Source organism: Streptomyces sp. B3I8, assembly GCF_030816915.1.
Classification (GTDB): domain Bacteria; phylum Actinomycetota; class Actinomycetes; order Streptomycetales; family Streptomycetaceae; genus Streptomyces.
Genome location: NZ_JAUSYN010000002.1, coordinates 2006852 through 2063895, shown reverse-complemented (window position 1 = coordinate 2063895; position 57044 = coordinate 2006852). Strand labels below are relative to the sequence as shown.

At 73.7% G+C, this 57044-nt stretch carries 50 protein-coding genes, 1 tRNA gene and 1 pseudogene (1 of these 52 cut by a window edge); 21 read left to right on the top strand and 31 right to left on the bottom strand.

Features of this window, described 5'->3' with window-relative positions:
* Positions 1 to 2032: the 3' portion of a phosphoribosyltransferase gene (locus QFZ64_RS11270; protein WP_307064749.1), read on the top strand. It extends 509 nt beyond the left edge of the window; the window shows 2032 of its 2541 coding nt (coding positions 510–2541); its start codon lies off the left edge, out of view; its stop codon occupies positions 2030 to 2032.
* A 17-nt stretch (positions 2033 to 2049) separates the two neighbouring features.
* Positions 2050 to 2859 (top strand): HAD family hydrolase, encoded by an 810-nt coding sequence (locus tag QFZ64_RS11265; protein ID WP_373430733.1) that lies wholly within the window; start codon positions 2050 to 2052, stop codon positions 2857 to 2859.
* Between the two features lie 290 nt (positions 2860 to 3149).
* Here the strand turns inward: QFZ64_RS11265 and QFZ64_RS11260 are convergent, their stop codons facing one another.
* On the bottom strand, positions 3150 to 3806 hold the full coding sequence (locus QFZ64_RS11260) for a hypothetical protein (RefSeq protein ID WP_307064747.1): 657 nt from the start codon (positions 3804 to 3806) through the stop codon (positions 3150 to 3152).
* Positions 3807 to 3842: 36 nt separating this feature from the next.
* Here QFZ64_RS11260 and QFZ64_RS11255 point away from each other — a divergent pair, with 36 nt between their 5' ends.
* From QFZ64_RS11255 to QFZ64_RS11245, 3 genes are all read left to right on the top strand, one after another.
* On the top strand, positions 3843 to 6116 hold the full coding sequence (locus QFZ64_RS11255) for a transglycosylase domain-containing protein (RefSeq protein WP_373430586.1): 2274 nt from the start codon (positions 3843 to 3845) through the stop codon (positions 6114 to 6116).
* 45 nt (positions 6117 to 6161) lie between these two features.
* Positions 6162 to 7439, top strand: a complete 1278-nt coding sequence (locus QFZ64_RS11250) for a hypothetical protein (RefSeq protein WP_307064746.1) — start codon at positions 6162 to 6164, stop codon at positions 7437 to 7439.
* A 219-nt stretch (positions 7440 to 7658) separates the two neighbouring features.
* A complete protein-coding gene (locus tag QFZ64_RS11245; protein ID WP_307064745.1) occupies positions 7659 to 8840 on the top strand; it encodes an amidase domain-containing protein in 1182 nt (393 codons plus the stop codon).
* Between the two features lie 183 nt (positions 8841 to 9023).
* Here the strand turns inward: QFZ64_RS11245 and QFZ64_RS11240 are convergent, their stop codons facing one another.
* Positions 9024 to 10424 carry a hypothetical protein gene (locus tag QFZ64_RS11240; RefSeq protein ID WP_307064744.1) on the bottom strand — a complete coding sequence of 467 codons (1401 nt, stop codon included), beginning with the start codon at positions 10422 to 10424 and terminating at the stop codon, positions 9024 to 9026.
* A 209-nt stretch (positions 10425 to 10633) separates the two neighbouring features.
* Complete coding sequence (locus QFZ64_RS11235; protein ID WP_307064743.1) at positions 10634 to 11401, bottom strand: DUF4097 family beta strand repeat-containing protein; 768 nt, start codon at positions 11399 to 11401, stop codon at positions 10634 to 10636.
* A gap of 181 nt (positions 11402 to 11582) precedes the next feature.
* Here QFZ64_RS11235 and QFZ64_RS11230 point away from each other — a divergent pair.
* A tRNA-Val gene (locus QFZ64_RS11230) sits at positions 11583 to 11654 on the top strand.
* Between the two features lie 80 nt (positions 11655 to 11734).
* Here QFZ64_RS11230 and QFZ64_RS11225 read toward each other — a convergent pair.
* Complete coding sequence (locus tag QFZ64_RS11225; protein WP_307064742.1) at positions 11735 to 12052, bottom strand: putative quinol monooxygenase; 318 nt, start codon at positions 12050 to 12052, stop codon at positions 11735 to 11737.
* A 117-nt stretch (positions 12053 to 12169) separates the two neighbouring features.
* Between QFZ64_RS11225 and QFZ64_RS11220 the strand changes: the two genes are divergently transcribed.
* Both QFZ64_RS11220 and QFZ64_RS11215 read left to right on the top strand, forming a co-directional pair.
* The gene (locus QFZ64_RS11220) at positions 12170 to 13165 is read left to right on the top strand and encodes a GlxA family transcriptional regulator (RefSeq protein WP_307064741.1); all 996 of its coding nucleotides are present in this window, start codon (positions 12170 to 12172) and stop codon (positions 13163 to 13165) included.
* A gap of 246 nt (positions 13166 to 13411) precedes the next feature.
* Positions 13412 to 14059, top strand: a complete 648-nt coding sequence (locus tag QFZ64_RS11215) for a DedA family protein (RefSeq protein WP_307064740.1) — start codon at positions 13412 to 13414, stop codon at positions 14057 to 14059.
* A 65-nt stretch (positions 14060 to 14124) separates the two neighbouring features.
* Here the strand turns inward: QFZ64_RS11215 and QFZ64_RS11210 are convergent, their stop codons facing one another.
* The 4 genes from QFZ64_RS11210 to QFZ64_RS11195 form a co-directional block, all read right to left on the bottom strand.
* Positions 14125 to 14364, bottom strand: a complete 240-nt coding sequence (locus QFZ64_RS11210) for a DUF2277 domain-containing protein (RefSeq protein WP_307064739.1) — start codon at positions 14362 to 14364, stop codon at positions 14125 to 14127.
* Positions 14365 to 14460: 96 nt separating this feature from the next.
* Positions 14461 to 15045: a hydrolase gene (locus tag QFZ64_RS11205; RefSeq protein ID WP_307064738.1), complete on the bottom strand. Its 585-nt coding sequence runs from the start codon at positions 15043 to 15045 to the stop codon at positions 14461 to 14463.
* A gap of 143 nt (positions 15046 to 15188) precedes the next feature.
* Positions 15189 to 16646: an MFS transporter gene (locus QFZ64_RS11200; RefSeq protein WP_307064737.1), complete on the bottom strand. Its 1458-nt coding sequence runs from the start codon at positions 16644 to 16646 to the stop codon at positions 15189 to 15191.
* Positions 16643 to 17092 (bottom strand): MarR family winged helix-turn-helix transcriptional regulator, encoded by a 450-nt coding sequence (locus QFZ64_RS11195; protein ID WP_307064736.1) that lies wholly within the window; start codon positions 17090 to 17092, stop codon positions 16643 to 16645. Before QFZ64_RS11195 ends, QFZ64_RS11200 begins: the two co-directional genes overlap by 4 nt.
* A 141-nt stretch (positions 17093 to 17233) precedes the next feature.
* On the opposite strand from QFZ64_RS11195, the gene QFZ64_RS11190 reads away from it, so the two are divergent.
* A complete protein-coding gene (locus QFZ64_RS11190; protein ID WP_307064735.1) occupies positions 17234 to 17596 on the top strand; it encodes a hypothetical protein in 363 nt (120 codons plus the stop codon).
* Positions 17597 to 17794: 198 nt separating this feature from the next.
* Here QFZ64_RS11190 and QFZ64_RS11185 read toward each other — a convergent pair whose 3' ends face one another.
* The 3 genes from QFZ64_RS11185 to QFZ64_RS11175 all read right to left on the bottom strand — a co-directional run bounded on the left by QFZ64_RS11185 (position 17795) and on the right by QFZ64_RS11175 (position 20809).
* The gene (locus QFZ64_RS11185; RefSeq protein ID WP_307064734.1) at positions 17795 to 18265 is read right to left on the bottom strand and encodes a DoxX family protein; all 471 of its coding nucleotides are present in this window, start codon (positions 18263 to 18265) and stop codon (positions 17795 to 17797) included.
* Positions 18266 to 18399: 134 nt separating this feature from the next.
* Positions 18400 to 20190, bottom strand: coding sequence for an alkaline phosphatase D family protein (locus tag QFZ64_RS11180; RefSeq protein ID WP_307064733.1), 1791 nt, complete (start codon positions 20188 to 20190; stop codon positions 18400 to 18402).
* Positions 20191 to 20281: 91 nt separating this feature from the next.
* Positions 20282 to 20809 carry a DUF4232 domain-containing protein gene (locus QFZ64_RS11175; protein WP_307064732.1) on the bottom strand — a complete coding sequence of 176 codons (528 nt, stop codon included), beginning with the start codon at positions 20807 to 20809 and terminating at the stop codon, positions 20282 to 20284.
* A gap of 573 nt (positions 20810 to 21382) precedes the next feature.
* On the opposite strand from QFZ64_RS11175, the gene QFZ64_RS11170 reads away from it, so the two are divergent.
* The gene (locus QFZ64_RS11170) at positions 21383 to 21964 is read left to right on the top strand and encodes a TMEM165/GDT1 family protein (RefSeq protein WP_307064731.1); all 582 of its coding nucleotides are present in this window, start codon (positions 21383 to 21385) and stop codon (positions 21962 to 21964) included.
* Positions 21965 to 22286: 322 nt separating this feature from the next.
* Positions 22287 to 22952: an HAD-IA family hydrolase gene (locus QFZ64_RS11165; RefSeq protein WP_307064730.1), complete on the top strand. Its 666-nt coding sequence runs from the start codon at positions 22287 to 22289 to the stop codon at positions 22950 to 22952.
* Positions 22953 to 23010: 58 nt separating this feature from the next.
* On the opposite strand, the gene QFZ64_RS11160 is transcribed toward QFZ64_RS11165, so the two are convergent.
* Entirely contained in the window at positions 23011 to 24045 is a 1035-nt protein-coding gene (locus QFZ64_RS11160) for a peptidoglycan-binding protein (protein ID WP_307064729.1), read from the bottom strand.
* 179 nt (positions 24046 to 24224) lie between these two features.
* Here QFZ64_RS11160 and QFZ64_RS11155 point away from each other — a divergent pair, with 179 nt between their 5' ends.
* The 3 genes from QFZ64_RS11155 (at position 24225) to QFZ64_RS11145 (ending at position 28039) form a co-directional block, all read left to right on the top strand.
* A complete protein-coding gene (locus QFZ64_RS11155; RefSeq protein WP_307064728.1) occupies positions 24225 to 26504 on the top strand; it encodes an MDR family MFS transporter in 2280 nt (759 codons plus the stop codon).
* 191 nt (positions 26505 to 26695) lie between these two features.
* A complete protein-coding gene (locus QFZ64_RS11150; protein WP_307064727.1) occupies positions 26696 to 27358 on the top strand; it encodes a hypothetical protein in 663 nt (220 codons plus the stop codon).
* 6 nt (positions 27359 to 27364) lie between these two features.
* Entirely contained in the window at positions 27365 to 28039 is a 675-nt protein-coding gene (locus QFZ64_RS11145) for a hypothetical protein (RefSeq protein WP_307064726.1), read from the top strand.
* 172 nt (positions 28040 to 28211) lie between these two features.
* Here QFZ64_RS11145 and QFZ64_RS11140 read toward each other — a convergent pair whose 3' ends face one another.
* Positions 28212 to 28616, bottom strand: coding sequence for a DUF1992 domain-containing protein (locus QFZ64_RS11140; RefSeq protein ID WP_307064725.1), 405 nt, complete (start codon positions 28614 to 28616; stop codon positions 28212 to 28214).
* Between the two features lie 135 nt (positions 28617 to 28751).
* Here QFZ64_RS11140 and QFZ64_RS11135 point away from each other — a divergent pair, with 135 nt between their 5' ends.
* Entirely contained in the window at positions 28752 to 29147 is a 396-nt protein-coding gene (locus tag QFZ64_RS11135) for a hypothetical protein (RefSeq protein WP_307064724.1), read from the top strand.
* Between the two features lie 104 nt (positions 29148 to 29251).
* Here QFZ64_RS11135 and proP read toward each other — a convergent pair whose 3' ends face one another.
* Positions 29252 to 30661 (bottom strand): glycine betaine/L-proline transporter ProP, encoded by a 1410-nt coding sequence (gene proP / locus QFZ64_RS11130; RefSeq protein WP_307064723.1) that lies wholly within the window; start codon positions 30659 to 30661, stop codon positions 29252 to 29254.
* Between the two features lie 292 nt (positions 30662 to 30953).
* On the opposite strand from proP, the gene QFZ64_RS11125 reads away from it, so the two are divergent.
* Complete coding sequence (locus QFZ64_RS11125; protein ID WP_307064722.1) at positions 30954 to 33062, top strand: bifunctional glycosyltransferase 87/phosphatase PAP2 family protein; 2109 nt, start codon at positions 30954 to 30956, stop codon at positions 33060 to 33062.
* Positions 33063 to 33216: 154 nt separating this feature from the next.
* Here QFZ64_RS11125 and QFZ64_RS11120 read toward each other — a convergent pair whose 3' ends face one another.
* The 6 genes from QFZ64_RS11120 to QFZ64_RS11095 form a co-directional block, all read right to left on the bottom strand.
* Positions 33217 to 33624, bottom strand: a complete 408-nt coding sequence (locus QFZ64_RS11120) for a transglycosylase SLT domain-containing protein (protein ID WP_307064721.1) — start codon at positions 33622 to 33624, stop codon at positions 33217 to 33219.
* 308 nt (positions 33625 to 33932) lie between these two features.
* The gene (locus QFZ64_RS11115) at positions 33933 to 34940 is read right to left on the bottom strand and encodes an ECF transporter S component (RefSeq protein ID WP_307064720.1); all 1008 of its coding nucleotides are present in this window, start codon (positions 34938 to 34940) and stop codon (positions 33933 to 33935) included.
* Entirely contained in the window at positions 34937 to 36640 is a 1704-nt protein-coding gene (locus tag QFZ64_RS11110) for an ABC transporter ATP-binding protein (RefSeq protein WP_307064719.1), read from the bottom strand. Before QFZ64_RS11110 ends, QFZ64_RS11115 begins: the two co-directional genes overlap by 4 nt.
* A complete protein-coding gene (locus QFZ64_RS11105) occupies positions 36637 to 37815 on the bottom strand; it encodes an energy-coupling factor transporter transmembrane component T (RefSeq protein ID WP_307064718.1) in 1179 nt (392 codons plus the stop codon). Before QFZ64_RS11105 ends, QFZ64_RS11110 begins: the two co-directional genes overlap by 4 nt.
* Entirely contained in the window at positions 37805 to 38470 is a 666-nt protein-coding gene (locus tag QFZ64_RS11100) for an SCO2322 family protein (protein WP_307064717.1), read from the bottom strand. The genes QFZ64_RS11105 and QFZ64_RS11100 overlap by 11 nt, the downstream gene beginning before the upstream one ends.
* A complete protein-coding gene (locus QFZ64_RS11095) occupies positions 38467 to 39675 on the bottom strand; it encodes a prenyltransferase/squalene oxidase repeat-containing protein (protein WP_307064716.1) in 1209 nt (402 codons plus the stop codon). The genes QFZ64_RS11100 and QFZ64_RS11095 overlap by 4 nt, the downstream gene beginning before the upstream one ends.
* 502 nt (positions 39676 to 40177) lie before the next feature.
* Here QFZ64_RS11095 and QFZ64_RS11090 point away from each other — a divergent pair.
* From QFZ64_RS11090 to QFZ64_RS11080, 3 genes are read left to right on the top strand one after another with little or no spacing between them, the layout of a single operon-like run.
* The gene (locus tag QFZ64_RS11090; RefSeq protein WP_307064715.1) at positions 40178 to 41701 is read left to right on the top strand and encodes a glycosyltransferase family 4 protein; all 1524 of its coding nucleotides are present in this window, start codon (positions 40178 to 40180) and stop codon (positions 41699 to 41701) included.
* Complete coding sequence (locus tag QFZ64_RS11085) at positions 41695 to 42489, top strand: class I SAM-dependent methyltransferase (RefSeq protein ID WP_307064714.1); 795 nt, start codon at positions 41695 to 41697, stop codon at positions 42487 to 42489. Before QFZ64_RS11090 ends, QFZ64_RS11085 begins: the two co-directional genes overlap by 7 nt.
* On the top strand, positions 42486 to 43559 hold the full coding sequence (locus QFZ64_RS11080) for a prenyltransferase/squalene oxidase repeat-containing protein (RefSeq protein ID WP_307064713.1): 1074 nt from the start codon (positions 42486 to 42488) through the stop codon (positions 43557 to 43559). Before QFZ64_RS11085 ends, QFZ64_RS11080 begins: the two co-directional genes overlap by 4 nt.
* 36 nt (positions 43560 to 43595) lie before the next feature.
* Here the strand turns inward: QFZ64_RS11080 and QFZ64_RS11075 are convergent, their stop codons facing one another.
* From QFZ64_RS11075 to QFZ64_RS11055, 5 genes and pseudogenes are all read right to left on the bottom strand, one after another.
* Complete coding sequence (locus QFZ64_RS11075) at positions 43596 to 43889, bottom strand: hypothetical protein (protein WP_307064712.1); 294 nt, start codon at positions 43887 to 43889, stop codon at positions 43596 to 43598.
* Between the two features lie 141 nt (positions 43890 to 44030).
* On the bottom strand, positions 44031 to 44864 hold the full coding sequence (locus QFZ64_RS11070) for a hypothetical protein (protein WP_307064711.1): 834 nt from the start codon (positions 44862 to 44864) through the stop codon (positions 44031 to 44033).
* A 171-nt stretch (positions 44865 to 45035) separates the two neighbouring features.
* On the bottom strand, positions 45036 to 45998 hold the full coding sequence (locus QFZ64_RS11065; protein ID WP_307064710.1) for an N-acetylmuramoyl-L-alanine amidase: 963 nt from the start codon (positions 45996 to 45998) through the stop codon (positions 45036 to 45038).
* Positions 45999 to 46128: 130 nt separating this feature from the next.
* Positions 46129 to 46764, bottom strand: a pseudogene (locus QFZ64_RS11060) (class I SAM-dependent methyltransferase); the annotation flags it as partial.
* A gap of 103 nt (positions 46765 to 46867) precedes the next feature.
* Positions 46868 to 48640 carry an MFS transporter gene (locus tag QFZ64_RS11055; protein WP_307064708.1) on the bottom strand — a complete coding sequence of 591 codons (1773 nt, stop codon included), beginning with the start codon at positions 48638 to 48640 and terminating at the stop codon, positions 46868 to 46870.
* 335 nt (positions 48641 to 48975) lie between these two features.
* On the opposite strand from QFZ64_RS11055, the gene QFZ64_RS11050 reads away from it, so the two are divergent.
* Positions 48976 to 50403 carry an MFS transporter gene (locus QFZ64_RS11050; protein WP_307064707.1) on the top strand — a complete coding sequence of 476 codons (1428 nt, stop codon included), beginning with the start codon at positions 48976 to 48978 and terminating at the stop codon, positions 50401 to 50403.
* Between the two features lie 36 nt (positions 50404 to 50439).
* Here the strand turns inward: QFZ64_RS11050 and QFZ64_RS11045 are convergent, their stop codons facing one another.
* Genes QFZ64_RS11045 through QFZ64_RS11030 form a run of 4 tightly spaced genes read right to left on the bottom strand, consistent with a single transcriptional unit; the run spans position 50440 to position 54246 of the window.
* Positions 50440 to 51081, bottom strand: coding sequence for a response regulator transcription factor (locus tag QFZ64_RS11045; protein WP_307064706.1), 642 nt, complete (start codon positions 51079 to 51081; stop codon positions 50440 to 50442).
* Complete coding sequence (locus QFZ64_RS11040; protein ID WP_307064705.1) at positions 51078 to 52469, bottom strand: sensor histidine kinase; 1392 nt, start codon at positions 52467 to 52469, stop codon at positions 51078 to 51080. The genes QFZ64_RS11045 and QFZ64_RS11040 overlap by 4 nt, the downstream gene beginning before the upstream one ends.
* Before the next feature lie 17 nt (positions 52470 to 52486).
* On the bottom strand, positions 52487 to 53206 hold the full coding sequence (locus QFZ64_RS11035) for an ABC transporter permease (protein ID WP_307064704.1): 720 nt from the start codon (positions 53204 to 53206) through the stop codon (positions 52487 to 52489).
* The gene (locus tag QFZ64_RS11030; RefSeq protein ID WP_307064703.1) at positions 53206 to 54246 is read right to left on the bottom strand and encodes an ABC transporter ATP-binding protein; all 1041 of its coding nucleotides are present in this window, start codon (positions 54244 to 54246) and stop codon (positions 53206 to 53208) included. Before QFZ64_RS11030 ends, QFZ64_RS11035 begins: the two co-directional genes overlap by 1 nt.
* 170 nt (positions 54247 to 54416) lie before the next feature.
* On the opposite strand from QFZ64_RS11030, the gene QFZ64_RS11025 reads away from it, so the two are divergent.
* Positions 54417 to 55274, top strand: a complete 858-nt coding sequence (locus QFZ64_RS11025) for a MaoC family dehydratase (RefSeq protein WP_307064702.1) — start codon at positions 54417 to 54419, stop codon at positions 55272 to 55274.
* Positions 55275 to 55411: 137 nt separating this feature from the next.
* Here the strand turns inward: QFZ64_RS11025 and QFZ64_RS11020 are convergent, their stop codons facing one another.
* Both QFZ64_RS11020 and QFZ64_RS11015 read right to left on the bottom strand, forming a co-directional pair.
* Entirely contained in the window at positions 55412 to 55576 is a 165-nt protein-coding gene (locus tag QFZ64_RS11020; protein ID WP_307064701.1) for a hypothetical protein, read from the bottom strand.
* Positions 55577 to 55623: 47 nt separating this feature from the next.
* Positions 55624 to 57042, bottom strand: coding sequence for a hypothetical protein (locus QFZ64_RS11015; RefSeq protein ID WP_307064700.1), 1419 nt, complete (start codon positions 57040 to 57042; stop codon positions 55624 to 55626).
* Positions 57043 to 57044: the final 2 nt, after the last annotated feature.

Below are 57044 nucleotides of genomic sequence, written 5' to 3'. Positions count from 1 at the left end.
CACGGTGCTGAACACCGTGCGGGCACTGCACGGGCGGTTCCCGCGGGAGCGGTACGTGGTCGTGGCGCTGGTGGACATGCGGTCCGAGGAGGACGCGGGACGGCTGGCGGAGTTCGCCGGGGAGATCGGGGCGCGGGTCGACCTCGTCGCGGGGGCGTCGGGAAGGGTGCTGCTGCCGGACGGGGTGCTGGAGAAGGGCCGGGCGCTGGTGGAGCGCTACGAGAAGCCTTGTGAGGAGGCCTCCGCGGAGCCTCACGTGAAGGCCTCCGGGGCGCCTCCCGTGGAAGCCCCCGAGAAGTCCTCCGAAGGGGGCGAGGCGGTGGTGCGGGTGGAGCTCGGATGGCCCGCGGGGGTGCCCGACGGCGGGCGGCACGGGTTCACCGCCGCGCACCGGGAGCGGCTCGACGCCGCGCTGCCCGGGATGGTCGCGCGGATCGGCGGGGCCCTGCCCGCCGCCGCCCGGCGCGTGCTCGTCCTCGGCAACGAGGAGCTGATGTACGCGCCGCTGCGGCTCGCGCTCGGGCTGGAGGAGCGGCTCGGCGACGCGTACGACGTGCGGTACTCCACCACCACCCGGTCGCCCGTGCTCGCCGTGGACGACCCCGGATACGCGATACGCACCCGCCTCGTCTTCCCCGCCCACGACGACCCCGCCGACGGTCCCGGCGAGCGGTACGCCTACAACGTCGCCGGCGCCGGGTTCGACGCCGTCGTCGCCGTCGTCGACTCGGCCGGTGACACCCCCGCGCTGCACGCGCCCGACGGCCTGGCCGCCCGGCTCGCCGCGCACATCCCGCACGTCCTGCTGGCGGTCGTCCCCTCGTACGCACCCTCGCCCGCGGCCCCGCCCGCACCCCCCGTCGAAAGGCTCTCCATGCCGCCCGAGCCGCTGCGCGGCCCCGCGTTCTCCTCGTACGCGCCCGACGAGGTCGGCTGGCTGCTGCAGGACCTCTCCGACGTGACGCTGGAGGCGCCCACCGAGGAGCGCGAGGAGGCCATCCAGAGCGGCGGCGCCCACTACGCCGAGTCGCTGCCCGTCGAGTACCAGCCGAGCGAGGAGTACCAGGCGCTCTTCCACGCCGCGCTCAAGACCTCGGCCGCGCGGATCGCCCGCGCCGTCGGCGTCGTCACCGAGACGGTGCTCGCGGAGCGGTCCCCGCGCCCCGTGCTCGTCTCGCTCGCCCGCGCCGGGACGCCCGTCGGCATCCTGATGCGCCGCTGGGGCCGGTTCCGGCACGGCCTCGACCTGCCGCACTACGCCGTCTCCATCGTCCGCGGACGCGGCATCGACGCGGGCGCGCTGCGCTGGCTGGCCGCCCACCACGACCCCGCCGACGTCGTCTTCGTCGACGGCTGGACCGGCAAGGGCGCCATCACCCGCGAACTGGCCGCCGCCGTGCGCGAGTTCGAGGACGCGGGCGGTGCCACCGGCTTCGACCCGGAGATCGCCGTGCTGGCCGACCCCGGCTCGTGCGTGCGGACGTACGGCACCCGGGACGACTTCCTCATCCCCTCCGCCTGCCTCAACTCCACCGTCTCCGGGCTCATCTCCCGCACCGTGCTGCGCGCCGACCTCGTCGGGCCGGACGATTTCCACGGCGCGAAGTTCTACCGCGAGCTGGCCGGCGCCGACCTCTCCGCCGCCTTCCTCGACGCCGTCTCCGCCCGGTTCGCCGAGGTGGCCGACGAGGCCGACGCCCGCGCCAAGGACCTCCTCGCCGCCGACCGCACGCCCACCTGGGAGGGCTGGGCGGCCGTGGAGCGCATCAGCGAGGAGTACGGCATCCACGACGTCAACCTCGTCAAGCCCGGCGTCGGCGAGACCACCCGGGTCCTGCTGCGCCGGGTGCCGTGGAAGATCCTCGCGCGGGCCGGCGCCGGCGCCGACCTGGACCACGTACGACTGCTGGCCGCGCAGCGCGGGGTGCCGGTGGAGGAGGTCGGCGAACTGCCGTACTCGTGCGTGGGGCTGATCCACCCCCGCTACACCCGGGGCGCGACCGGCGCCGACGGCCGGGCGGTGGCGCGGTGACCGACCCCGCCCCCGTCGTGGTCGCCAGTGACCTCGACCGCACCCTCATCTACTCGGCCGCAGCCCTCGGGCTCACGATGCCCGACGCCGGGGCGCCCCGGCTGCTGTGCGTGGAGATCTACCAGGGCCGCCCGCTTTCGTACGTCACGGAGACGGCGGCCGGGCTGCTCGGCGAACTGGGCGACGCGGCGGTGTTCGTCCCGACCACGACGCGCACCCGGGAGCAGTACCTGCGGGTCCACCTGCCGGGGCCGGCGCCCCGGTACGCCGTCTGCGCCAACGGGGGGCACCTGCTGGTGGACGGCGTGCCGGACCCGGAGTGGCACGCGGCCGTGCGGGCCCGGCTGGACGAGGAGTGCGCGGGGCTGGCCGAGGTGCAGGCGCACCTGGCCGCCGCGGCGGACCCGGCGTGGCTGCGCACGCACCGGACCGCGGACGATCTGTTCGCCTACCTCGTCGTCGAACGCGAACTCCTGCCCGTGGACTGGGTGAAGGAGCTCGCGGTGTGGGCGGAGCACCGGGGCTGGACGGTGTCGTTGCAGGGCCGCAAGGTCTACGCGGTGCCGAAGCCGCTGACCAAGAGCGCGGCGGTACGGGAGGTCGTACGGCGCACGGGGGCGGGGCTGACGCTCGCGGCGGGCGACTCGCTGCTCGACGCGGACCTGCTCCTCGCGGCGGACCGCGCGTGGCGCCCGGGCCACGGCGAACTCGCCGAGGCGGGCTGGACGGCGCGGGGGGTCACCGCGCTGCCGGAGCGCGGCGTACTCGCGGGGGAGCGGATCCTGGAGGAGTTCTCGCGCCTGGTGCGGGGTGGCTCCGCCGGTTGAGCGGTGGCTCGCGGCACGGCACCGTCGCGGCAGAGCCCCGGGGAGACGGGTTCACCGGCGAGTGCGGGCGGGGTGTGGTTGCCCGCGCGGTTCCCCACCGGTCTGTGGCGAACAACGCACCTGCGGGGTCCGGGGGCGGAGCCCCCGGGTTCGGGAAGGGAAGGGGCGGCGGGGGCGGAAAAAATCCCAGGTCACACCTGTCGCACAGACCCCCCCTCGCCACATACTCTCCGTACACTGCCTGTTCTTGACCATTTCTCATTTGCCGCTGACCGAAGTGCGCGCAGTGGTCACTGATAATTTATGCGTGCCGCGATGAGCCGCATGTCGTGGGAGGGGGGCTCGCAGCCGCAGAATGCGGCAGCTGCATCTACCCGCGCGCGCAACACCGAGTGCGGAGGGAGACGCAGTCGTGACCCATGCCCGACATCGAACAGATGTCCCGCAGCCCCTGGGCCGTCCCCGTTCCGGAGCCGATCATGGATGAAGGGGAGGGCGACGAGCGCCCTGGCCGCCGCCGTGCGACCCCGCCGAAACGATTCGGGCACGGCCCGGCCGACGACCCGGCCTCCGGCATACCCGAGTGGCCACACCATCCCGAACGGTCGGAACGTACCGAGCAGTTGGAAAACACGGACGACGCGGAACAATCCGAGGATCACGGGCATCCTGAACGACCGGAGCGCCCCGAGCACTTGGAGCGCCCGAAACTTCCCGAGCGCCTCGAACTTCCTCGGCGCCCGGAGCGTCCGATGCGTCCCGAGCGACCGGAACCCGCCACGCCGCGCGAAGATGCCCGGAACACCCGGGAAGATGACCGGAACGGCCGGAATGCCCGGGAGGACGACCCGAACGCCCGGGAGGGCGGCCGGGACGACGACGACCGTGACCTGACCGGGGCCGACCAGGCGGACGGCCCCGGCCCCGATGCCGATGCCGACGATCACGAAGACGCCGTCGACACCCGGCGTCCGGACGAGACCATGGCCCTGCGGGTCCCTCCGCCGCCGGAGGAGACGATGGCCCTGCGCCGTCCTCCCCCGCCGGAGGAGACCATGGCGCTGCGCGTCCCCCCGCCACCCGACGAGACGATGGCGCTGCGGGTCTTCACTCCTCCCGCACCCGAATCCTCGTCCGCGTCCAACGACGCGTCGGGCGGCGGCGAACCGCCGCAGGCCCCCCGCCGGCGCGGCTCCCGCCGCAAGGCCAAGCCGAAGACCGCCGCCGCGACGGTGCCCTCCGCCGTCGCCGGGTTCTTCGCGCCCCTCGCCGCCCGCCTCGGCCCTCCGCTCGCCGCCGCCCGTGCCCGACTCGCCCCGTACGCGCGGCACTTCAAGCCGGTCTACCCGCGCCCCGGCCGCACCGACTGGCGCCGCTGGCTGCCGTCCTGGCGGCAGTGGCTGGGCGCCCTGCTCATAGCCCTCGGCCTGGGCACCGGCACCCTGGCCGTGGCCTACGCGGCGACGGACATACCGCAGAACCTCAATACGTATGCCACGCAACAGGACAACGTCTACTTCTGGTCCGACGGCACCCCGATGGCCCGCACCGGCTGGGTGCAACGGCAGGCGATGCCACTGAAGGACATCCCCGCCGACGTCCGCTGGGCGGTGCTCGCCGCCGAGAACGAGAGCTTCTACTCCGACCCCGGCATCTCCGTCAAGGGCATCTCCCGCGCCCTGTGGCGCACCGTCGGCGAGGGGGACACCGAGGGCGGCTCGACCATCACCCAGCAGTACGTCAAGAACGTCTATCTGAACCAGAACCAGACGGTCAGCCGCAAGTTCACCGAGGCGATGATCTCCCTCAAGCTCGACAACCAGATGAGCAAGGACAAGATCCTCGAGGGCTACCTGAACACGAGCTGGTTCGGCCGCGGCACGTACGGCATCCAGCGCGCCGCCCAGGCGTACTACGGCAAGGACGTCAGCAAGCTCGACGCGGGCGAGGCCGCGTTCCTCGCCTGTCTGCTCAAGGGCGCGGGCCTGTACGACCCGACGCTGAACCAGGCCAACCACGCCCGCGCCGTGGACCGGTGGAACTGGATCCTCGACCGCATGGTCAAGATCGGCAAGCTGTCCGCCTCCGAACGCGCCACGTACAAGACGTTTCCCGAGCCGCTCAGGACCAACCCGCTCTACGACACCGGTGAGCAGAGCGACTACCTGGTCGAACTGGCGTCCCAGTACGCCAAGAAGTCCGCGCACCTGACGGCCAAGGAGTTCGACCTGGGCGGGTACCAGATCTACACGACCTTCGACAAGAAGCGGGAGAAGGTGCTCACCGACACCGTGACCAAGGCCCGCAAGGCGGCGATGGACGACGACCCGGACGCCGCGAAGACAGCCCACTACGGGGCCTCCTCGGTCGGCTCCGACGGACGGATCATGGCCGTCTACGGCGGCCCCGACCACCGTAAACAGGGCTACAACGAGTCGAACGCGTCCACCGTCCCGGCCGGCAGCGCCTTCCTGCCCTTCGTCTACGCCGCCGGCCTGGAGCACGGCATCACCAAGAAGCGCGACGCACCCCGCAGCCCCGTCACTCCCGCATCGGTCTACGACGGCGACGACGGCGTGCCCGTGACCACGCCCGAGGGGCCCTACTGGGACCGCAGCGGCAAGAAGGTCGCCGCGCACAACGACGGCAAGAAGGACTGGGGGCGGATCAGTCTGCGCGAGGCGCTGGCCCACTCCGTGAACACCCCGTTCATGCAGCTCGGCATGGACACCGGACTGGACAAGGTGCGGGACACCGCGGTCGACGCCGGCCTGCTCCGCTCCAGCCTGGGCGCGCAGGTGCCCGACCTGTCCCTGGGCAGCTCCCGGCCCAGCGCCATCCGGATGGCCGACGCCTACGCCACGTTCGACGCCGAGGGCCGGCACACCGACCCGTACTCGGTGCGCCGCCTCACGCGCAACGGCTCCACGGTGCCGCTGGACCGGCCGCCCGCCCGCCGCGCGATGGGCGCCGACGTGGCCGACGAGGTCACCCGGGCGCTCACCGACTCGTTCCACCTCGCACATCCCACCGCGGCGGCCCCCTCGGCCAAGGTGTCCGGCAAGGCCGGCACCACCGAGGACGACACCGCTTCCTGGTACGTCGGAACGGACAAGGAGGTCTCCACCGCCGTGGTCGTCTACCGCATGGACCTGGCCAAGAGCCTCGAACCACTGCCGCTGAAGGGACTCGCCGGAACCGCCGCCGACAGCGTCCCGTACGGCATCTGGTCGAGCGCCATGGCCCCGCTCGGCTGACGGCCGCGTCAACCCGCCACCCCTCACTCCCAGATGGTGCCCCGTATGAAACAGACCTCCGGCCACCGCCGCCGCACCCGTCCCCGCCGTAACGCCCGCCCCGGGTTCCTGGTCATGGCGCTCCTTCTCGTCATGGCGTCGCTGGCCGTCGCCTTCCTGACGCTCAGCCGCTCCGACGACGCCTCCCCGGCCGCCTCCACCGGCGAGGACGGCAGGACGGACTCCGCCAAGGCGTCCAAGGAACCGGAGTGGGACGGGAGGACCAAGGTGCTCGGGGACGGCTCCACCTCGTACACCGGGCCGCAGAAGGGCCAGCTGAAGGCCGTCCCGCTGAAGAAGGGGGAGAAGCCGCCGCAGTTCGTGGTCTTCTCCTGGGACGGCGCGCTGGAGGGCAGTGACCACCTGTTCTCGCACTACCGGGAGCTCGCCGAGGAGTACGACGCCCACATGACCTTCTTCCTCACTGGCATCTACCTGCTGCCGAAGGACAAGAAGGACCTCTACGACCCCCCGATGCACGACCGGGGCTCCGCCGCCATCAGCTACCCCACCGACGAGCACATCCGCACCACTCTGGAGCAGTTGCGCCTGGCCTACGACCAGGGCAACGAGATCGGCACCCACTTCAACGGCCACTTCTGCGGCACCAAGGGCGGCGGCGACTGGAGCGTGGCGCAGTGGAAGAGCGAGATCGACCAGTTCTACGACTTCGTCGAGAAGTGGAAGACCAACACCGGCTACAAGGACATCGACCCGCTGCCCTTCGACTTCAGGAAGGAGGTCACCGGCGGCCGCGCCCCCTGCCTGGAGGGCCAGCCCAACCTGCTCAAGGCCATGAAGGACTACGGCTGGCGCTACGATGCCAGCTCCCCGGGTGATTTCCAGATATGGCCGAAGAAGAAGGACGGCGTCTGGGACTTCCCGCTGGAGATGCTCCCGTACGAGAGCGGCAAGTACCAGGGCCTGTCCATGGACTTCAACTTCCTCTACAACCAGTCAGCCGGGGAGACACAGGGCGATCCCGCCAAGTTCCCCCAGTGGCAGCAGCAGACGGTCGACTCCTACATGGCCGGCTTCAACCGGGTCTACTACGGCAGCCGGGCGCCGCTGTTCATCGGCAACCACTTCGAGGACTGGAACGGCGGCATCTACATGAAGTCCATCGACCAGGTCATCAAGAGCGTGTGCACCAAGAAGGGCGTCAAGTGCGTGTCCTTCAAGGAGCTCGCCGACTGGATGGACGTGCAGAAGCCGGCCACGCTGCAACGGCTGCGCAGTCTGGACCCGGGGCAGTCGCCGGACTGGTCGACCGTGGTGCAGTGACGATCGCCCGCGGGAGCCGACCGCCCGTCGCCCGCCCAGGGGCCGATGACGGAGGATCAGCAGAACGCGTGATCATTGTGCCGCTTCGGACATCTCCGGAACAGATCGGTTCTGTGAAGTTTCCCGACGTCTCTTGTGCATCCCCCTTCACAGGCGATACGAGGGTCATGGCATCATTCCAGCCCCCGGCGTACCGGTGCCGGGCAGAGGGGAATCTCAGTGAAGTCAAGGAAATTGAGCCGCAAGCGGCGACGCGCGACCATATTCACTGCGGCGGCCGCCTCGGTCGTCGCGGGCGTGGCCATGCTGCCCAACTGGAGCGCGGGCGCATCCACGGTGGACCAGCCCACCGTGGACAAGCAGACGAAGGCGACCTTCCAGAACCTGGCCGACGCGGTCTTCACCGACCGCACGGACGCCCTGGTCGCCACTGACAAGCAGCAGTACCGGGGCCGCAAGTCCCTGTCGAACCGCTTCCACGGCGACGTCCGGCTGTCCCAGTCGCTCACGCGCGACGAGCACACGGCCGTCTCGACGCTGCAGGACCGCAAGAAGCGCCTCGCCTCGCTCGGCGAGCAGTACAGCGGCGCCAAGACCAGCGTCACGCTGGACAAGACCCGGGTGAACGGCCGTCACGCCACCGCCGAGGTCACCGAGACCACGACGCTGACGTACGCGAAGGCCAAGGGCAAGCAGCCCAAGACCACCGGCTTCCAGGCCCACCACAAGCTGTCGTTCACGGCCGACAGGGACGGCGACTGGCAGCTCACCCAGGTGCGCGACACGGACGACGGCGTCGCCGTCAACCAGCCGACCGCGCCGACGGTCAAGGCGCCGGCCACCGCCACCGACGACGCCCCGCCGGAGGCCACCCGCTCCGCCATCACGCGGAACCCGGCGGCCGCCCCGAAGAACCTGACGTCGGGCACGTACAACTACCAGGCCATGGCGGACTACGCCAAGAAGTACTGGAGCAGCTACAACCCGGACTACCCCGACTTCAACGGGGCCGGCGAGGGCGGCGACTGCACCAACTTCGTCAGCCAGTCGCTGAAGGCCGGCGGCTGGAAGCACGTGCCGGGTGACGGCACGGACTTCCACAAGTGGTTCGGCAACTCGGACATCCAGTCGGACTCGTTCGTCGGCGTCAACGAGTTCTCCTGGTTCGCCCTGTCCTCGAAGCGGGTCACGAGCCTCGCCAACGTCTACCAGCTCGACGTCGGCGACGTGCTGCAGATGGACTTCAACAAGGACGGGTCCAAGGACCACACCATGATCGTCACGTCGCGCGTGAACGGTGTGCCGTACCTGTCGTACCACTCGACCAACACGTACAACCGGTCGCTGGCGAGCATCATCGCGTCGTACCCCAACGCGGCGTACTACGCGTACCGCACGTGATCTGAGCGGGCCCCCGCGCCCCTGTTCTTCTCGGGGGCGCGGGGAACTGCGCGTCCTTCGGGGGCCCGAGGGCAAAGGCCCCCGGGAGACAATGGGGCCCCGGCTCGGACGAAGCTGAGAGCGTGGGGGAGGGAAGGGGCGGCGGGGCGAACAACCCGTCAGCCGGTAACCGGCACCCGACCGTCACCCACCGGCCCGCGACCCCCTGATGTCCGCGACCACCCCCGCCGCGACCCCCCGCACGGCATCCATCTCCACCAGGAACCGCCAGTAGTCCGGGTGCCGGCCCTCCAGCCCCGCGACCGCCCGCTCCAACCGCTCCACCGCCGCGTCCAGCGGCCCCGCATGCCGCGGCTCCGGCGTCGTCCGCCCCGCCATCGCCAGCCGCTGCGCGTCCCGCACCGCGAACCGCGTCCGCTCGATCTCCGCCTGCGGATCCTTCTGCACGGCGTTGAGCCGCCGCAGCCGGTCACCGGCCGCGGACACCGCCTCGTCCGTCGAGTTCAGCAGCGCCCGCACCGTCGCCAGCCGCGCCGTGGCGTCCGCCCACCGCTGCTCCTGCCGGGCCGCCCGTGCCTCCGCCAGCTTCCGCTCCGCCTGCGTCACGTTCTCGGCGGCCAGCTCCGGCACCGACTGAAGGTCCTGCCAGCAGGCGGCCACGAAGCGCCGCCGCAGCTCGCTGAGGACCGGCTGCACCTGGCTCGCGCGCGTGGTCAGCGCCTGCGCGCGGGTGCGCAGCGACACCAGCCGGTGGTCGATCTCGGCGGCCCGCTCCGGCAGCCGCTCGGCCTCCGCCCGCACCGCCCCGGCCTCCCGGGAGACCCGCTCCGCCCGCTGAAGGGTGTCCCCGACGCCGTGCCGGCCCGCGCCTTCGTTCAGTCTCGTCAGCTCGGGGCCGAGGGCGGCCAGCCGGGCGGCGAGATCGTCGGCGTTCAGCCCCGTGCCGCGTACGGCGTCCAGGGCGCCGGTGGCGGCGCGCAGGGCCTGCCGGGCGCGTTCGACGGCGGGGGCGAGCCGGGCGAGTTGCGTCTCCGCCTTGCCGAGCAGCGGGCCGAGCCCCTGGGTGAAACGATCCAGCTCCTGCTTGACCCGCAGCAGCTCGTCCTTGGCGGCGGTGAGGTCACGGCGGGCGTGGGCGGCGGCGGAGGCGTCCAGGTCGTCCCGGTCGAGGTCACAGGCGTCGACGGCGGCGATGTAGCGGCCGCTGACCTCGTCTATGCGCTGCCCGAACGCCTCGAAGTCGGTGAGCGCGCGCCGGGCGGCGGGGGAGTCGTCGACGGCGGCGATGGTCTCCATGGAGATGCGCAGATCCCGCTGGGCGGTGTCCAGCTCGTAGAACGCGGCCGCCGCGGCGTCCTTGGCGGCCTGCGCCTCGGCCCGCGCCCCCTCCGACCGCCCGCCGAACCACCGGCGGGTCCCGCCCCCGGCGTACGCGGCCGCCAGCAGCGGGGCGACGAGCACGGGCAGCGCGAACAGGGTGAACGCGTCGCGGGCGGCGCGGACGAGGAGTGGGACAGGCCCGTGCGGAAACGCTCGCCGGTGGTGTCTCGACTGTGTGTACGGCTCTGGCGGTGTGGCCGTCACATCCCTCTCCCGTACTGTCGTCCGCTGCCCGGTGTTCATTCTCCCACCGGTTGAGGACGAACACACGGGTGATCCGGTTCGCCGTGACGACGGCCGGGAAGGGCGCCGTGACGACGGCCCGGACGCGGCAGGGCACACCGTCGGCCCGTGGCCGTGCGCGCGGTCAGCCCATGGCCGGGCGCACCGTCACCTTGCTGCCGGGCGCACCGTCACCGACCTGTCCTGACCGTCACCGACCCGTCCTGGGTGCGGGCGCCGATCACATGGGGGCTTCCGTCGTCCCGGGGCACGGACACATGGACGGACCCGTCCTTGGACGTGGCCGTCACCCGGTACGCGGCGCGCGGCAGCGCCAGCGTGAGGGAGCCGTCGTCGCTCTCGGCCGCGACCCGGTCGGGGACGGTGTTCAGGTCCAGGTGCACGGACCCGTCCTTCGTGCCGACGCGTACGGTGTGGGAGCCGACACCGGTGGCGTGGACCGAACCGTCGTCGGAGTGCAGGGACAGCGGTCCCCCGACGTCGCTGACGCGCACCGCCCCGTCGGCCGTGCGGATGTCCAGCGCCGAACGGAAACCGCGCGCGGTGACGCCGCCGTCGTCCTCGCGGACCGTGACCGCGATGCCGCGCGGCACCTCGATGCGGTGCTTGGCGGAACAGTCCGCGACAAAGCCCGAGCAGTGCGTACGCAGCACCAGCCGGTCGCCGTCGACCTTCCAGGACACCTTCGGGTCGCCGCCGAGCACGACCTTGCCCTTGAACCACCGGGTCACGCGCACCTTGTCGCCGTCGCCGGGGACGAGCACCAGCGTGGAGTCGTCCGAGTCGACGGTCAGCGTCCGCCCGTGCAACGCGAACGACCGGTGGTCGGGCGCGTTGTCGTCCCCCGCGTCGGCACCACACCCGGCCGCGACGGCCACGACCCCGCCCAGCACCACCGCAGACAACAGCCCGCGCCGCCGATTCGCCGTCCTGCTCATCACGACCCCCAGAGCCCCGGCGCCCGCACCACGCGGCCGCTCACCCCACTGCTCCACGACCGTACGGACCCCCGACACCCCGCACGATCCTGCTCGCTGCCCTCCCGGGGTGGGGATAACCCCCGCCCGCCACGCGTTTGCCGCCCGGGCCCGGCGGCAGGGTAGTCTGTCCACTCACCCCGGGCGCGTAGCTCAGCGGTAGAGCGCTGCCCTTACAAGGCAGATGTCGGCGGTTCGAAACCGTCCGCGCCCACCGGTTCGGGAACCACGAGAAGGCCCAGGCCGACGGCGTAGCGCCGTCGGCCTGGGCCTTTTTCGCCCGCTGTGCGGGGGTCAGGCGGGGGTGGGCGCCGGGAGCTTCGCGGCGAGGATGTCCACCGGCCGGATGTCCGGTTCCTCGGCCAGCAGGTGGGCCCCCTGGCCGACGAGGGCCTGGGCGATCCTGCCCTCGAGGTGGGCCCGCCGGGCGTCGTCGGTGGCGAAGGCGTCGAAGACGCCGAACGTGGTGGGGCCCAGCCGGAAGGCGAACCAGGTCACGGTCCCCTCTTCCGCCTGCGCCAGGGACAGCGCTCCGGTGAGCAGGTCGTGGACTTCCTGGACGCGGTCGGGCTTCGCTTCGATGCGGGCCAGCAGGCCGAGCGGGAGGTGCATGGGAGAGGGACTCCTCGGTGTCGTTCGCGGTGGTGTCGTCCGGACGTGCTTCCAACCTAGGGATCCTCGGCGGGGCTCCCCAGTGGCAGATACGACGGATCCACTACCGTTTCCGCCATGAAGGTCGCGGTGCTGGTCGTTGACGACGTGTTCGACTCGGGGCTGACGTCCGTACTGGACGTGCTGCGGTCGGCCAACGAACTGCGGGACGAACTGCCGCAGCCGCCACCGCCCTGGGAGGTCGACCTCGTCGGTGTCCGCGCCGGACCCGTGCGCACCGGTGGCGGACTCGTCGTCCGGACCACCCCGGCCGACCTGTCCGGCACCGGGCGGATGCCGGACGTGCTGGTCGTGCCCGGCGTGACGTACAAACAGCCGGGCCCGCTGCTGGAGTGGGTGGCGGCCGAGGCACAGCGGCCCGCGCGCGAACTGCTGCGCCGCCACCGCGCCGAAGGCGTGCCCGTGGCCGCCGCCTGCACCGCGACCTTCCTGCTCGCCGAGAGCGGCGTCCTCGACGGCCTGGAGGCGACGACCAGTTGGTGGCTGGCACCCCACTTCCGACGCCGCTATCCGCGGGTGCGTCTGGACGAGACGCACATGCTCACCCACGCCGACGGCGTCCTCACCGCCGGAGCCGCGTTCGCGCACCTCGACCTCGCGCTCGCCCTGGTCCGGCAGCGCAGCCCGGCTCTGGCGGAACTCACCGCCCGCTACCTGGTGATCGACGCCCGGCCCGCCCAGTCCTCCTATGCCGTCCCCAGTCACCTGGCGCGCGCGGACCCACTGGTCGACGCCTTCGAACGCCGGCTGCGCACCCGCCTCGACCAGCCGCTGAGCATCGCCGACACCGCGCGCGCCCTGGGCAGCAGCGAACGCACGCTGCAACGTGCCTGCGACCGGACGCTCGGCATCTCCCCCGTGCAGTTCGCGCAGCAGATCCGTCTCGAGCAGGCCGTGCACCTGCTGCGTACCACCGAGTTGTCCACCGAGGCCGTGGCCCGCCGCGTCGGCTACCACAACGCCACGACGCTGACCACGCTGCTGCGCAGCCGCCGGGACACCAGCCCGGGCATGCTCCGCAGGCCGCCGGCCACCGGCCGGCCCGCACAGTAGGGCCCGCTCTCCCGCTCCCGGCGGACTTCGCGGGCCCGGGCGCCGGGGACGGGCGCACTCTCCCGGCCTCTCCCGTCCACGGGTGTCGCGTCTTCCGTCCGTGCGCCCCGTGTTCACGCCGTGTGCCCCCCGTGACCCTGCCGTCACCCCCGCCGCGTACGCTGTATGGCTGTCACAAGCCACCCTGCCGCTCCCCCGCGACGCAGCGGCTGGTCGAGTCCACGGGGGAGTAGACGGGGAGTATCGGTGCTGGAGAGTGTGGGGCCGCTGGTCGGCAGCCCGTGGATCTATGCCGCCGTGGCCTTGTCCGTGCTGCTCGACGTGTTCGTGCCGCTGTTGCCGAGCGGGGTCCTCGTGATCACCGCCGCGACGGCCGCCGCCGCGGGCTCCGCGGGCGATGCGACGGCCGCCGCGGGGGACGTCGTCGTCGACCACGTGCCGGACATCCTCGTGCTCGCCCTGTGCGCGGCCACCGCCTCGGTGGTGGGGGATCTGTTCGCGTACCGCGTCGGGCGGCTCGGTGGTGAGCGGCTGGACCGGGCCATCGCCCGTTCCCGGCGGCTGACCGGCGCGCAGGAACGTCTTGGCGCGGCCCTGTCGCGGGGCGGCGGCGCGCTGGTGGTGCTGGCGCGGTTCGCCCCGGCCGGCCGCTCGGTGGTGTCGCTGGCCGCGGGGGTCGCGCAGCGCCGGGTGCGCGAGTTCCTGCCCTGGTCAGCGCTGGCGGGCGTGGCCTGGGCCGCCTACAGCGTGGCGCTCGGTTACTTCGGCGGACAGTGGCTCGGTACGACGTGGCTGGCCACCGGCGTCTCCTTCGGGGCGCTCTTCGTCGCGGGAGCCGGCGCGGGTTATCTCGTACGCCGCCCTTCGGCGGTCCGGGAGGAGGGCGCCGTCTAGGCGTCTCCCGGGTGCCGGGTGCCGGGTGCCGGGTGCCGGGCCCGCTCCCGGCCCGGGTTTTCGGGTCAGGCGCCGGTTCCGGCGCCCGCGTGGTGTGCTCCGCGGACCTCCAGGCCGGACAGCAGTTCCGCCGTGGCGGCCGCCACGGCGTCCACCGCCCGGTCGAACACCTCACGGTTGTGCGCGGCGGGGGCGCGGAAGCCCGACACCTTGCGGACGTACTGGAGCGCGGCCGCCCGGACCTCCTCCTCGGTGGCCTGCTCGGGGAGCGCGGGCGGGCGGAGGGTCTTGATGCTTCGGCACATGCGTTCAGTCTGGCACCGAACGGGAACGGGCGGGGAGGACCGTCGGTTCCGGTCTCCGCCGGTGGCTGCCCGTAGGGTCCTTCCCCGCCCGGACCGTCATGCGTGCGTCTTCTCCAGCAGGTCCAGGATCTCCTCCGTCGTGCCCGTCTCCCCGAGGCGCGGGAAGATCCGCTCCACGCTGCCCCGGTGGGCCTCCGCGCTGGAGTCGGCCATGGCGTCGGTGGCCAGGGTGACGTGGTAACCGTGTTCGTGGGCGGAGCGGGCGGTGGACTCCACGCCGATGCTGGTGGCGATGCCGGTCAGCACGATCTGCGTGACGCCCCGGCGGCGGAGCTGCACATCCAGACCGGTGCCGTGGAACGCGCCCCAGTTGCGCTTGGTGATGTGGATGTCGCCGGGGTGGCCCGCGAGTTCGTCGACGACGACGTCCCAGCCCTCGGGGAGCGCGCCGCGGCGCGCGGGGGCCTCGGTGCGGCCGGGCACGGCGTCGGCGCCGTCGGCCGCGAAGGAGACGCGGACCAGGACGACCGGCAGGTTCCGGGCGCGGAACGCGTCGGCCAGCTCGGCCGAGCGGGAGACGACGTCGGCGGCGGCGTGCGGCTGGGTGTCCATGCCGACGATGCCGGCCTGCAGGTCGATGACGACGAGGGCGGTGGTGGGGTCGAGGGCGGTGAGTGCCATGGGGGCGGGGCCTTCCTGGTCCGTGAGGGTGCGGTGTGCGGTGTGCGGTGAGCGCCGCGGTCCGGGCGGGCCGCGGCCTCGCCGGTCGTTTCCGGCGGTGCCGGTTGTCGCCGGCCTCGCCGGTGGTCTCCGACGGTCGCCGGTCATCTCCGGCTGTCTGGGGTGACCGTCCGCAGGGAACGGTCGAGCAGCGACACCGCGACGAGCGCGGCCGACCCCACGAGCATGAACAGCGCGAGGTCGTGCATCCCCGCCGTGTCGGCGCCGTGGGTGAAGAACGCCGAGTCGGCGGCGGAGGAGCCGAGCGCGCCGAGGTAGGTGAAGGTGCGCAGCAGTCCGGCGGCGGTGCCGATCCGCGCGGGGTCGGACTGCCGGTAGAGGGCGTTCTGGTTGGCCAGACCGATCAGACCTTGCGGCACGCCCATCACGACACCGCCGAGCAGCAGCAGCCACACCGGGCTGCCGGCGTCGAGCAGCAGCAGGACGACACAGCCCGCGACCTGCACCACCCCGCCGACCACGAGCTTCGCCCGCACCGCCTCCCGCCGCCCGGTGACGCCGGAGACGGTGAGCGCGGTCAGTGAGAGGGGGAGCAGCACCAGTCCGGCGGTGGAGGCGGGCAGCCCGCGCCCCTCCTCCAGCCACTGCGTGAAGCCGTAGAGGAAGGCGTACGAGGTGAGGTAGCCGAGGAACTGACGCGCGTACGTGGCCAGCAGGGGGATGTTGCCGCCGAGCACCCGCAGGTCTATGAACGGCTCGGCCACCCGCAGCTCCCGGGCGGCGAAGCCGGCGGCCGCGGCGGCGGTGAGCACCGGCAGGTACCACAGGGCCGCCCGCGGGCTCATCAGGAACAGCATGGCGGAGAGCAGCAGCGCGGCGAACAGCAGCATGCCGGGCAGGTCGACGGGGCGCCGGGAGCGTTCGCCGGGCGCGGTGCCGGGCAGGTACAGCGCGCCGAGGACCAGGCAGGCCGCGGACAGCGGCACGTTGACGGTGAAGACGGCCCGCCAGCCGCCCAGGCCGATGAGGAACCCGCCGAGGGCCGGGCCGATCACGGAGACGGTCTGGTTCGCGACAGAGAGCGCGGTGAGGATCCCGGCCGGGCTGTCCTTGCCCGTGCGCTCCGACTCGCGCCGGATGAGCTGCATGGACGCCGGGTACGCCGCGGAGGTGCCGAAGCCGAGCAGCACGCGGGCGGCAATCAGCACGCCGAGGGACGGGGAGACCGCGCCCAGCAGTCCGGCGACGCCCACGGTGCCGGTGCCGAGGAGGTAGAGACGGCGGGGGCCGAACATGTCGACCAGTCGGCCGATCACCGGCTGGCCCAGCGCGGTGGCCAGGTACAGGCCGGTGACCAGCCAGGCGGTGCGCGAGGGGGTGGCGCCGAAGGCGGCGCCGATCGGCACCAGGGCGACGGCGATCATGGAGGAATTGATCGGGTTGCAGATCGAACCGAGGAGCATCGGGGCGATCAGGCGCCGGTCGAAGGCGTTGCCCCCCTTGCCGCTGTACCTGCTGTTCCTGCCGCTGTCGCCGCCGTCGCTGCCGCTGCCGCCGTTCGGGCGGAGCATCCTGAGCGCGCGGGCGAGTACCGGGCTCACGACTGGGTGAGCCGTTCCAGCAGCTCGAGGGCGTCGAGAATCGTGCGCCGCTCGTCCTCGTCGTACCGCTCCTCGATCGTGCGCGCCAGCCACCGGCGGCGGGCCTGCCGGTCGCCCTCGATGCGCTCGCGGCCCGCCTCGGTGAGCGTGACGAGCTGGCGGCGGCCGTCGTCGGGGTCGGGGTTGCGGTGGATCAGTCCGGCCCGGTCGAGCGAGGCCAGCGTGGTCGCCATCGACTGCGGGCGCACCCCCTCGGCGGAGGCCAGGGCGCTGGCCGTGGCCGCGCCATGCTTGCCGACGAGGGTGAGCGCCGAGACCTGCGGCGGAGTCAGGTCCTCGTCCCCGGCGACCGAACGCAGGCGCCTCCGCAGCCGGTTGAACACGACGGTCAGATCGCGTGCGGCGCGGGCGGCGGACTCGGAGACGTCGTCGGGGGTCTGCTCCATGGGCTCACCGTAGAGCTCGACAGTCGAGACTGTCCAGTTCGGACTGACGATTTCGTGAGGTGTCGCGAGGCGGCTGCGCCGTGACGCGACGAGGGCCCCGGAAGTTCGCCTCGTAAATTCGAACAGGCGTACCATTACGGGGTGGCTGAGACCCCTGACTTCCCGAGTGACCTGCTCGCCGGTCAGGAGGAGCTGCATCAGATCCGGGCCGAACTGCTGGCCCTGCTGAAGCGGCTCCCCTGGTCGGTCGAGCCGCTGGACGGCTTCCGTGACGACAACGGCTGGCGCCGGGTCGAACGCGCGGCCTCGCCCGGGTGGACGGAGAACGAGCAGGCGGAGGTCGAGAAGCTGCGGCGCCGGGAGCGGGAGCTGGCGGTGTTCGTCTCCACGCACCGGTACTGGGGGGAAGTGGCGGCCGCGGAGCGCGTCGACGCGCGGATGAGGCTGAAGCACACGGGCGGGACAGGTGCGTCCGCCTCCGGCGGTCCGGGGGACGGGGTGTAGCCGGTCGCGTGCGCGTCCGTGTCGGGTGCCCGTACGGGGGCGGGCGTGCGGGGCGGGCACAGGTCACCCACGGGGGCACGCAGGGGTACGTGCGTGAGTGACGCGCGGGGTGCGCGCACGGGTGCTCCCCCGCATCCCTGGCGGCAGGGACGCGGGGGAGTGGACGTGGGGTGGTGGACCCAGGGGGTGGGCCCGGGGTCAGACGGTCACCGGCTCCGTCGTGCGGTCCTCCTCCGTCTCCGTGCGGGCGGTGCGGTCGGTGCGGGTCAGGCGCAGGACGTTGTCCAGGGCGAAGGCGCCGGGGCCCGTGAAGACCAGGAGGAGGAAGGTCCAGCAGAACAGGGCGGCCTGCTCGCCGCCGTTCTGGATCGGCCAGAGGCCGTTCGGCTGGTGGACGTGGAAGTACGCGAACGCCATCGAGCCCGAGGCGAGGAACGCGGCCGGGCGGGTGGCGAGGCCGAGCAGGACCAGTGCGCCGCACACGAGCTGGATCACGGCGGCGTACCAGCCCGGCCAGGTGCCGGCCTCGATGGTGCCGCCGTCGGTGCCCATGGCGCCGCCGAGCACGCCGAACAGCGAGGCGGCGCCGTGGCAGGTGAAGAGCAGGCCGAGCACGATGCGGAAGAGCCCGACGGCGTAGGGCCGGGCGCTGTTGAGACGTCCTGACATGGTGGGAGAACTCCTTCGGCTGTTCCGAAAGTTTCGGTTTCCTCAAAACACCGGTTTCGTCTCCCGGAAGCGGCCGGGCCACGTCAGGTTAGGGGCGGGCCATTCCGCTTGCCAGATCGTCATTCAGCCAATGTTCAAAAACTGTCGGCGCCTTTTCGGGCCGGATTCGAGGTTTGATCTTCGAGGTCTCTGGAGTCGGGTCCGCTCAGCCGGGTCTCCCTCAGCGTCACCAGCCGGCCGCCCCTGCCGCTCCGTCCCTCGCCCTCCGTGACCCGCGGGGACCTCGCCTGTTCCAGCCGCAGCCGGGCCGCACGTCCTTGCAGCGTCAGGGTCATGAGCTGGTTGCCGAACCAGGGCCCGCCCGTGCGGCGCCAGTCGACGGCCGGGCGGGCGCGGCGGCCGTGCCGGGCCAGCAGACGGCCGAGCGCACGTCCGGGCCGGGTCCAGCCGAAGCGGAACACCACCTTGATGGAGAGCGGCACGGAGTTGTGCACGGGCGAACAGGTCAACTGCACCACGTGCGCGTCGGGACCGGCGCCGCCCGCCGGCCAGCTCGGCTCGGCGACGTAGGCGTGGTGGACGTCTCCGGACAGCACGCAGATCGTCGCGGGCGCGCCGGGGCCCGACCCCGCCGCGGCGATCAGGTCCGCCAGCGCGTCGAACGACGGGGGGAACGCCGCCCAGTGCTCCAGGTCCAGCGCCCGCCGCAGCCACTCCCCGAACCGTGCCCAGCGCGCGCCCCGTACGCCGTCGGCCAGCGCGGCGTCCCACGATTCCACGTCGTGGATCAGGTGCGGGAGCAGCCACGGCAGCGACGTGCCGATCAGCAGATGGTCGTACGACCCCGGGGCGTCCAGCACCTGTGCGCGCAGCCACGCCCACTCGCCGGCACCGAGCATGTCCCGCTCGCCCTCGGCCAGAACGCGCGCCGCCCTGCTGTCCACCATCAGCAGCCGGGTCCGGCCGAAGTCGCGTCGGTAGCTCCAGCGGGCGTGGGCGGGGTCGGCGTCGGAGCGGGCGCAGTGGACGCGCAGCGCCTCCGTACCGTCCTTGCCCCTGTCCTCCTCCCGGCCCTTCTCCCCGTCCCCGTCCCCGTCCCCCTCCTCGTCCTCGACGGACCGGACCGCCGCGTACACCTCGTCCTTCGCCAGTTCGGCGGGCGAGAGGTTGCCCAGGTGCTGGTGGACCCAGTACGACATCAGCCCGCCGAGCACCCGGTCCTGCCACCACGGGGTGGCGCGCATCTCGGCGACCCAGGCGGCGCTGGTGTTCCAGTCGTCGATGACGTCGTGGTCGTCGAAGATCATGCAGCTCGGCACGGTGGACAGCAGCCAGCGCACCTCGGGGTCGAGCCAGGACTCGTAGTAGAGGTGGGTGTACTCCTCGTAGTCCGCGACCTGGGCGCCGGGCGGCCGGTCCAGGTCGCGGCGGCCGGCCAGCCAGTCGCGGGTCGCCTCGGAGGTCTCGTCGGCGTACACCTGGTCGCCGAGCAGCAGGAGCACGTCCGGGCGCGGGGTGCCGGGGTCGGAGGCGACGCGGGTGGCGAGCGCGTCCAGGGCGTCCGGGCCGACGGGGTCCTTCTCGCCGAGCGCGGGCGCGGCCCAGCGGCAGGAGCCGAAGGCCACGCGCAGCGTCTCGTGCGCGGCCGGGGGGCGGATCACGGACGGCGGGAACGGCGAGTCGGGCAGCGGCCACACCCGCTCCCCGTCGAGCAGCACCTCGTACGGTGTCGCCGTGCCCGGGGTGAGCCCGGTGACCGGCACCAACGCGTAGTGGTGGCCGCAGATCTCGAACGTGCGGGCGCTTCCGCCGCCGCCCTCCGCGCAGCGCACCTCGGCGGTGCAGCGACGGCCCGCCTCGACCCAGACGGTCGCGGACGAGCCGTCGACGTACCTCAGCAGCGGCCCCAGCCGCAGTTCCACCATGGGATCACCCTCCTCCGTCGCCCCGTACGGTACGGAACGACGGAGGGATCGGGGCGGGTTCCGGGGGGTGGCGCCGCGGCCCGGCGTGCGCTCAGTTCGCGAACGGCACGGCGTCGGCGGAGTCGGCGTGCCAGTTGGTGGCGATGGGCCGGTCGACGGTGACGCTCTCGGACAGCTTGAGGGTGGTGCTGTTGGCCTCGTCGCCGTAGACCGAGAGGTGCAGGCGGTCGAACTCGATGCCGTTGTCGTCGCCGGTGCTCTTGGGGTTGATGCCGGCGTAGGCGGCCTTGTTGCCGGAGAGGGTGATGCCGTCGCTGACGGCCTGCTCGGCGGGGTGGACCGCGGTGGAGGCGCTGGAGCCGAAGGAGGCGGAGGGGTACACGCCGTCCAGGCGGCAGGTGACACCGGCGCGGGCCTTGGCGGTGACGCGGATGTAACCGCCCGCCTGGGTCTCGAAGTTGGTGGTGAGCTTCAGGTCCTTGGTGACGCAGGCCCGGGGGGCGGACTGCTTCGCCGCGGTGCCGGCGTCGGCCGTGGCCGCCGCGGCGGTGGTGAGGGCGACCGCCGCGAACGCGGTGAGGGCGAGGCGGGCGGTGCGGGTGGCGAGGAGAGAGCGCATGGTGATCTCCGTGTGAGAGGTGATACGTGAAGGGCTTGCGTCGCCCGGCGGGCCGCCGTCGACAGACCGAAGCTTGTGCCGTGATCCGTCCCACTCGCCATCGATCAAGGCAGGCGCGGGACGCTGGAATGCTGGAACGGCCTTTGACCTGCGGGAACTTGGGCCGTCTGGGATGGCGTGCCGGGACGGGAAGGGCGCGGCGGGCGGGCGGACCGGGACACCGGGAACCACCGGTCGGCGGACGGACCGGGACACCGGAGGCCTCCAGGGGGCCTCCGGCCGGCGGGTGGGGGAGGTGTGCGGGGTCGCGTAGCATGGACCGGGTTGGAGGGGAGTAGCCCTTCGCCGGACCGTCGACATACTGCTCAGCCAGCCTGAGCCGGCGCCCGGAGGCAGATTCCGTGGCCCCTTCGGGGCGGCCCCCCGGGGCGCGGATCGGCCGGCGAGACCTTCGGCAAGCAGTGCACCACCCGTGCCGCCCGGCGCGGGTGCGCGAGTGCGCTGCCGTGCCGGGGTGTCGTGAGCAGTGCACGCGGACTCTCGGTGGGCGGCGCCCCGACCGATTGAGGAACTGTGATCAGCCCGACCGTGACGGCGCTCGTCTTCGGCGTCGTCTTCCTTGCCGAACTGCCGGACAAGACCGCCCTGGCCGGCCTCGTCCTCGGCACCCGCTACCGCGCCTCGTACGTCTTCGCGGGCGTCGCCGCGGCCTTCACCCTGCACGTCGTGCTCGCGGTCGCGGCGGGCAGCGTGCTCACGCTGCTGCCGCACCAGCTCGTGCAGGCGCTCACCGGCGTGCTCTTCCTCGGCGGCGCGGCCGTGCTGCTGCTGAAGAAGGACGAGGGCGAGGAGGAGGTCCGCCGGCCCGAGGACCAGAGCTTCTGGAAGGTGGCCGGGACGGGCTTCATGCTCATCCTGGTCGCCGAGTTCGGTGACCTGACCCAGATCATGACCGCGAACCTCGCGGCCCGCTACGACGACCCGCTCTCCGTCGGCCTCGGCGCGGTGCTCGCGCTGTGGGCGGTGGCCGGCCTCGGCATCGTGGGCGGCAGGGCGCTGATGAAGAAGGTGCCGCTGACGCTGATCACGCGGATCGCGGCCCTGCTGATGTTGGGGCTCGGCGTGTGGAGCCTGTACGAGGCGATCGCGGGCTGACGGACGCGGAGGGGGCGGGCGGGCCTCGCGCTCCGCGCCGTTCCGTCACGTCCTGCCCCGTTCCGTCGGCGTCCCGCTCCGGAGTGGACCGGGGGTTCGCGGGGAACGGGCCACGTGCGCGCCCGGCACCGCCCCCACCCGTCACTCGTGACCCGTTGTCACGCCTCGTCGCCATTCGTGGTTGTGCCTGGTCGCGGACGGTGGCGGGGGACCGGTGCCGTTTTGTATCGTAGGGAAACAAAGTGGTTCCCGTCCGCACCCCCTGACCTGCGGGCGGGGCCGCCTTGTTTCTTCCGGGGAACCCCCCTTCCGCATTTGGAGCATGCCGATGACGGCCACCACCGTTCTCACCGCACGGGCCCTCCTGCTGGACATGGACGGCACCCTCGTCAACTCCGACGCCGCCGTCGAGCGGGTCTGGCGGCGCTGGGCCGACCGGCACGGACTGGACAGCGACGAGGTGCTGAAGGTCGTGCACGGCCGCCAGGGTTACGCCTCCATGGCCCTGCTGCTGCCCGGCAGGCCGATGGAGCAGAACCTCGCCGAGAACGCGCGGATGCTGGCGGAGGAGACCGCCGACACCGAGGGCGTCGTCGAGGTGCCCGGCGCGGCCGCGTTCCTCGCCTCCCTGGCCGGTGTCCCGCACGCGCTGGTGACCTCGGCGGACGTGCCGCTGTCCACCGCCCGGATGGAGGCGGCGGGCCTCGCGCTGCCGACGGTGCGGATCACGGCGGAGTCCGTGGGCGCGAGCAAGCCCGACCCCGAGGGCTTTTTGAAGGGGGCCGCGGAACTGGGCGTCGCGCCCGAGGACTGCGTGGTGTTCGAGGACTCCGGCGCCGGGGTCGCGGCCGGACGCGCCGCCGGGATGCGGGTCGTGGGGGTCGGACCGCGGGCGGGACTGCACCGGCCGGACGCGGTGGTGCGGGATCTGCGACGGGTGCGGGTCGAGACGGCGCAGGACGGGACGGTCCGGCTGCACCTGGGGTGAGGCGGGCCCGGCCCACGGCCCGGCCGTCCTCCGGTCCCGATGGGTGAGGCGGGTCGGCCTACGGTTCGTCCGTCTCCGCTTCCAGGCTTGCGCGGGTGGCCTTGCCGTAGACGCCGTGGGGGTCGCCCGTGATGTCCCGGGCCGTCTGGTAGGCGCCCACGGCCGTCTCGACGTCGCTGTCGTACGTGCCGTCCACCGTGCCCAGGTAGAACAGCCGCTGCCGGAGACGGCGCTGGAGCTCCTCGACCTCGGGGCCGTCGTCGCCGGGCCGCAGGACCGGGGGGTCCTGGCGCGGTGCGTCGCCGGGGTCGGGGGCCTTGGAACGGGTCGCCTCCGAGGTGGCCTGCGCCTCCTTCACGGTGCGGGTGGCGGTGGGGCTGGGCGACGAGGAGGCCGTGTGGCCACCGGAGGCGGTCGCCGTGGCGGAGGCGGTGTCGCTGGGGGAGGCGCTCCCCGTGCCCGTCGCCGCGGACGAGGTGCCCGCCGGGCCGGTCGCGGTGGGGGTGGCCGAACCGGCCGGGACGCTCGGGCGGACCTCGTCCGGCAGGGCGTCGTTGCGCTCGGGCCTGCCGTAGCTGAAGAGGCCGGTGGCGAGCGCGGTGGCCGTGAGGATCGCGACGACGGCGCCGCCCGCGGCGAGGACGACGGTGCGACGGGCCGCCGGGGCGCGGGGGGCGTCGCCTCCGCCGCCCCCGACCGTGGTACCGATCTCCAGGGGCTGCGGTCCGGCGATCTCCAGGGGCCGCGGTCCGGCGAAGGCCTCGTCCTCGGTGGGTCCGGCCCCGGGGGACACGCTCCCCGCGGACCCGGGTGGTTCGGGAGACGCGGAGGATTCGGGGGACCCGGGGGAGACGGGGGACCCGGGGGAGACGGGGTCCTGCCCCGGCGTCCCGACAGGGGTCCCGCCCTCCGGGGTCAGGCCCACGTAGGGCCTGATGCGCAGGGGATCGAAGTCCTCCGCCGCCGCGGCTTCCGCCGTGCGGGTGTCGCGGAGGGCCTCGGCCGTGCGCTCGGTGCACGCGCACGTCGGCGACCCGTCGGGGTCGCGTGGTGCCGCGCACTCCGGGCACGCCTGTTCGTTCGTTCCGCTCACGGCTGGGTTCCCTCCCTGCGAACTCCAGGAATTATGCAGACCTCCCGCACAACTTCTCCGGCGATCCCCCCTAAGTCCCGCCGTTCGACAGGACTGAACGTCCCATAACTGGTCACACCGAACAGGAAGGACGACGGCAGGCAGGCCCGAGGAGGGCCACGGCTCCCGGGGAGGTCTCCATGGCCGAGGACGCGCTCCGGAAGGGCGGCGGCGGACCGGACGGCGACGGAACGCACAGCACCGACGCGGACGGTGCGGGTGGCGTGGGTGGCATGGGTGGCGCGCGCGGGAGCGTCCACGCTCCCGGCGGGCTCGCCGCTCCCGGCGGGCCCTCCTCGCCCGCCGGCAGCACCGCGTCCGACGTCACGGCCACCGCCGCCACTCCCACCCCCGCCGCCGCCCCGGGTGACGTCGCCGACCAGCCCAGCGGCAGCGTCCTCGTCTCCATCGGCGCGCTGCTCCTCGGCATGCTGCTCGCCGCCCTCGACCAGACGATTGTCTCCACCGCCCTGCCCACCATCGTCAGCGACCTCGGAGGCCTGGAGCACCTCTCCTGGGTCGTCACCGCCTACCTCCTCGCCTCCACAGCCGCCACCCCGCTGTGGGGCAAGCTCGGTGACCAGTACGGACGCAAGCGGCTGTACCAGACGGCCATCGTGATCTTCCTCGTCGGCTCGGCACTGTGCGGCGCCGCGCAGGGCATGGGCCAGCTCATCGCCTTCCGCGCGCTCCAGGGCCTGGGCGGCGGCGGACTGATCGTGCTGTCCATGGCGATCGTCGGCGACCTCGTACCGCCCCGGGACCGCGGCCGCTACCAGGGTCTGTTCGGCGCCGTCTTCGGCGCCACCAGCGTGCTCGGGCCGCTGCTCGGCGGGCTGTTCACCCAGCACCTGAGCTGGCGCTGGGTGTTCTACGTCAACCTGCCCGTCGGCGTCGTCGCCCTCGCCGTGATCGCCACCGTCCTGCACATCCCGCGCCGCGCGACCAAGCACGTCATCGACTACCTCGGCACGTTCCTGATCGCCGCCGTCGCCACCTGCCTGGTGCTGGTCGCCTCGCTCGGCGGCACCACCTGGGACTGGGCCTCCCCGCAGATCATCGGGCTCCTCGTGCTCGGGGTGGTGCTCGCCGGCGCGTTCGTGGCCGTCGAGCGCCGGGCCGCCGAACCCGTCCTCCCGCTCAAACTGTTCCGCGTCCGCACCTTCACCCTCTCCGCCGTCATCAGCTTCGTCATCGGCTTCGCCATGTTCGGCGGGATGACCTACCTGCCGACGTTCCTCCAGGTGGTGCGCGGCATCTCGCCGACCCTGTCGGGCGTGCACATGCTGCCCATGGTGTTCGGACTGCTGCTGTCCTCCACGGTCTCGGGGCAGATCGTCAGCCGCACCGGCCGCTGGAAGGTGTTCCCGGTCGCCGGCACCGCCGTCACCACCGTCGGCCTGCTCCTGCTGCACCGGCTCGACGAGCACACCTCCACCGCCGTGACCAGCGCGTACTTCTTCGTCTTCGGCCTGGGCCTCGGCCTGGTCATGCAAGTCCTCGTGCTCATCGTGCAGAACGCGGTGGCCTACGAGGACCTGGGCGTCGCCACGTCCGGGGCGACGTTCTTCCGGTCCATCGGCGCCTCCTTCGGCGTCGCCGTCTTCGGCACCGTGTTCGCCGGCCGGCTCGGCGACAAGCTCGCCGACATCCTCGCCGGGCGGCGGCTGCCCGCCGGTGTGGACGCGGACACCCTCAAGGCCGACCCGCGCGGCATCGGCGGGCTGCCGCCGTCGCTGCGGCCCGCCGTCCTGCACGCCTACGCGTCCTCGATCACCGACGTCTTCCTCTACGCGGCGCCGATCGCCGCGGTCGCCTTCGTCCTCGCCTGGTTCCTGCGCGAGGACCGGCTGCGCGCGTCGGTGACCGCGCCCGACGGCACGGAGACCCTCGCCAGCAACCCGGTGCAGCGCTCCTCCTACGACGAGGTGTGCCGCGCGCTGTCGCTGCTCGGTTCCCGCAACGGGCGGCGGGAGATCTACGAGCAGATCACCGCGCGCGCCGGGTACGACCTGCTCCCCGCGGCGAGCTGGCTGCTGCTGCGCACCCGCAAGTACGGCTGGACGGAACCGGCCGTGCTGACCGAGCACAGCGCCGTTCCGCTGCACGTCATCATCGCCGCGGCGCGGCAGGTGGAGGAGCGGGGGCTGGCCGCGCGCCGGGGTCCCGAGCTGATCCTCACCGAGCGGGGCGCGGCGGTCGCGGAACGGCTGGCCGCGGCACGGCAGGAGTCGCTGGCGGAGCTGCTGGGGGACTGGTGGGGGCCTGACCGGTCGACGGACCTGATCCATCTGGTGGAGGAGCTGACGACGGAGCTGTGCGGATCGGACGCGGAACGGCCGCACGTGGGGTCGCGCGCCACGGCGTCCCACGGCGCCGGTCCGGCCCGGCCGCACGGCGACATGACGCCCCGGCCGTAGGGTCCCCACGACGCCCGTGGTCCCTCGACGTCCGCCCACGGCACAGGCGTTCGCGTGCACAGGACGCCCCCGTCCGTGTCTCTCCGTGAGCGGGCGCCGTTTGCGGGCCGGGTTGCGGGCAACCCGGTGGGAGTAGGGGTCTCGCCGGAGCCGTCCGGTTCCGGGGCCCTCGGGTCTACCGGAAGGCATTCATGTCCACAGGCGTGATCATCGCAATTGTGATCGTGGCGGCCGTGGTCGTTGCCGCGGTCGTACTGTTCCTGATGCGGACCCGTGGCGCACAAGGCGGTCCCGGGCTGAAGCGGCGCTTCGGCCCCGAGTACGAGCGGACCGTGGCCCGCCACAAGGGGGACACCAGGGCCGCCGAGGCGGAACTCGCCGAACGCGTCGAACGCCACGGCTCGTTGAAGCGGCGTCCGCTCGCGTCGGAAGCCCGCGCGCGGTACGAGGCCCGCTGGGCCGCCGCCCAGGAGCGGTTCGTCGACTCGCCGCAGGAAGCGGTGGCCGAGGCGGACCGGCTGATCGCCGAACTGTCCACGGAGCGCGGCTTCCCGGAGGGCGGCCACGAGGACCGGCTCGACGCGCTCTCCGTCCACCACCCGCACCACGTGCACGGCTACCGCCGGCTGCACCGGACCGTGCACGCCCCGGCGGACGGTACGCCGGGCAGCCGCCCCGGTACGGAGGAACTGCGCGCGGCCATGGTCGAAGCCCGCGGCCTCTTCGAGCAGTTGACGGGCGAGGACGGTCACCGGGCACCGAGGACGGAACCGGAGCGGACCGGCGCCGCCGGCGAACCGCGGGGCACGCAGCCTGCCTGGGGTCTCGGCAGGCGTCATGTGAAGGGGAGTTGAGGGGTGATGGCAGAGGTGACACCGTCCGACGAGGACCGCGACGTGCGCGAGGCACGCGAGGCACGCGCCGCCCACGAGGCGGCGGGCGACCCGGACGCGGGTCCGGCCGCGGCGCCCATCCACAGGACCGAGGCCACGGGCACGGCCACCGGCACGCACACGGGCGCGGGAACGCCCGCGCGTACGAGCACGGGTACGGGCACGGCAGCGTCCACGGGCACGACCGAACCGCCGGTGGGGCCGGCGGCCGGTGACGGCAAGGGCGGTGCCGGTTCCGCGCACGGCCCCGTCTCCGGTACCGCGCTGATCGGGGGCCGTGCGGGCAGCGCGACCGACGACGCGCTCACCGGAGGCGCCGGCGCCCACCACGCCACGCACGACCACGGCGGCGAACCCCACGCCGCCCGGACGCCGCTGCTGGCGCACGGCGACACCGAGAAGTTCTCGGCCCAACTGCACCACGCCGTCGGCGGCTTCGTCGACGCGCCCCGGGCCGCCGTCGAGGAGGCCGACCACGTCCTGGAGCAGGTCGCCGACCTCTTCACCGACGCGCTGAACCGGCGTCGTCGGGACCTGCGAGCCGCCTGGCAGGCCGGTGACGGCAACGACTCCGACACCGAACGGCTCCGCGTCGCCCTGCGGGAGTACCGCGAGTTCGCGGAACGCCTGCTGCACGTCTGACCACGACCGCAGGTCGTGGCCCGCGGCCCGGGAAGCCCCGCGCTCCCGGGCCGCAGCCGTGCACCGGCCCCGGCCGCGCGCCGGGCCGTTTCGCCGCCGGCCCGTGCGGCACGCGATCACCCCGAGCAGCGCGCCGTCATCCCGCGCGGCGCCGTCGGCCTGTGCGGCGCGGTCATCCCGTGCGGCGCGCCCGCCACTCACGGACCACCGCGTCCGTGTCGTACGGCTTCAGTCCGAGCGGCGGCCCCGGCGGCGGCTTGAACATCACCTCGCGGATCTTGACGTTGACGCCGTCGATCAGCCGCCGTACCACCGTCTCCGTCGGCGCCGCGTACGCCGCCGCCAGCGTGTCCTCGGCCTCCTTGCGCAGGGCGAGCGTCGGCGGCAGCACGGACACGCCCTCCCGGGCCAGCTTCTGCCTGATCCACCACATCTCGTCGTACGCGGTGTCGGCGACCGCGCGGGAGGGCCGGCCCGCGCCGGGCAGGTCGTCGAACTCCCCGCGGGCCTCGGCCGCGCGGATCTGTCGTTCGACGAAGGACTCGAAGCTCACGCCAGGTGGTTTGCGCTCGGTCATATCGCCCATTGTGCGGGAGACCGCCCAGCCGGACCATGCGGCGATCTATCATGCGGCGGCGGTGCGGGGGCCCGGTTCCCGTGCCGGGTCCCGTGACAGCCGCGACATCCGTCGCCTCCAGAAGGAGCGCACCACGTGCTCGAACTCACCATGGCCCTGGTCTCCGGGGCGGACGCCGGGGCGACGGCCGGCATGCTGATGGCCGACGCGCCCAGTCGGCCGGAATCCGTGCTGCGCGTGGGGCGCGACCGGACCGTGTGCCGGCTCGTGACGCCCGAGGACTGGCTGTTCATCTCCCGCGTGCACCTGGAGTTCCTGTACGGGGCGGACGGTATGTGGCGGGTGACCTGGCTGCAGGGGTCGCAGCCGGACCCGTCCTCGCAGGTGCTGCTGACGCTGGCCGGCGGACAGTCGCAGCCCGTGCCGTACGGGGGGACGGCGACGCTGCCGGTCGGCGGCTCGGGGGAACTGGTGGTGCTGGACCGGACCGCTCCGCGCAGCGTGAACGTGGGGTTCTTCCACGAGGTCTGAGGCCTGCCGCGCGACTCGTCACGCCCTCACGCTGCCGGAAGCCGGGCCCGGGAGACCCGGAAGCCGGTTCCGGGAAGGCCCGGAAACCGGGCCGGGAAGCCGGGTCACCCCACCTCGTGCGGTTCCACCGACGGGCGTGACCCGGGCAGCGGCCTGCCCGCCGACTCCCGCATGAACCAGACGGCCGCCCCGCCCACGACGGCCGCCGCCATCATGTAGTAGGCGGGCATCATCACGTTGCCCGTCGCACCGATCAGGGCCGTCACGACCAGCGGGGTCGTCCCGCCGAACAGGGACACCGAGACGTTGAACCCGATGGACAGCGAGCCGTACCGCACCCGGGTGGGGAACAGCGCGGGCAGCGCCGCCGGCATCGCCGCGGTGAAGCAGACCAGGAGCAGGCCCAGCGCGCCCATGCCGAGCGCGATGGCGAACAGGCTGCCCGCGCGGATGAGGAGCAGCGCCGGGACGGAGAGGAGCAGGAAGCCCGCGCAGCCGGCCGCGATGACGGGGCGGCGGCCGACGCGGTCGCTCAGCGCGCCCGCGAACGGCTGGACGATCATCATGAGGGCCATCACGCCGAGCACGACCAGCAGACCGTGCGTCTCGTCGTACTCGAGCTCACCGGTCAGATAGCTCGGCATGTACGACAGCAGCATGTAGTCGGTGACGTTGAAGACCAGCACCAGGCCCATGCACAGCAGCAGCGTGCGCCACTGGCCGGTGACCATCTCGCGCAGCGGCACCCGCGGGCGGTTCCGCTCCGACTTGGCGACCTCCGCCGCGAACGCCGGGGTCTCCTCCAGGCGCAGCCGCAGGTAGAGGCCGATGACGCCCATGGGGCCCGCGACCAGGAAGGGGATCCGCCAGCCCCAGGAGACCAGGTCGTTCTCGGAGAGCAGCGCGGTCAGCACGGTGACCAGGCCCGCGCCGCCGATGTACCCGGCGAGCGTGCCGAACTCCAGCCAGCTGCCGAAGAACCCGCGCCGCCGGTCGGGCGCGTACTCGGCGATGAACGTGGAGGCGCCTGCGTACTCGCCGCCGGTGGAGAAGCCCTGCACCAGCCGCGCGGCCAGCAGGAGCAGCGGGGCGCCCACACCGAGGGTGGCGTACGACGGGATCAGGCCGATGGCGAAGGTGCCCGCCGCCATCATGATCATGGTGACGGCGAGGACCTTCTGGCGGCCGACGCGGTCGCCGAGGGGGCCGAAGACCATGCCACCCAGCGGGCGCACCAGGAAGGCCGCGGCGAACGCGCCGAACGTGGACAGCAACTGCGCCGTGGCGTCGCCGCCGGGGAAGAAGACCTTGCCGAGGGTCACCGCGATGTAGCTGTAGACCCCGAAGTCGAACCACTCCATCGCGTTGCCCAGGGCGGCGGCCGTGACCGCGCGCCTGACCAGCGCCGGGTCGGTGACGGTGACCTCGAGGGAGGCCGGACGGGTAAGGGGTGCGACGGGGGGTGCGCTCGCGGTCAAATCCGCTCGCCTGCCTTTCGACGGGGACAGGGACATGACCCGCGCTCCGTCGAGCAGGCCGAAAATCGACCATACGAGGTGAGGGTGCGGTGACGTGGCGTGACAAAAAAGCTGCAATGAGCATCCACATGCCGTCCGGCCAGGGATTTCGAGGGCGATTCGACCCGCTCGCCCCGTTCTGGCGTGTGAGCCTTCTCGCGCCTCCGAGGGCCGTACAGGTGTTCGCGGACTATCGTCATCCGGACAAATGCCGATCACCGGTCAGGTGAGGAGGGGGTTTTCGGCATCTCAGGAGGAAGAAGGGTGTGCGTGTTGGCGAAACGGACACATGGATGACGCGGCGGGAGGCCGGCGGGGCGTGGCGAACGTGGAACACGGTGGGCGAGCGGGCGACGGTTTCGGTGACACCTTCGGGGACACGGACGAGTCGGCCGGAGCCGGACTCAGATCCGCCCGCATCGCGCTGTGGGTGATCGCCGTCCTGCTCGCCGTACGGCAGACCGTCGCCGTCCTCGGCACCCCCGAGGCGGACCGGCTCACCGCCCTGGAGACCTGGGTCGGGCCGGACGGCGTCCTGCACGTCAAGGGCTCCCTCTACGACTCGACGCGGTTCACCGGCACCCCGTTCGGCGGACTCGTCCTCAAACCGCTCACCCGCGCCGCCGAACAGGCGCTCGGCTGGGGCTGGACCTTCGGCACCCTGCTGCTCGTCGTCGCCCTCGGCGTCCTCGCCGCGCGCGCCCTGCCCGGCCCCGTGTCCCGGCGCACCTCTCTGCTCGCCGCCCCCGTGGCCATCAGCCTGCTGATGCTGTCGCTGCCGGTGCGCAACACCCTGCACCTCGGGCAGACCAGCGTCCTCCCGGTGCTGCTCGTCCTGCTCGGCTGCTTCCGCGTGCGCGACCAGCGGGCCGCCGGCGCCCTCATCGGTGTCGCCGCCGCCCTCCAGCCGACCGTGCTCCTGTTCGCGGCGCTGTTGTGGTGGACCGGCCGCCGCCGCGCCGCCGCCTTCACCGGCGGCGCCTTCGCCGCGTGCACGGCCCTCGCCTGGGCCGCGATGCCGCACGACTCGGCCACCTACTGGGTGCACCACATGGCCGGCGCCGGACTCGGCGGCGCGGCCGACGGCCCCGCCAACCAGTCCCTGCACGGTGCCCTGCTCCGCCTCGGCCCGTCCGGCCCGCCGGAGATCGCCCTCTTCCTGGCGCTCGGCGCCGGCGTCGCCGTCCTCGGACTGCGCCGCGCCGTGCGGTACGCCCGCGACGGGCAGCTCCTGCTCGCGGTCGCCGTCACCGGGTGCGTCGCGGTCGCCGTGTCGCCCACCGCCTGGCAGCACCAGCTCCTGTGGGTGCTGCTCGCGGTCGTCGGACGGGTCGGCCGGCGCGCCTCCGACCGGCTGATGTGGCCCGTCGCCGTCGTCCTGGTGATGTCGCTGTCCGCCGGGACGTTGCTCCCCGACATGGGGGTCCTCCTCCCGCTGCGGGACGACCTCGTGCTGCTCGCCGCGCTCGCCGCCGCCACCGTCGTCCCCTTCCTGCCGCGCTCCTCGCCGTATTACGGCCGGCCCGTGCCCACGGAGTACGCGCCCGCCGTCCCGGCCCGGTTCCGGCGCGTGCCGCTGCTGCCGTTCCCCGGCCGGGTCCTCACCCGGCCCAACCTGCTGCTGGAACTGCTCCTCATCCGGGTCACCTACGCCGCCTACTCCCAGGTCCGGCTCGCCGCGACCGGCGGCTCCAACTCCGCGGGCCGGAAAACCGCCGAGCACCACGGCCACCAGGTGCTGTCCGTGGAACGGTTCCTGCACCTCGACATCGAGCACTGGGCCAACCACGCGGTCGTCCGGGTCGGGTGGCTGCGGAACTTCTTCGACTACTACTACGAGTCGTTCCACTTCGTGATGCCGCTCGCCGTGCTCGCCGTCCTGTACTGGCGCCGCCCCGTCGACCACCGCTGGGCCCGCACCTCCCTCGGCTTCACCACGCTGCTCGCGCTCCTCGGCTTCTGGCTCTACCCGCTGGCCCCACCGCGGCTGATGCCGGGGCTCGGCATGATCGACACCGTGCACGGCGTGCAGGACTTCGCCAAGCCGGACTACGGCACGCTCACCCATCTCACCAACCAGTACGCGGCGATGCCCTCGCTGCACTTCGGCTGGGCCCTGTGGTGCGGCGTGGTCGTCGCGGTGCTCGCGCCCCGCTGGTGGATGAAGGCGCTCGGCCTGCTGCACCCGCTGTTCACCCTTTCCGCGATCATCAGCACCGGCAACCACTGGGTCCTGGACGCGGTGGGCGGCGCGGCCGTCGTCGCGGCGGGCCTCGGCCTCTCCTACCTGCTCCAGGGACCGCGCGCCCGCACGGTACCGGGGGCCGCGGTGGCGGAAGCGCAGCAGTCGCCGTCCCCGTCGGCGCCGGAAGCCAAGGCCGCGCCCGGCCGTCCGTGACGGACAGCCCGAGGCCCGCTCCTGCGGGAGCGGGCCTCGGGCTGTCGCGGCGAGGGCGGGCACGGCGAAGGCGGCGGCCCCGGGGATCGTGGGGCCGCCGCCTTCGGACTGTGGTGACGCCTCCGCCGCCGAGCGGTGGAGCGTCACGCGCCGATCAGTACCAGTGGTGGGTCTGCCAGAAGTTCCAGGCGCCGACCGGGCTGCCGTAGCGGGAGTTCATGTAGTCCAGGCCCCACCTGATCTGGGTGGCCGGGTTGGTCTTCCAGTCGGGACCGGCGGACGCCATCTTCGAACCGGGCAGCGCCTGGACCAGGCCGTACGCACCGGAGGAGGCATTGGTCGCGCTGACGTTCCAGCCGCTCTCGTGCGAGACGATGTTGCTGAACGCGGCGTACTGGGCGGCGTCCGGGATCATCTGGTGGGCGATCGTCTGCGCACCGGAGGAGGTCGCGGCGTGCGCCGGGGCGGCGGTCATCGCCATGCCGGCGGTGGCGGCGGCCAGGGCGACACCGGTGAGGGCCTTCTTCGGGGAAGCGATACGGCGGAGCAGGGTGACGGTCACGAGGAACCTTTTCTTCGGGGACGTGGAGGCCGTCGTGGCACACGCCGACCACGCGGGGCGTGGGGCGGATCGTGTGCCGGGCTCCGGGGCCGGTGGGGCCCTGCGGTGCCTGACGACTGCTCCAGAGAAACAGGCCGGGCGAGTCGTCCGCAAACACCCCTTTTACTAGTTGTCGTCGCATCCGAGGGGTGGGCGGGCTCTGTGACCTGGCTCTCAAGCCCCAGGTCGGCGCCTGTAATGACGTGGCCATGCCACGCCATTTTCGCTACGACGCCGCATCGTAGGTGACGTGGGTCATGTGGGGTGCTTCACCGCTCAACCGTCTCGTCGTGACGCGGGGCGTCCGCCGGCCTACGCTCCGGAACCGTTTCCGGGGCCTCGAACGTGACCGGCGTCTCGAAGGCGGCCCGCCGGGTGGCCCGGCGCAGCGCGCGCAGCACCGCGGGGCCGAGGGCGAGGGTGAGGACGGCGGTGACCACGGCCCGGCCCAGGTCCCAGCCGAGCGAGGTGGCCACGCAGTAGGCGACGAACCGGGCCAGATTGGCGGGGACCGCCGCGTGCGGGTCGAAGGCGATGCCGGAGGCGAGACCACCCATGAAGGGCCAGCCGGCCAGGTTCATGACCGTGCCGTAGGCGAAGGCGGCGAGGAAGCCGTAGCCGGCGAGCAGCAGCGGTTCGCCCAGCTCGCGCAGCCGCCCCCGGGCTCCCCGGACGCGCGCCGGGGGAACCGTCGTCACCCCCGGCAGCAGCCCCGCGCCCATCGTGAACCAGCCCATCGCCAGCATCTGGAACGGCATCCAGGGGCCCACCCCGCCGGTGAGCAGCGCGGAGGCGAACATCGTGACCGAGCCGAGGACGAAGCCGAAGCCCGGACCGAGGACCCGGCCGCTCAGCACCATCAGGAAGAACATCGGCTCGATGCCGGCGGTGCCCGCGCCGACCGGACGCAGCGCCGCGCCGGTGGCCGCCAGCACGCCGAGCATCGCGACCGCCTTCGGGCCGAGCCCCGACTCCGAGATCGTCGCCGCTACCACCGCGACCAGCAGCACCAGCAGCCCCGCGAACAGCCAGGGGGCGTCCTGCGCGTGGGCACCGAGCTGCGACTTGGGGGGTGCGAGGAAGGGCCACCCGAAGGCGGCGACGCCCACCGCCCCGACCAGCACCAGCGCGGCGACGGAACGCGGGCCGAGCCGGACGGCGTGGGGACGGCGACGGCCGGGGGCGCGGAGGGCGGGGGCGTGAGGGGGGACGGTCGTCCGGCCCTCGGTCGTACGGCGGTCGGTCGTCCCGTCCGCGGTCGTACGGTCCGTGGTCATCGCAGGGCCTCCCGGACCTGGGCGACCGTGAGCCACGGCTGTGGGGCCAGGATCTTGGTGACCTGGGGTGCGAAGGACGGTGAGGAGAGAACGACCTCGGCCGTCGTACCGTCCGCGATCACCTCGCCCTCGGCGAGCAGCACCACCCGGTGGGCCAGTTCGGCGGCGAGTTCCACGTCGTGCGTGGCCAGCACGATCGCGTGCCCCTCGGCGGCCAGACCGCGCAGCAGCGCGACCAGGCGGGCCTTGGCCGCGTAGTCCAGGCCCCGGGTCGGCTCGTCGAGCAGGAGCAGCGGCGGGCGGGCGGTCAGGACGACGGCGAGCGCGAGGGCGAGCCGCTGCCCCTCGGAGAGGTCGCGGGGGTGGGCGGCGTCGGTGACCCCGGGCAGCAGTTCGGCGACCAGAGCACGGCAGGTGCCGGCCGGGGCGCCGGCGTCGTGGTCGGCGGCGGCGCACTCGGCGGCGACCGTGTCCGAGTACAGCAGGTCGCGCGGTTCCTGCGGCACCAGGCCGACCCGGCGGACCAGGTCGCGGGGCCGGGTGCGGTGCGGAACCGCGCCGCCGACGCGCACCTCGCCCGCGGACGGCTCGACCAGCCCCACCAGCGTGCCGAGGAGGGTGGACTTCCCGGCGCCGTTGCGCCCCATCAGCGCGACGGTCTCCCCGGCCGCGACGGTGAGGCCGATGCCGTGCAGCGCCCGCACCCGACCCCGGTGGACGGCGAGGCCGTGCACCTCGGCGGCGGGCCCGGAGGTGTCGTGGCCGGCGGTGCCGGGGACGGCGGGACCACGTCCGCCCAGGAACCGCCGGCGCGCCGGCACCCGCGGGCGCGGAGCGGGGGCTTCGACGGGCACGCGCGGGGGACCGCCGGCCTCGGGCTCCCGCCCGGCCAGCCGCTCCCGCAGTTCTCCTGCCCGGCGCCGCGCGTCCCGCACGGTCAGCGGCAGCGGGGACCAGCCCGCCAGCCGGCCCAGGTCCACCACCGGCGGCACGACCGGGGACAGCGCCATCACCTCCGCAGGAGTGCCGAGCACCGGCGCGGCGCCCGGGGACGGCAGCAGCACGACCCGGTCGGCGTACTGCACCACCCGCTCCAGGCGGTGCTCGGCCAGCAGCACGGTCGTGCCCAGGTCGTGCACCAGTCGCTGGAGGACGGCGAGGACCTCCTCGGCGGCGGCGGGGTCGAGGGCGGAGGTCGGCTCGTCCAGGACCAGCACCTCCGGGTGCGGGGTGAGGACGGAGCCGATCGCGACCCGCTGCCGCTGCCCGCCGGAGAGCGTCGGGATCGGACGGTCCCGCAGCGCCGCGAGACCGAGCAGATCGAGGGTCTCCTCGACGCGTCGCCGCATCACCGCCGGGGCCAGGCCCAACGACTCCATGCCGTAGGCGAGTTCGTCCTCGACGAGGTCGGTGACGAAGTGCGCGAGCGGATCCTGGCCCACCGTGCCGACGACGTCGGCCAGTTCGCGCGGCCGGTGGGTACGGGTGTCGCGCCCGGCCACCGTGACCCGGCCGCGCAGGGTGCCGCCGGTGAAGTGCGGGACGAGCCCGCTCACCGCGCCGAGCACGGTCGACTTGCCGACGCCGGACGGGCCGACCAGGAGGACGAGTTCACCCTCCGGAACCTGGAAGTCCACGTCCCGGACGGCGGGTTCGGCGGCGCCGTCGTACGTTACGGAGACGTTCTCGAAGCGGATCACGACGGCTGCTCCTCGGCGGTGTCCGGTCCGCGGGCGGCGGGTCCCGCGGGCCGGCCGGGTGCGGATCGGGAGCCCGCGGGCCTGATGGGTACGGGCGGGGCGGGTGCGACGAGGGCGGGCAGCAGGCCGAGCAGGACGGCCGCCGCCGGCCACAGCGGGAGCGTCGGCGCGACGAGCGGGACGACACCGGGGTGCAGGGCGGCCGGGTCGGCGGACGCGGCGAGCGTGAGGGCCACGCCGACCGCGGCACCGGAACCGGCGACCAGCAGGGCGCGCGGACCCCAGGTGTCCGGGCGGTAGCGGGTGCGCGGCGAGCGCCGGCCGCCCAGCCACAGCCCCGCCAGCGCGGCGGCCGCTCCGACGAGCAGCACCGGCAGGCCGTACGTGCCGCCCTCCGCGGTGAGCAGCCCGTACGTGCCCGCGCACACGCCGAGCAGACCGCCGAGGGTGAGCGCGGCGGTCGTCCGGCGGACCGGGGCGGGCACGTCGGCGGTGCGGCCGTAACCGCGCGCGTCCATCGCCGCGGCGAGCGCGACCGACCGTTCCAGGGCGCCCTCCAGGACCGGCAGCGCGACCTGGAGCAGACCGCGCAGCCCCCGGTCCGGGCGGCCGCGCAGCCGCCGGGCCGCGCGCAGCCGCCGGGCGTCCACGATGAGGTGCGGCGCGAAGGTGAGCGCGACGACGACCGCGACACCGGCCTCGTACAGCGCGCCGGGCAGGGACTTCAGCAGGCGGGCCGGATCGGCGAGGGCGTTCGCGGCGCCGACGCACACCAGGAGCGTGGCCAGCTTCAGCCCGTCGTACAGGGCGAACAGCACCCCCTCGGCGGTGACCCGGCCGCCCAGCCGGATGCCCTGCGCCCAGTGCGGGAGCGGGACTTCGGGGAGCGTGCACAGGGTGTGCGTGCCGGGGATCGGCGAGCCGAGGACGACGGCGAACACGAGCCGCACCAGCAGCACGGCGAGGCCGAGCCGCAGGAAGACGGCGTAGGAGCGGGAGGAGGGGGAGGAGGTGCGGTGGGTGGCGACGACGTAGCCGGTGACGGTCAGCAGGAGGGCGAGGAGGAGGGGGTTGGTGGTGCGGGTGGCGGCGGTCCCCAGACAGAGGGCCCACAGCCACCAGGCACCGGGGTGCAGCCCGCTCCCCGCCCGGCGCGCGCCGGGTTCACCGGCCACGGCGCCTGGCCTGCCGGACCCCCGCCGCGGCCAGTACGAGGACGACGGCACCGCCGGCCAGCAGTCCCACCGACGGACCGCTCCCGCCGCCGTCACCGGCTCCGCCCGTGGCGGACGACGTGCCCGCCCCCTTCGCGGGCCGGTCGCCCCCCGCCGGCACCTGCTCCCCGCAGCCCTTCTCCGGGTAGCCGGAGATCGCGCACAGCAGGGCGTTCGTGTCGTACCGCAGGGGCTTCGCCACCGACGCCAGCGCCTGTGACGTCGTGGCGTCCGGCGCCACCCGCGCGCACGCCACCCGCCGCGCCGGCGGCTTCTCACCGGAGGGCGCGTCGGACGCCGTACCGAAGTCGAGGACGAGGGCGACCCGCTTGGCGCCCTCGCGCGCGGGAGTCCGCGCGCAGATGTCCGCGAAGTCCGCCGCCCCGCGCGGCCGGGTCGCGTCGGCGGAGTCCTCGCTCACCGCGAACCGGAAGCCCTGCACGTCGCCGTCGGAGGGGCGGACGAGGGAAGGGCCCTGGGTGGCGTACGTCCAGTGGCCGCCGTCGCGCTCCCAGAACGACCAGTAGCGGTACCCGGCGGCCCGCGCCTGTCCGACGCCCGCGAGCAGCAGGAACGCCGACAGCAGCAGGACGGCGGCGCGACGGCGGCGGTTCACGACCCCTGCCCGGCCTTGCGGCGCCCGCTGAGCAGGAAGCCCGCGCCGATGCCGGCGACGAGACAGACCCCGACGAACCAGTAGACGCCGAAGCCGTCGTCGTCCTTCCCGGCGGAGTCGGCCGCCTTCTTCTCCCCGGCCGCCGCCTGCTTCCGCGGGGCGGGTCCGGTGGCGTTCAGGAGCGTCACGAGGTCCTGGCCGCCGAAGGCGTGCGGGTCGGTGCCGGTGGCGTGGGCGGCGAAGATCAGCTGGGCGTAGGCGGCGGGGCCGTTCTGCTTCGCCCAGGCGGCGGAGTTCTTCTCCAGCCAGGCGAGCGGCTTCGCGGCCCGTGCGGTGCCGCCCTGCGCGGCGAGCGCGACGACGGCGTCGGCGGTGTTGCCGTAGTCCGGCTGATCGGTGGAGCCGGGCAGGGCGGAGACCAGGTGACCGTCCTTCGCCGTCGCGCCGGCGAGGAAGGCGGCGCCGTGGGCGGCGGCCCGCGAGGGGGTGAGGTCGCCGCCGTCGGAACAGGAGGTAAAGGCCTTCCGGCCGGCCGATGCGGCGAGGCCCCGGCCGAGCGCGCCGAGGACACCGGCAGCGGTCGCGTCGGCGTTGGCGGTGAGCCTGCCCTTCTTGTCCGGCTGGAAGGCGAAGGCCCCGGCGCCCGCGCCGTCGCAGGGCAGGGAGAAGGTGAGCAGGGCGTCGTACGCCGGGCCGAGGTCCTTCTCGCCGGCCGCGGTCAGCGCCCCGATCACGAGGGACGTCGAGTTGGCGTCGCTGGCGCCGCCGGGGGAGTAGCCCCAGCCGCCGTCCTTGTTCCGGTCGCCCTTCAGCCAGTCCACCGCCTTGCCGACCTCGGCCTCGTGCCCGCCGAGGGCGACGAGGGCCTGCACGGCGGCGGCGGTGCTGTTGGTGTCGACCATCGTCTTGGCGTCGCACGCCTTCGACGGCTCCGCGCGGAACGCGGCGAACGCGCCGTTCGCGCACTGCTGGCCGGTCAGCCAGTCCACGGCCTTCGCGGCGGGCTCCAGGCCCACCGTGTCCTGCGCGAGCAGGGCGAGGGACTGCCGCCAGACCCCGTCGTAGGTGGGGTCGGTGGTGCCGAACAGCCCGGAGGGCAGGGCCGTCGAGGACGACGGGGAGGGGGACGCGGCGACGGCGGGCGCGGCCGCGGCACCGATCACGGCGACGGCGGCGAGTACCGCGGCGCAGCGGCGGACAATCATGATCGGCGGGTGCCTCTCCCTGCGGGGAGCCGGGCAGCGCGGGGCGGACGGGACCTCCCGGGCGGCTCGACTCCGTAGACCTCGACGGTGTCGCGCGCCGGCCGACGGCCGACGCACCTGAGCCGGTCACGGCGGGTACGGGGCATTCCGGCTCACCGGCCCCGGAGGGCCGGCGCACGATAGGGGTCTCCCCTGCTCGAGCGAAGTCGAGAGCTTGGGGAAGGGTCAGCGCCGGATTCGCACCGGCTTTCCCCCGTACGGGCGTGATGACGACCGGGCCACTGTACCGGCCTCCTCCGCGGACCATGACAAGCCCCGGGCGGGGTCCGGGGCGGCGGCCCGACGACGCCGTGCCGCCGTGGCGCGAATCACCTGCTCCGCCGCTCACGGCGGAGCTACCTGCCGGTAGATTCGGAGGCTGTTGATCGGTCGAGCCCGCACTTGTTCCGGATTGTCGTCCCGACATAGGGTCGCGGGAAGAGCAGGCAGGAAGGGGCCCGGAGTGACCGCTGAGGCCAGTTGGGCGGGTTCCCGTCCGGGCCCTGCCGCCGACGCCGGACGACCGCTCAGGATCGCGCTCCTCACCTACAAGGGCAACCCGTTCTGCGGGGGGCAGGGCGTCTACGTCCGCCACCTCTCGCGCGAACTCGCCCGCCTCGGCCACCGGGTCGAGGTCATCGGCGCCCAGCCCTACCCCGTCCTCGACGTGTTCGAGGAGGGGGCCGACGGGCCGACCCTCACCGAACTTCCCAGCCTCGACCTCTACCGCCAGCCCGACCCCTTCCGCACTCCGAAGCGGGAGGAGTACCGGGACTGGATCGACGCGCTCGAGGTCGGCACGATGTGGACCGGCGGATTCCCCGAACCGCTCACCTTCTCCCTGCGGGCCCGCCGCCATCTGCGCGCCCGGCGCGGCGAGTTCGACGTCGTGCACGACAACCAGACCCTCGGCTACGGCCTGTTGGGCGACGTCGGCGCGCCACTGGTCACCACCATCCACCACCCCATCACCGTCGACCGGCAGTTGGAGCTGGACGCCGCCGAGGGGTGGCAGCGACGTGCCTCGGTGCGGCGCTGGTACGGCTTCACGCGCATGCAGAAGCGGGTCGCGCGGCGGCTGCCGTCCGTGCTGACCGTCTCCGGCTCCTCCCAGCAGGAGATCGTCGACCATCTCGGAGTACGGCGGGACCGGGTGCACGTCGTGCACATCGGCGCCGACACCGACCTGTTCGCACCGGACGCGTCCGTCGCCAAGGTGCCCGGCCGGATCGTCACCACCTCCAGCGCCGACGTACCGCTCAAGGGCCTGGTGTTCCTCGTCGAGGCGCTGGCCAAGGTGCGCACCGAACACCCCGGCGCCCACCTCGTCGTCGTCGGCAAACGGCCCGGGGACGGGCCGGTGGCGCAGGCGATGGAGCGGTACGGCGTCGAGGGCGCCGTCGAGTTCGTCAAGGGCATCTCCGACGCGGAACTCGTCGACCTGGTGCGCTCGGCCGAAGTGGCGTGCGTGCCCTCGCTGTACGAGGGGTTCTCGCTGCCGGCCGCGGAGGCCATGGCGACGGGCACGCCGCTGGTGGCCACCACCGGCGGGGCGATCCCGGAGGTCGCCGGACCCGACGGCGGGACCTGCCTGGCGGTGCCCCCCGGCGACGCGGGCGCCCTCGCCACCGCGCTGGCCCGGCTGCTGGGCGACCCCGGGCTGCGGGCCCGGCTCGGCGCGGCCGGCCGCGAGCGCGTGCTGCGGCACTTCACCTGGGCCCGCGCGGCCGAGGGCACGGTGGCCCACTACCGCGAGGCGATGGCCCGCGCCGCGCACGGCACGCGGGCGCCGGCGCGCCCGGCGCCGGTCCGGCCGGGGGCCGGGGCACGCCCCGCGCCCGCCCCGGTCGCTGCTGCCGCGCCCGCCTCCGTGTCCGCGCCGGTCCCGGTCCCGGCGCCCGCCACGGTCTCCGGTTCCGCGCCCGCATCCGCCTCCCTCCCCGCATCCGACGACGACCCCGACCGCGAAAGCAGGGCCACGTGCTGACCGTCGACTTCTCCCGGTTCCCGCTCGCCCCGGGCGACCGCGTACTGGACCTCGGCTGCGGTGCCGGCCGGCACGCGTTCGAGTGCTACCGGCGCGGCGCCCGGGTCGTCGCGCTGGACCGCAACGGCGAGGAGATCCGCGAGGTCGCCAAGTGGTTCGCCGCGATGGAGCAGGAGGGCGAGGCACCGGCCGGGGCGAGTGCCACCGCCATGGAGGGCGACGCGCTCGCGCTGCCCTTTCCCGACGAGTCCTTCGACGTCGTCATCATCTCCGAGGTGATGGAGCACATCCCCGACGACAAGGGCGTCCTCGCCGAGATGGTCCGGGTGCTCAGGCCCGGCGGCCGCATCGCCGTCACCGTCCCGCGCTACGGCCCGGAGAAGGTGTGCTGGGCGCTGTCCGACGCCTACCACGAGGTCGAGGGCGGCCACATCCGCATCTACCGCGCCGAGGAACTCCTGGCGAAGATGCGGGAGGCCGGACTGCGCCCCTACGGCACCCACCACGCGCACGCGCTGCACTCCCCGTACTGGTGGCTCAAGTGCGCGTTCGGCGTCGACAACGACAAGGCGCTGCCCGTGCGGGCGTACCACAAGCTCCTGGTGTGGGACATCATGAAGAAGCCGCTGGCCACCCGGCTCGCCGAGAACGCGCTCAACCCGCTCCTCGGCAAGAGCTTCGTGGCCTACGCGACCAAGCCGCACCTGCCGTCCGACGTCGCCGGGGCGACGCAGGCCGCCTCGACCGTCGAGGCCACCGCGGGCACCGAACCGGCGGGCGCTTCGTGACCACCCCCCGGACAGAACACCTCGTCCTGCCCGGGGTCCTCACCGCAGAGCAGGCTGCCGAGACCGTCGCCGGCATCCTCGCCGTGCAGCGGGAGGACGGGGCGATCCCGTGGTTCCGCGGGCACCACCTCGACCCCTGGGACCACACCGAGGCCGCGATGGCGCTGGACGCCGCGGGCGAGCACGAGGCCGCCGCGCGCGCCTACGAGTGGCTCGCCCGCCACCAGAACCCGGACGGCTCCTGGTACGCCGCCTACGCCGACGGCGACTTCACGCGCGTCACCGACCGCGGCCGGGAGACCAACTTCGTCGCCTACCCGGCCGTCGGCGTGTGGCACCACTACCTGTCCACGGGCGACGACACCTTCCTGGACCGCATGTGGCCCATGGTGTACGCGGCCGTCGAGTACGTGCTCGCGCTGCAGCAGCCGGGCGGCCAGATCGGATGGAAGGGCGAGGACGACGGCGGCGCCACCACCGACGCGCTGCTCACCGGCTCCTCCTCCGTCCACCACGCGCTGCGCTGCGCGCTCGCCCTCGCCGAGCAGCGCGAGGAGCCGCAGCCGGACTGGGAGCTGGCGGTGGGCGCGCTGCGCCACGCGATCCGCCGGCACCCGGAGCGGTTCCTGGACAAGGCCCGCTACTCGATGGACTGGTACTACCCGGTGCTCGGCGGCGCGCTGACCGGCGCGGAGGCCGGTGCGCGCATCGAGGAGGGCTGGGACCGCTTCGTCGTGCCCGGCCTCGGGGTGCGGTGCGTCGTCCCCAACCCGTGGGTCACGGGCGGCGAGTCCGCCGAACTCGCCCTCACCCTGTGGGTGATGGGCGAGTCCGACCGCGCGCTGGACGTCCTGCAGTCCATCCAGCACCTGCGGGACGCCGAGTCCGGCCTGTACTGGACGGGGTACGTCTTCGAGGACGCCACCATCTGGCCCCGCGAACTCACGACATGGACCGCCGGCTCCCTGCTCCTCGCGGTCGCCGCGCTGGGCGGCGACGAGGCGACCTGCACGGTGTTCTCCGGCACACGCCTGCCGACCGGCCTCGACCCGGACTGCTGCGAGGTGTGAGCACCGGGCCCGGACCGCCGTCCGGGCCCGGCGGGTTCAGTGCCGCTGTATCCGGCGGGCGATGGCGTGCCCGATGAACAGGTAGACGACCGCGGCCAGGCCGTAGCCCGCGACCACCCGCGCCCACGCCTCGTCGAACGTGAACAGGTCACGTGACCAGCCGGCCAGCCAGCGGGCCACGTCATGGACGAACTGCACCAGGGAGTTGCCCGGGTTCGCGTCCAACAGGTACATCAGGATCCAGAGACCCAGTATCAGGGCCATGACATCCGCGACGATCGCGATGACCGTCCCGGCCTCGTTCGTACTGCTGCGATATCGAGGGGACATACCTTGCGGATTGCCGCCGGCCGCCGTATGAAACCCAACGGCTCCGATGTGCCCGGCAGTTGCGGGTGAACCGCGACGGCCCCCCGCCCGGTGGGGCGAGGGGCCGTGCGGTGGTGCGGTGTCGTGCGGAGGGCTTTCGCCTCAGCCGCGCTGGATGCCGCTGGTGTCCTGAAGGACACCGCGCCGGCCGTCCTGCGTCTGCGCCACCAGCGCGGCACCGCGCTGCTCGACCGCCAGGTACCAGGTGCCCGGGGCGAGTTCGGCGATCTGGCCGCCGGAGTTGTCCTCCGCGAACAGCGGACGCGTCACCGGCACCGCGAACCAGAACGGCGAGAAGTCCCCGCCCGGCTGAGGCGCCTGCGGCTGGGGTGCCTGGGGCTGGGGCGCCGGGGGCTGCTGCCCGTACGGCTGCCCCGGCTGCGGCTGCCCGCCGAACGGCGGCTGCTGGGCACCCGGGTAGCCGTAGCCGGCGGGCGGCTGGGCGGCACCGTAGGGCTGCGGGGCGGGCGGGCGCGGGGCGCCGATGAGCGCACCCTTCAGCGCGGGCACCAGCGGCGTGGCGACCGCGGCGGCGGCCATCACGAGGGCGCCGATGAGGCCGAGGATCAGACCGACACCGGGGTCGACGCCGTCGCTCGCGCCGGCGAAGTTGTCGAAGCCGCCCACGGGGTCGAAGATGTTCCCGATCGCGCTCCACGCGGCGAACACCGTCAGGGCGACGCCGAACTGCCCGAGGTCCAGACCGAGGACCTTCGGCACCTGCGGCAGCCCCCGGGCGACCACGATGAGTGCGGCGCCGATGATGCCGGCGAGGAAGACGCTCAGCAGGAGCGGTCCGTTGCCCCAGGCGCTGGGGATGTCGGCACTGTCCGGGGCGCCGTCGAACGAGTAGTTGTCGAGGAACGACGCGATGAACAGCAATACCGCTGCTCCGATCACCACGCCGTCGCCTCTAGTGAGAGAGCGGATATTCACTTCAGGTCCTTCGTCAGTCGTCTCGTCACCGGCATCGTGGGAGGCGTCGCTGTCACCATGTCGCCAAAGCCTCGCGGCCGCGGTGTGAAGCGCGGGGGGTGGCCCCTCATCGTTAGGAGGACACTATCGTCCGTCTGACATGGGTGTCCGCCCGGCGCCGTGCCACCGCCACTACCCGCGCAGGAAACCCACAATTCCCTCGGACATTCCCTCCGCCGCCTTCTGCCGCCAGGCCCCGCTGGTCAGCAACGCCGCGTCCTTGCTATCGCGCATGTTGCCGCATTCGATGAACACCTTGGGAACCGTTGACAGATTGAGACCCCCGAGATCCTTCCGTACGTCCAGGCCGGTACCGCCGCCTATGTAGTTCGAGGGAGCAGCGCCGGTGGCACGGGCGAAGTCGTCCTTGATCCGCACGCCCAGGTCGCGCGAAGGACCGGCGATCGCGCGGGTGTCCGCGGCACCGTCGTGCACCGCGCCCGGCAGGATGACGTGGAAGCCGCGGTTGCCGGCCGCCGAGCCGTCGGCGTGGATGGAGATCGCGGCGTCCGCGTGTGCCTTGTTGCCGATCTCCGCGCGCTCGGTCACGCACGGCCCCCACGGCCGGTCGCCGTCGTGCGTCAGCTTCACGGTGGCGCCCTGCTCCTCCAGCAGCGTCCGCAGCCGGCGGGACACGTCGAGGGTGAAACGGGCCTCGGGATAACCGGCGTCGGTGGCGGTGCCGGTGGTGTCGCACTCCTTGGAGTTGGTGCCGATGTTCACCTGACGGTTGATCTCGGTGGGGTGCTTGAAGTTGCCCAGGTTGTGGCCGGGGTCGATGACGACGACCTTGCCCTTGAGCGAACCGGAGCCGCTCGTCCGCCCGGTCGCGGACGGGGAGCCCGCGCCCTTGTCGCCGCTCTCGCCGCCGCCCTTGTCACCGCCCTCGTCACCCGGGGCGGACGGGGCGGCGGAGTGCCCCGAGGCACCTGCCGCCTGCGCGGACGGCCCGGATCCGCCGGAGTCGCCCACCACCTCGTAGACCAGCCAGCCCGCCAGCGCGGCGGGCACCAGCGCGGCCAGCGCCACGGTGAACGGGCCGCGCCGGGGGCGGCGTTGCGGAACGGGCTCGAACTCTGGACCGAGGTACGACACGACGACGAGCCTATCGGCGCGCGGCGGCGACGTCGTGCGGACCGGGAGCGTCGTCCGGGGCGTGCCCGGTTCGCCCCGCCCGGTCCGCCTGCCCCGCCTGTGCGGCCCGTTCTCCCCGCCCCGCCTCCGCGGTCCGTCGCAGTACGCGCAGTGAGCCCGTCGCGGACACCTCCGTGAACCCGCCCGACTCCAGCGCCCGGAGGTAGACCCGGTACGGGGCCTGTCCGGTGAACTCGTCCTCCACCACCGGGAACACGTCGTGCAGGACGAGGAGGCCGCCCACGGCGACATGGGGCGCCCAGCCCTCGTAGTCGGCGCCCGCGTGCTCGTCGGTGTGCCCGCCGTCGACGAAGACCAGGCCGAGCGGGGAGTTCCACAGCGCGGCGATCCGCGGGGAACGGCCGACCAGGGCGACGACGTGGTCCTCCAGACCCGCCCGGTGCAGGGTGCGGCGGAACGTCGGCAGGGTGTCCATCAGGCCGACCTCGGGGTCGACCGTCTCCGGGTCGTGGTACTCCCAGCCCGGCTGCTGCTCCTCGCTGCCACGGTGGTGGTCGACGGTGAGCGCGGTCACACCGGCGTCGCGGGCGGCGTCGGCGAGGAGGATCGTCGAGCGGCCGCAGTACGTGCCGACCTCCAGCAGCGGCAGCCCGAGCCGCCCGGCCCCGACGGCGGCCGCGTACAGCGCGAGCCCCTCGTCGGTGGGCATGAACCCCTTCGCCGCCTCGAACGCGGCCAGGATCTCGGGGTTCGGTGCCGGTGGCATGGGGGTCTCCCTCGGACGGTGCACGGGTGCCCCATGCTGCCGCACCCCCCGCCGGAGACCGACGGGGGGTGCGGGGTGTCGCGGGCGTGGGTGGACGCCGGGATCAGGCCGTGACCGTCTCGCCCGGCAGCGACCGGTCCTCCCCGGGCACCGGCAGCGCCAGGTCCAGGTCGACCGAGCGGTCGTCGCCCGCGTGCGTGGCGCGGGAGGCGTGCGGGCCGTGCCCGGCGGCCTTGGCGGCCAGCACGTACGGGCCCTCGGCCGGTACGGCGAGCGCGTAGCTGCCGTCGGCCTCGGTGAGCGTCGCGCCCGCCTGGCGGCCCCGGCGGTCGATCAGGGTGACCCGGGCCCGGGGGACCGGGTCGCCGGCGGCGTCCAGGACCCGGCCGCGGAAACCGCCGCCGAGCAGCTCCCGGGCGCGCTGCAGGGCCGAGTCCTCCTCGCTGTCCGCCACCAGCACCGGCGTGGTGGCGGGCCGGCGGCCGGGCAGGAAGAGGGCCAGCACCAGACCGACGACGACCGCGCCGGTCGCGATCAGGAACGAGACCCGGAAGCCGTGCATCGTCGGCAGGACGGCGCCGTTCGCGTGGGTGGCGCTGTTGGCGAGGACCATGCCGATGACCGCGCTGGAGGTGGAGGTGCCGATGGAGCGCGCCAGGGTGTTCAGGCCGTTGGCGGCGCCCGTCTCGGAGGCCGGGACCGCGCCCACGATCAGCGCGGGCAGGGAGGAGTAGGCCAGACCGATGCCGGCGCCCAGGACGACGGAGGTGATGACCGTCTGCCAGGGCGCGCTCATCAGACCCAGCCCGGCGCCGTAGCCGACCGCGATGATCAGCATGCCGAGGATCAGGGTGACCTTGGGGCCGAACCGGGCGGACAGCCGGGCGTAGACGGGGGCGGTGAGCATCATGGTCAGGCCCAGCGGCGCCACGCACAGACCGGCGACGACCATGGACTGGCCGAGGCCGTACCCGGTCGACTTCGGGAGCTGGAGCAGCTGCGGCAGGACCAGGGAGACGGCGTAGAAGGCGACACCGACCATGACCGAGGCGAGGTTGGTGAGCAGCACCTCGCGGCGGGCGGTGGTGCGCAGGTCGACCAGCGGTGCCTTCAGCCGCAGCTCCATGATGCCCCACAGCAGCAGGACGACGAGCGCGGCGGCGAACAGGCCGAGCGTGTGGCCCGAGGTCCAGCCCCAGTCGCTGCCCTTGGTGATCGGCAGCAGGAGCAGCACGAGGCCGACGGACAGGCCGAGCGCGCCGACCGCGTCGAAGCTGCCCTCGGCACGCATCGGGGACTCCGGCACGGCGACGAGGGTGAGCACGATGCAGAGGACGCCGAGCGCGGCGGAGCCGAAGTAGAGGGCGTGCCAGTCGGTGTGCTGGGCGACCAGGGCGGCGGCGGGCAGCGCGAGTCCGCCGCCGACGCCGATCGAGGAGCTCATCAGGGCCATGGCCGAGCCGAGCCGCTCACGGGGCAGCATGTCGCGCATCAGGCCGATGCCGAGCGGTATCGCGCCCATGGCGAAGCCCTGGAGGGTACGGCCGACGATCATCGGCACGAGCGCGCTGGTGAAACCGCTGATCAGCGCGCCGACGACCATCACGGCGAGGCTGAACAGCAGCATCTTGCGCTTGCCGTAGAGGTCACCGAGCCGGCCCATGATCGGCGTGGCCACGGCGCCGGAGAGGAGGGTGGAGGTCAGGACCCAGGTCGCGTTGCCCGCGGAGGTGTGCAGCAGGACGGGCAGATCCTTGATGACGGGGACCAGCAGCGTCTGCATCACCGCGACGACGATGCCCGCGAAGGCGAGCACCGGCACGACCGCGCCTCCGGTCGCTGCCCGGGAGGGCCGGTCGGTCGACGTGTGCGTCATGAAAAAAGGCCTCCAGGCCAGGAAGGGTTGATCGGACGATCAAGTGGTCCGGCGATGCCGCGGTCCGACGGGGCGGGCGATCCGGCGATCCAAGAGCCGGCGCAGGACCAGATGATCGGGAAGTGGGTTACGTGCAGGGAGAACCTTGTATGCATGGGCAACTATTCCGATGCTTCGGGACACTAACGAAATCTTGACCGTCTTTAAGGTTTCATGGTGATCCGATGACCTTCCGGGCCGGGGCGGAGGCCGGGACGGCCGGCTGCCCCGGGGGAGCCGCGGGGTCGCGGCGAAATGCCGATGCGACTGTCAGTGGTCGCTGCGAGCATGGCCGCATGCTCCGAGCTGTGTCAGACACCCGTACACCGTCCTCCAGGACCGCCCCGCCCGCCTGGGCGGTGGTCGCGCTCGCCTGCGCCGGGCAGTTCCTCGTCGTCCTGGACGTGTCCGTGGTCAACGTGGCGCTGCCGTCCATGCGCACCGACCTGGGGCTCAGCGCGCCGGGACTGCAGTGGGTGGTCAACGCCTACGCCATCGCCTTCGCCGGGTTCATGCTGCTCGGCGGGCGGGCCGGGGACCTCTACGGGCGCAAGCGGATGTTCGTGGTCGGGCTCGGCCTGTTCACGCTGGCCTCGCTCGCCGGGGGCCTCGCCCAGGACGGCTGGCAGCTCCTGTTGGCCCGGGCGGTGCAGGGCCTCGGCGCGGCGGTCCTCGCGCCCTCCACGCTCACCCTGGTCACCTCGGCGGTCCCGCAGGGCGCCGCCCGGGCGCGGGCGATCGCCACCTGGACCGCGGTCGGGGCGGGCGGCGGCGCGGCGGGCGGGCTCGTCGGCGGGGTGCTGGTGGACGCGCTGTCCTGGCGCTGGGTACTGCTGATCAACGTGCCCGTCGGCGCGGTCGTCCTGGCCGGCGCGGCCCGCGGCCTGCGGGAGAGCCGGGCCGGGGACGGCCGGCGGCCGGACGTGGCGGGCGCCGTACTGGTCACGGCCGGCCTGGCGACCCTGGCCTACGGGATCGTACGGACCGAGGCGCACGGCTGGACGGACCCCGGGACCCTGGCCGCCCTCGGCGCGGGGCTCGCCCTGGTCGCGGCGTTCCTCGCGGTGGAGGCCCGGACGACGGCGCCGTTGATGCCGCTCGGGCTGCTGCGGCTGCGCTCGGTGGCGTCGGCGAACGCGGCGATGTTCGTGTGCGGCTCGGCGATGTTCTGCATGTGGTTCTTCATGACCCTCTACGCGCAGAACGTGCTCGGCTACAGCCCGCTGGAGGCCGGTTCCGCGCTCATACCCAGCTCGCTGGCGGTCCTGCTGGGCTCGAAGGGGGCGCCCTGGCTGATGCCGTCCCTGGGGGCGCGCAATGTGGCGGTGCTCGGCACGCTGGTGGCGGCGGCCGGCTTCGGATGGCAGTCGACGATGACGGCCGACGGCGGCTACGTCATGTCGATCATGCTGCCGGGGGTGCTGATGATGCTGGGCGCGGGCCTCGCGGCCACCCCGCTCGCCTCCCTGGCCACCTCGGGGGCGGCGGCGTCCGACGCCGGCCTGGTGTCCGGCCTCGTCAACACCTCTCGCACGATGGGCGGTTCGCTGGGCCTCGCGGTCATGTCGACGATCGCGGCGACCCGCACCGGGGGCCGCACCACGGGCGCCGCCCTGACCGAGGGCTACGCGCTGTCGTTCCGGGTGAGCGCGGTCGTACTGCTGGCAGGGGCGGCGGTCATGGCGGTGTGGCTGCCGGGGAGGCGGGCGACGGCGCACGTGTGACCGTCGGTTCGCGGAGGGCAGGGCGGGCGGGGCGGGTCACAGCCAGCCCTGGTGGCGGGCCTCCCGGAGCGCCTCCGTGCGGTTGCGGGTGCTCGTCTTGCCGATGACCGACGACAGGTAGTTGCGCACCGTCGACTCCGACAGATGGAGCCGGGCGGCGATGTCGGCGACCGTCGCCCCGTCCGCCGAACCGCGCAGGACGTCGCACTCGCGGGGCGTCAGCGGATTGGGCCCCGCGCTCAGGGCCGCCGTGGCCAGGGCCGGGTCCACGACGCTCTCGCCCGCCAGCACCCGGCGGATCGCGGCGGCCAGCTCCTCCACCGGTCCGTCCTTGACCAGGAACCCCGCCGCGCCCGCCTCCATGGCCCGGCGCAGATAGCCCGGACGCCCGAACGTGGTCAGTATCAGCACCCGGCACCCGGGCACCCGCACGCGCAGTTCCGCCGCCGCGTCCAGGCCGCTCATGCCCGGCAGCTCGATGTCGAGCAGCGCCACGTCCGGCCGGTGGTCCAGCGCGGCGGCCACGATCGCGTCGCCCGTCGAGACCTGGGCGACCACCTCCAGGTCGTCCTCCATGCCGAGCAGCAGGGCAAGCGCGCCGCGCATCATCCCCTGGTCCTCGGCGAGCAGCACACGGACGGACTCGGTACGGGGCTCGGTACGGGGCGTCTCGGTCACGGTCCCAGAGTACGAGCAGCCGCCCCGGGCGACGTGGTCGCGAACCCCTCCCCGCCGCCGGACGGGTCCGTCAGCTCCTCCGTGTCCCGGGGGAGTTCGGCGGTGACCGTGAAGCCGCCGCGCGGTGACGGGCCGGCCCGCAGCGCACCGCCCGCCGCCGCGAGGCGCTCGGTGAGCCCCTTCAGACCGGTGCCGCCCGCCGAGGAGGTCGTGCCCTCGCCGCCGTCACCGCCACCGCCGCCCCCGTCGTCGGTGACCGTCAGCCGGATCCGCTCGGCCGAGGACGCCCCGTCGACGGCGATCTCGCACCGCCGCGCCCCGCTGTGCCGCACGGCGTTGGTGACCGCCTCGCGCACCACCCAGCCCAGCAGCGCCTCCGCCCCCGGGGCCAGCGGCGCCCCCGACCGGCGGACGACGGGCTCGATGCCGGCCGCGGTCAGCGCCGAGGACGCCCGGTCCAGCTCGGTGGCGAGACTGCCCTCGCGGTACCCGGTCACCGCCTCCCGGATCTCCGTCAGCGCCTGTCGGCCGACCGCCTCGATGTCGGTGACCTGCGACAGCGCCGCGTCCAGGTCCCGCGGCGCCAGCCGCCGCGCGGCCTCCGACTTGACGACGATCACCGACAGCGTGTGCCCGAGCAGATCGTGCAGATCGCGGGAGAACCGCAGCCGCTCCTCCTCCACCGCCCGCCGCGCCAGCTCCTCGCGCGCCGCCCGCAACTGCCGCACCGCCTCCGACAGGGAGAGGATCGCGGCCGTCACCATCGTCGACAGGAACGTGCCGTAGGAGACGCCGATCGCGTCCCAACCTCCGCGCAGCGCGGCGACGACGGTCGCCAGCGCGGTCAGCCCGAGGGCGTACCTGCCGAGCCACGGCCCCCGCACCACCGCCCCTGTCGCCAGTCCGAGCAGCGGGAAGAACAGCAGCCAGTTGCCGCCGTACCCGAGGGCCAGGGCGCACGTCAGCAGGCTCATCACCACCAGCGCCACCCGTGTGGAGCGGGCCTCGCGCGTCACCGCATGGAAGGCGCGGAACACCACGTAGATGTAGAGCGAGTTGAAGGTCAGCAGACCCAGGCCGCCGATCCACGGGTTGGGCGTCTGGCCCTGGAACAGGTTGGAGAACGCGCCCATCCCCATCAGCAGCCACGGCAGCAGGGAGAAGCCGGTGGGCGGCGGGCCCGGGTTCTCGGGCCACCGCCCGGCCCTGCGGGCCGCCTTCTGGTCGGCCTGCCACCGCCGGCGCTCCTCCCAGTACGCCGCGAGCACCGACCGCCAGGCCCGCCGCCGTCGGCAGGCGCTCCGTGTCTCCGTCGTCCCCGTCGTCCCCGTCGTCCCTGTTGTCCCTGTTGTCCCCGTCGCCATGGTCACCCTCGTCGTCCTCGTCATGTTCCGCGCTCCCCGGGTCACACGGTCCTCCCGGACCGGCGGTAGGCCAGTACGGCGTAACCACCGAACACCAGCAGCCAGGCCGTCAGGACGAGTACGGCCCCGGCCGTCGGCGAGTGCCCGTCGGCCACCGCCGTGCCGAGCTGCGCGATGCGGCTGGTCGGGGTGTACGCGGAGACCGCGCGCAGCCAGTGCGGGAACAGCTCGACGGGGAACCACAGCCCGCCGACCACCGAGAGCCCCAGATTGCACATCATGTTCGTCACGGCCGTGGTCTGCGCGGTCAGCCGGTAGCCGTTGCCCAGCCCCAGCAGCGTGAACGGCACCGACCCCAGCCACAGCAGCAGCGCGATCGCCGCCCACTGCCACACGTCGAGCCGTACGCCGTTGACGACACCGCCCGCCAGCAGTACCGCGACGATCGCCGGCAGCACCGTCACGCCACCGGTCAGCGCCCTGCCCACGACCACCTGGCGCGGTGTCATCGGCGTCACCCGGAGCTGCCGCAGCCAGCCGATCGCCCGGTCCTCGGCGACCCCGCCGCCGGTGCTGAGCGCGGAGCCGACCGCGCCGTACGCCGCCATGCCGACCATCGCGGCGGCCTTCCAGTCGCCGTCGGCACCGCCGCCGACGTTGGTGAACAGCAGGTACATCATCACCGGCATCACGACCCCGCCGATGACGAAGCCGACGTCACGCAGCGTCCGGCGCACCTCGAGCCACAGGTAGTCCCACATCAGTCCGTCTCCGTCCCGTGCCGCGGCTCCCGCGCCTCATGGGGCGAGGCGTCCTCATGGGGTGAGGTGTCCGCCGTCAGCGCCAGGAACGCCTCGTCCAGGGAGGCCGGGACGACCTCCAGGCGGCGTATCGCGTCCCGCCGCGCCAGCGCCACCACCGTGGCGTCCGAGTCGTCCGTGCGCAGCCGCACCCGGCCCCCGCGCACCTCCACCGACCGCACGCCCGGCAACGATTCCAGGTCCCCCGTCTCGTTCCCCGCCAGGTCGAAGGCGACGAGGGTGCCGCCCGCCGCGCGCTTGAGCTGCTCGGCGGTGCCGTCGGCGACGATCCGGCCGTGGTCGACGACCACGATCCGGTCCGCGTGCGCGTCGGCCTCCTCCAGGTAGTGCGTGGAGAACAGCACCGTGCGGCCGTGCCGGGCGCGCATCGACGCCCAGAACGCGTGCCGCGCCTCCACGTCGAGCGCGGCGGTGGGCTCGTCCAGCACGAGCAGCTCGGGGTCGCCCGCCAGTGCCACGGCGAACCGCACCCGCTGGGTCTGCCCGCCGGACAGCCGGTCCACCCGCCGCGCGGCGAGCTCCCCGATGCCGGCCAGCTCCAGCGCCTCGGCGACGGGGAGCGGGGCCGGATAGCGTCCGGCCACGAAGGAGACCAGCTCCCGCACCGTGACCCGGGGCACCGCCCGTGCCTCCTGCAGCATCGCGCCGACCCGCCCGGCCCGCACCGCCGCCTCGGGGGAACCGCCGAACAGCTCCACCGCGCCGCCGTCCGGTGCGTTCAGCCCCAGCAGCAGGGAGATCGCGGTGGACTTCCCGGCGCCGTTGCGGCCCAGCAGCGCGACGGTCTCGCCCGGCCGTATCCCCAGGTCGATCCCGTCGACGGCACGGACCTCGCCGAAGGTCTTGACGGCCCCGGTGAAGGAGACGGCGAGAGCCCGCTCGCGCGCGGCGGAGCCCGGAGTCCCGGCGGGCTCGTGCACATGCCGGGCGGGTGCGGGCGCGCCGTCCGCTGTCCTCGTGGTGCCCTCGGTCGTGGTCATGTTCCGAAGGTAGGGGCGACGGGCGGCCTCCGGCAGTGTCGGTCGTACGCTCTTGGCCGGGACAAATGTCACGGGCCCCGGGGAATCCCCGGTTCCGCCGGCCCACGGCCCGGCCCTCTCCGACGGCCCCCCGCCGAGCCCCTCCGCGCCCCACCCCAGGAGCCGCCCCCATGCCCCTCGACGCCGCCCGGGCCGTCGCCGCCGCGCCCCGTACCCGCGAGCTCGCCTGGACCGCCAAGGACGTGCAGCTCTACCACCTCGCCCTCGGCGCCGGCGTCCCCGCGACCGACCCCGGCGAGCTGCGCTACACCCTGGAGACACGGCTGCACGTCCTGCCCGCCTTCGCCACCGTCGCGGGCGGCGGGGAGCCCGGGGTGATCGCCGCCCTGTCCGTCCCCGGCGTCGACGTGGACCTCGCCGCCGTCCTGCACGCCGGCCAGAGCCTCACCGTCCACCGCCCGGTGCCCGTCACGGGCCGCGCGTCCGCCACCTCGCGGATCACCGCCGCGTACGACAAGGGCGGTGCGGCCCTGCTGGTCCAGCGCACGGACGTCGCCGACGCCGAGGGGCCGCTGTGGACCGACGAGGCGCTGGTCCACGTACGCGGCGAAGGCGGCTGGGGCGGCGAGCGCGGCCCCTCCGCCCGCCCCGCACCACCGTCCGGCGCCCCCGACCTGGTCGTCGACCGGCCGGTGCGCGAGGACCAGGCGTTGCTCTACCGCCTGACCGGCGACCTCAACCCGCTCCACGCCGACCCGGGGTTCGCCGCGCACGCCGGCTTCGAACGGCCCGTCCTGCACGGTCTGTGCACGTACGGCATGACGCTCAAGGCGGTCGTCGACACGCTCCTCGACGGCGACGTCACCCGGGTCCGCGCGTACACGACACGGTTCGCCGGGGTGGCGTACCCGGGCGAGACCCTGCGCCTGCGCATGTGGCGCACGCCGGGCGCGGTACGGGTGACGGTGGGCGCGGTGGAGCGGACGGAGGCGCCCGTCCTCGCGGACACGACGGTCACCCATTCCTGAACATACGACGGCCCCGCCCGTGACGAAACGATGAACGAACGTACGAGCGGGGCCGGCCGAGGCCAGACGTCAGCCGTTACGCGTGAGCGTGACGCGTGATGCGTGACGCGTCGCAATGTCTGACATCACGTCATGCGTCAGGCTGCCGTCCGTCCGGACGACTCCTCGCCGTCCCGGCGGTGCCGGCCACGTGGCTGCGTCTCCGCGTCCTGCGCGGAGACCGGGCCCCGGTGCCGGCCGTGTCCCGTCGCCTGCTGACTCTCGGCGCCGGGCGGCTGCGTGCTGGTGCTGATGTCGTTCATGGGAAGTCTTCACCCCGTAGAAAAGATCCTTTTACAGCCGGGTGATCCTATCGGCCGTCGGTGACGACCGCAGAGACGACCACATGACGGGCAGCCCTCAACAGACCCCCCGCGAAGGGCTCCGGCTCCCCTTCCCGCAAAGGCGGTCGGGGCGACTCGCGGGGCCGCGTCACACCCAGCGGGGCCTGCTGCAACGGCACCGGACGGGTGGCGGGACCGGCGGTCTCCGACGGTGCCGCGGCACCCTCGTGCGTGTCGGACCCCGGGCCGGGCGCGGGCCCGTCGCCGCCCTCGGCCGAGGGCGAAGCGTTACGGCGCTGTGACGCTTCCGCGACGGGCTGCGCCAAGGCCGCGGACGGCGCGGAGGACGCGGGCTGCGCCGCCGGCGCCGTCAGCCGGGCCACCGAGCAGGGCGCCGCGGGCGTCGCGCAGGGCAGGTGCAGCTCGCCCTCGCGGGTCCAGCGGCCGGTGCCCGGCAGCCAGCCCTCGGGCGCCGGCACGTGCTGGAGCCGCCGCTCGGCCGGACGCCACAGGCCGAGCCAGGACCCGCCCGCGCCGTCGACCCGCAGGGCCACCGCGCAGCCTTCCGGTGTCAGGATCTGCCCCGGCTGGATCGCGAACGGCGTCACCTCGCACCCCTCCACCCGCAGGCACTCCGGGAACCTGACCGGCAGCGTGCTGCCCAGGACGCCCCAGCCGAGCCGCTCCCGGCCGGGGGAGGGCGCGTCGGAGCGGATCAGCAGCAGGCCGCTGTCGGCGTCGGCGAGCAGCAGCCGGTCGTCGCTGTCCTCCGCGATCTGCAGCAGCGGCGACATCTCGCCGCCCCGCTCCAGATCCACCACCACCGTCTTCGTACGGCCGTCCCGGGTGCGGTCCAGGGCCAGCATGCGGCCGGTCGCATCCAGCCAGACCCCGCCCGAGCAGTGGCCGGGTACCTCGGCGAGATGCTCGGGTCCGAAGTCGCCGCCCGCGATCAGCCAGACCGCCGTGGAGTCCGGGCCGGCGGCGAGGGCGTAGGCCCGGGTGCCGGCCGGGGAGGGCGGCAGCAGCCGCAGGACGGTGCCGGGCTCCGCGCACTCGACCGAGCCGAGCGCGAGCTCCCCGGTGCCGGGGCCGGTCGGGTACAGCAGGGAGAACGTGTGCAGGGCGCCGGGGAGTTCGCGTGCGGCCCGGTGCACCAGCACCCGCCCATCGGTCAGCGGCAGCACCTCGGTGCCGGGCTCCTCCGGCCGGTCGGTCGGGAGCGGCACGGCGTACGGCTCCGGGCCGTCCAGCGTCCAGCGCTCGGCGTGCCGGGACCCGCCGCGCCGGGTCAGCCGGGCGGCGTAGGACCCGTCGACGGCGAGGACACAAGGGCTCGGCGTCTCGGCCGGCGGTGGTGGGGGAGAGGGCGCCTCAGGGGTGGGCGAAGAAGAACCCTCGGACCCGCGTAGGGCGACTCCGAGGGAGGTACTGCCCGTGATCATTC

Coding starts and splice junctions, on each gene's coding strand:
- QFZ64_RS11255 (WP_373430586.1), top strand. CDS start 3,843: ATGGCCCTGCGGGTCCCTCCGCCGCCGGAGGAGACGATGGCCCTGCGC.
- QFZ64_RS11250 (WP_307064746.1), top strand. CDS start 6,162: ATGAAACAGACCTCCGGCCACCGCCGCCGCACCCGTCCCCGCCGTAAC.
- QFZ64_RS11235 (WP_307064743.1), bottom strand. CDS start 11,401: ATGAGCAGGACGGCGAATCGGCGGCGCGGGCTGTTGTCTGCGGTGGTG.
- QFZ64_RS11225 (WP_307064742.1), bottom strand. CDS start 12,052: ATGCACCTCCCGCTCGGCCTGCTGGCCCGCATCGAAGCGAAGCCCGAC.
- QFZ64_RS11220 (WP_307064741.1), top strand. CDS start 12,170: ATGAAGGTCGCGGTGCTGGTCGTTGACGACGTGTTCGACTCGGGGCTG.
- QFZ64_RS11210 (WP_307064739.1), bottom strand. CDS start 14,364: ATGTGCCGAAGCATCAAGACCCTCCGCCCGCCCGCGCTCCCCGAGCAG.
- QFZ64_RS11205 (WP_307064738.1), bottom strand. CDS start 15,045: ATGGCACTCACCGCCCTCGACCCCACCACCGCCCTCGTCGTCATCGAC.
- QFZ64_RS11195 (WP_307064736.1), bottom strand. CDS start 17,092: ATGGAGCAGACCCCCGACGACGTCTCCGAGTCCGCCGCCCGCGCCGCA.
- QFZ64_RS11185 (WP_307064734.1), bottom strand. CDS start 18,265: ATGTCAGGACGTCTCAACAGCGCCCGGCCCTACGCCGTCGGGCTCTTC.
- QFZ64_RS11180 (WP_307064733.1), bottom strand. CDS start 20,190: ATGGTGGAACTGCGGCTGGGGCCGCTGCTGAGGTACGTCGACGGCTCG.
- QFZ64_RS11175 (WP_307064732.1), bottom strand. CDS start 20,809: ATGCGCTCTCTCCTCGCCACCCGCACCGCCCGCCTCGCCCTCACCGCG.
- QFZ64_RS11165 (WP_307064730.1), top strand. CDS start 22,287: ATGCCGATGACGGCCACCACCGTTCTCACCGCACGGGCCCTCCTGCTG.
- QFZ64_RS11155 (WP_307064728.1), top strand. CDS start 24,225: ATGGCCGAGGACGCGCTCCGGAAGGGCGGCGGCGGACCGGACGGCGAC.
- QFZ64_RS11150 (WP_307064727.1), top strand. CDS start 26,696: ATGTCCACAGGCGTGATCATCGCAATTGTGATCGTGGCGGCCGTGGTC.
- QFZ64_RS11145 (WP_307064726.1), top strand. CDS start 27,365: ATGGCAGAGGTGACACCGTCCGACGAGGACCGCGACGTGCGCGAGGCA.
- QFZ64_RS11140 (WP_307064725.1), bottom strand. CDS start 28,616: ATGACCGAGCGCAAACCACCTGGCGTGAGCTTCGAGTCCTTCGTCGAA.
- proP (WP_307064723.1), bottom strand. CDS start 30,661: ATGTCCCTGTCCCCGTCGAAAGGCAGGCGAGCGGATTTGACCGCGAGC.
- QFZ64_RS11125 (WP_307064722.1), top strand. CDS start 30,954: ATGGATGACGCGGCGGGAGGCCGGCGGGGCGTGGCGAACGTGGAACAC.
- QFZ64_RS11115 (WP_307064720.1), bottom strand. CDS start 34,940: ATGACCACGGACCGTACGACCGCGGACGGGACGACCGACCGCCGTACG.
- QFZ64_RS11095 (WP_307064716.1), bottom strand. CDS start 39,675: ATGATTGTCCGCCGCTGCGCCGCGGTACTCGCCGCCGTCGCCGTGATC.
- QFZ64_RS11075 (WP_307064712.1), bottom strand. CDS start 43,889: ATGTCCCCTCGATATCGCAGCAGTACGAACGAGGCCGGGACGGTCATC.
- QFZ64_RS11055 (WP_307064708.1), bottom strand. CDS start 48,640: ATGACGCACACGTCGACCGACCGGCCCTCCCGGGCAGCGACCGGAGGC.
- QFZ64_RS11050 (WP_307064707.1), top strand. CDS start 48,976: ATGCTCCGAGCTGTGTCAGACACCCGTACACCGTCCTCCAGGACCGCC.
- QFZ64_RS11040 (WP_307064705.1), bottom strand. CDS start 52,469: ATGACGAGGACGACGAGGGTGACCATGGCGACGGGGACAACAGGGACA.
- QFZ64_RS11035 (WP_307064704.1), bottom strand. CDS start 53,206: ATGTGGGACTACCTGTGGCTCGAGGTGCGCCGGACGCTGCGTGACGTC.
- QFZ64_RS11030 (WP_307064703.1), bottom strand. CDS start 54,246: ATGACCACGACCGAGGGCACCACGAGGACAGCGGACGGCGCGCCCGCA.
- QFZ64_RS11025 (WP_307064702.1), top strand. CDS start 54,417: ATGCCCCTCGACGCCGCCCGGGCCGTCGCCGCCGCGCCCCGTACCCGC.
- QFZ64_RS11020 (WP_307064701.1), bottom strand. CDS start 55,576: ATGAACGACATCAGCACCAGCACGCAGCCGCCCGGCGCCGAGAGTCAG.
- QFZ64_RS11015 (WP_307064700.1), bottom strand. CDS start 57,042: ATGATCACGGGCAGTACCTCCCTCGGAGTCGCCCTACGCGGGTCCGAG.